53 protein-coding genes and 1 tRNA gene (2 of these 54 running past the window's edge) are annotated in these 56,250 nt (G+C 66.9%); 8 read left to right on the plus strand and 46 right to left on the minus strand.

The genetic code is table 11. The annotated features are described in order from the left end of the window. The 3 genes from pheA to ACVCL9_RS05210 all read right to left on the minus strand — a co-directional run. A protein-coding gene (gene pheA / locus ACVCL9_RS05200) for a prephenate dehydratase (protein ID WP_395118556.1) crosses the window boundary here: on the minus strand, positions 1-673 show its 5' portion. 416 nt of this gene lie to the left of the window's left edge; only the first 673 of its 1,089 coding nucleotides appear in the window; its start codon is at positions 671-673; its stop codon lies off the left edge, out of view. A gap of 66 nt (positions 674-739) precedes the next feature. Beyond that, positions 740-1,825 (minus strand): 3-phosphoserine/phosphohydroxythreonine transaminase, encoded by a 1,086-nt coding sequence (gene serC / locus ACVCL9_RS05205; protein WP_447098860.1) that lies wholly within the window; start codon positions 1,823-1,825, stop codon positions 740-742. A gap of 69 nt (positions 1,826-1,894) precedes the next feature. Further along, positions 1,895-2,662: an FHA domain-containing protein gene (locus ACVCL9_RS05210; protein WP_447098859.1), complete on the minus strand. Its 768-nt coding sequence runs from the start codon at positions 2,660-2,662 to the stop codon at positions 1,895-1,897. Positions 2,663-2,742: 80 nt separating this feature from the next. Here ACVCL9_RS05210 and ACVCL9_RS05215 point away from each other — a divergent pair, with 80 nt between their 5' ends. Then, positions 2,743-3,018 (plus strand): polyhydroxyalkanoic acid system family protein, encoded by a 276-nt coding sequence (locus tag ACVCL9_RS05215; protein WP_395118562.1) that lies wholly within the window; start codon positions 2,743-2,745, stop codon positions 3,016-3,018. 98 nt (positions 3,019-3,116) lie between these two features. Beyond that, positions 3,117-3,335: a translation initiation factor IF-1 gene (gene infA, locus ACVCL9_RS05220; protein ID WP_007081871.1), complete on the plus strand. Its 219-nt coding sequence runs from the start codon at positions 3,117-3,119 to the stop codon at positions 3,333-3,335. 87 nt (positions 3,336-3,422) lie between these two features. Here the strand turns inward: infA and clpA are convergent, their stop codons facing one another. Together clpA and clpS are read right to left on the minus strand one after the other, a co-directional pair. After that, the gene (gene clpA / locus ACVCL9_RS05225) at positions 3,423-5,693 is read right to left on the minus strand and encodes an ATP-dependent Clp protease ATP-binding subunit ClpA (protein ID WP_447098858.1); all 2,271 of its coding nucleotides are present in this window, start codon (positions 5,691-5,693) and stop codon (positions 3,423-3,425) included. A 65-nt stretch (positions 5,694-5,758) separates the two neighbouring features. Beyond that, a complete protein-coding gene (gene clpS, locus ACVCL9_RS05230) occupies positions 5,759-6,085 on the minus strand; it encodes an ATP-dependent Clp protease adapter ClpS (protein ID WP_395118566.1) in 327 nt (108 codons plus the stop codon). Between the two features lie 118 nt (positions 6,086-6,203). On the opposite strand from clpS, the gene ACVCL9_RS05235 reads away from it, so the two are divergent. The 3 genes from ACVCL9_RS05235 to hflD are packed head-to-tail and all read left to right on the plus strand — an operon-like array spanning position 6,204 to position 8,468. Further along, positions 6,204-6,689: an NUDIX hydrolase gene (locus ACVCL9_RS05235; RefSeq protein ID WP_447098857.1), complete on the plus strand. Its 486-nt coding sequence runs from the start codon at positions 6,204-6,206 to the stop codon at positions 6,687-6,689. Next, a complete protein-coding gene (gene mnmA / locus ACVCL9_RS05240; protein ID WP_447098856.1) occupies positions 6,686-7,834 on the plus strand; it encodes a tRNA 2-thiouridine(34) synthase MnmA in 1,149 nt (382 codons plus the stop codon). The genes ACVCL9_RS05235 and mnmA overlap by 4 nt, the downstream gene beginning before the upstream one ends. A 10-nt stretch (positions 7,835-7,844) precedes the next feature. Further along, entirely contained in the window at positions 7,845-8,468 is a 624-nt protein-coding gene (gene hflD / locus ACVCL9_RS05245; RefSeq protein WP_395121391.1) for a high frequency lysogenization protein HflD, read from the plus strand. A 73-nt stretch (positions 8,469-8,541) separates the two neighbouring features. On the opposite strand, the gene gyrA is transcribed toward hflD, so the two are convergent. From gyrA to ACVCL9_RS05450, 41 genes are all read right to left on the minus strand, one after another. Further along, positions 8,542-11,157, minus strand: coding sequence for a DNA gyrase subunit A (gyrA, locus tag ACVCL9_RS05250; RefSeq protein WP_447098855.1), 2,616 nt, complete (start codon positions 11,155-11,157; stop codon positions 8,542-8,544). Positions 11,158-11,458: 301 nt separating this feature from the next. Next, positions 11,459-12,478 carry an S-methyl-5-thioribose-1-phosphate isomerase gene (mtnA, locus tag ACVCL9_RS05255; protein WP_447098854.1) on the minus strand — a complete coding sequence of 340 codons (1,020 nt, stop codon included), beginning with the start codon at positions 12,476-12,478 and terminating at the stop codon, positions 11,459-11,461. A 64-nt stretch (positions 12,479-12,542) separates the two neighbouring features. Beyond that, positions 12,543-13,610 carry a class III poly(R)-hydroxyalkanoic acid synthase subunit PhaC gene (locus tag ACVCL9_RS05260; protein WP_447098853.1) on the minus strand — a complete coding sequence of 356 codons (1,068 nt, stop codon included), beginning with the start codon at positions 13,608-13,610 and terminating at the stop codon, positions 12,543-12,545. Positions 13,611-13,621: 11 nt separating this feature from the next. Next, positions 13,622-14,653, minus strand: coding sequence for a poly(R)-hydroxyalkanoic acid synthase subunit PhaE (locus ACVCL9_RS05265; RefSeq protein ID WP_395118578.1), 1,032 nt, complete (start codon positions 14,651-14,653; stop codon positions 13,622-13,624). Positions 14,654-14,774: 121 nt separating this feature from the next. Next, positions 14,775-16,880 (minus strand): polyribonucleotide nucleotidyltransferase, encoded by a 2,106-nt coding sequence (gene pnp, locus ACVCL9_RS05270; protein WP_395118580.1) that lies wholly within the window; start codon positions 16,878-16,880, stop codon positions 14,775-14,777. Between the two features lie 83 nt (positions 16,881-16,963). Beyond that, positions 16,964-17,233: a 30S ribosomal protein S15 gene (gene rpsO / locus ACVCL9_RS05275; protein WP_136257158.1), complete on the minus strand. Its 270-nt coding sequence runs from the start codon at positions 17,231-17,233 to the stop codon at positions 16,964-16,966. Between the two features lie 157 nt (positions 17,234-17,390). Next, positions 17,391-18,329: a tRNA pseudouridine(55) synthase TruB gene (gene truB / locus ACVCL9_RS05280; RefSeq protein ID WP_447098852.1), complete on the minus strand. Its 939-nt coding sequence runs from the start codon at positions 18,327-18,329 to the stop codon at positions 17,391-17,393. Positions 18,330-18,343: 14 nt separating this feature from the next. Then, positions 18,344-18,727 carry a 30S ribosome-binding factor RbfA gene (rbfA, locus tag ACVCL9_RS05285; RefSeq protein WP_395118584.1) on the minus strand — a complete coding sequence of 128 codons (384 nt, stop codon included), beginning with the start codon at positions 18,725-18,727 and terminating at the stop codon, positions 18,344-18,346. 156 nt (positions 18,728-18,883) lie between these two features. Continuing rightward, positions 18,884-21,658 (minus strand): translation initiation factor IF-2, encoded by a 2,775-nt coding sequence (gene infB, locus ACVCL9_RS05290; protein WP_447098851.1) that lies wholly within the window; start codon positions 21,656-21,658, stop codon positions 18,884-18,886. A gap of 131 nt (positions 21,659-21,789) precedes the next feature. Beyond that, positions 21,790-23,295, minus strand: a complete 1,506-nt coding sequence (gene nusA / locus ACVCL9_RS05295) for a transcription termination factor NusA (protein ID WP_395118588.1) — start codon at positions 23,293-23,295, stop codon at positions 21,790-21,792. 113 nt (positions 23,296-23,408) lie between these two features. Further along, positions 23,409-23,936: a ribosome maturation factor RimP gene (locus tag ACVCL9_RS05300; RefSeq protein ID WP_447098850.1), complete on the minus strand. Its 528-nt coding sequence runs from the start codon at positions 23,934-23,936 to the stop codon at positions 23,409-23,411. Positions 23,937-24,117: 181 nt separating this feature from the next. After that, positions 24,118-24,194, minus strand: a tRNA-Met gene (locus tag ACVCL9_RS05305). A gap of 90 nt (positions 24,195-24,284) precedes the next feature. Continuing rightward, the gene (gene nuoN, locus ACVCL9_RS05310) at positions 24,285-25,739 is read right to left on the minus strand and encodes an NADH-quinone oxidoreductase subunit NuoN (protein ID WP_447098849.1); all 1,455 of its coding nucleotides are present in this window, start codon (positions 25,737-25,739) and stop codon (positions 24,285-24,287) included. A gap of 12 nt (positions 25,740-25,751) precedes the next feature. After that, positions 25,752-27,257 carry a complex I subunit 4 family protein gene (locus ACVCL9_RS05315; protein ID WP_447098848.1) on the minus strand — a complete coding sequence of 502 codons (1,506 nt, stop codon included), beginning with the start codon at positions 27,255-27,257 and terminating at the stop codon, positions 25,752-25,754. Between the two features lie 14 nt (positions 27,258-27,271). Further along, a complete protein-coding gene (gene nuoL, locus ACVCL9_RS05320; RefSeq protein ID WP_447098847.1) occupies positions 27,272-29,299 on the minus strand; it encodes an NADH-quinone oxidoreductase subunit L in 2,028 nt (675 codons plus the stop codon). A 4-nt stretch (positions 29,300-29,303) separates the two neighbouring features. Continuing rightward, complete coding sequence (gene nuoK, locus ACVCL9_RS05325) at positions 29,304-29,609, minus strand: NADH-quinone oxidoreductase subunit NuoK (protein ID WP_136257167.1); 306 nt, start codon at positions 29,607-29,609, stop codon at positions 29,304-29,306. After that, entirely contained in the window at positions 29,606-30,262 is a 657-nt protein-coding gene (locus ACVCL9_RS05330) for an NADH-quinone oxidoreductase subunit J (RefSeq protein ID WP_395118598.1), read from the minus strand. The genes nuoK and ACVCL9_RS05330 overlap by 4 nt, the downstream gene beginning before the upstream one ends. Positions 30,263-30,271: 9 nt before the next feature. Continuing rightward, complete coding sequence (gene nuoI / locus ACVCL9_RS05335; RefSeq protein ID WP_395118600.1) at positions 30,272-30,763, minus strand: NADH-quinone oxidoreductase subunit NuoI; 492 nt, start codon at positions 30,761-30,763, stop codon at positions 30,272-30,274. Between the two features lie 3 nt (positions 30,764-30,766). Further along, a complete protein-coding gene (nuoH, locus tag ACVCL9_RS05340) occupies positions 30,767-31,819 on the minus strand; it encodes an NADH-quinone oxidoreductase subunit NuoH (protein ID WP_395118602.1) in 1,053 nt (350 codons plus the stop codon). A 5-nt stretch (positions 31,820-31,824) separates the two neighbouring features. Continuing rightward, positions 31,825-34,149: an NADH-quinone oxidoreductase subunit NuoG gene (gene nuoG / locus ACVCL9_RS05345; RefSeq protein WP_447098846.1), complete on the minus strand. Its 2,325-nt coding sequence runs from the start codon at positions 34,147-34,149 to the stop codon at positions 31,825-31,827. 127 nt (positions 34,150-34,276) lie between these two features. Continuing rightward, positions 34,277-35,587, minus strand: coding sequence for an NADH-quinone oxidoreductase subunit NuoF (gene nuoF / locus ACVCL9_RS05350; protein WP_395118606.1), 1,311 nt, complete (start codon positions 35,585-35,587; stop codon positions 34,277-34,279). Further along, positions 35,587-36,153, minus strand: a complete 567-nt coding sequence (nuoE, locus tag ACVCL9_RS05355) for an NADH-quinone oxidoreductase subunit NuoE (protein WP_395118608.1) — start codon at positions 36,151-36,153, stop codon at positions 35,587-35,589. The genes nuoF and nuoE overlap by 1 nt, the downstream gene beginning before the upstream one ends. Before the next feature lie 142 nt (positions 36,154-36,295). Beyond that, complete coding sequence (locus ACVCL9_RS05360) at positions 36,296-37,552, minus strand: NADH-quinone oxidoreductase subunit D (protein WP_395118610.1); 1,257 nt, start codon at positions 37,550-37,552, stop codon at positions 36,296-36,298. A 2-nt stretch (positions 37,553-37,554) separates the two neighbouring features. Then, positions 37,555-38,283 carry an NADH-quinone oxidoreductase subunit C gene (locus ACVCL9_RS05365; RefSeq protein WP_447098845.1) on the minus strand — a complete coding sequence of 243 codons (729 nt, stop codon included), beginning with the start codon at positions 38,281-38,283 and terminating at the stop codon, positions 37,555-37,557. Between the two features lie 8 nt (positions 38,284-38,291). Next, positions 38,292-38,849 (minus strand): NuoB/complex I 20 kDa subunit family protein, encoded by a 558-nt coding sequence (locus ACVCL9_RS05370; protein WP_008435613.1) that lies wholly within the window; start codon positions 38,847-38,849, stop codon positions 38,292-38,294. Continuing rightward, positions 38,840-39,196 carry an NADH-quinone oxidoreductase subunit A gene (ndhC, locus tag ACVCL9_RS05375; protein WP_395118614.1) on the minus strand — a complete coding sequence of 119 codons (357 nt, stop codon included), beginning with the start codon at positions 39,194-39,196 and terminating at the stop codon, positions 38,840-38,842. Before ndhC ends, ACVCL9_RS05370 begins: the two co-directional genes overlap by 10 nt. Before the next feature lie 257 nt (positions 39,197-39,453). Beyond that, positions 39,454-39,807, minus strand: coding sequence for a PilZ domain-containing protein (locus tag ACVCL9_RS05380; RefSeq protein WP_136257074.1), 354 nt, complete (start codon positions 39,805-39,807; stop codon positions 39,454-39,456). Positions 39,808-39,890: 83 nt separating this feature from the next. Continuing rightward, a complete protein-coding gene (locus ACVCL9_RS05385) occupies positions 39,891-42,770 on the minus strand; it encodes a sensor domain-containing phosphodiesterase (RefSeq protein WP_447098844.1) in 2,880 nt (959 codons plus the stop codon). Positions 42,771-42,797: 27 nt separating this feature from the next. Further along, complete coding sequence (locus tag ACVCL9_RS05390; protein WP_447098843.1) at positions 42,798-43,784, minus strand: PIG-L deacetylase family protein; 987 nt, start codon at positions 43,782-43,784, stop codon at positions 42,798-42,800. Next, the gene (gene holB / locus ACVCL9_RS05395; protein WP_447098842.1) at positions 43,784-44,719 is read right to left on the minus strand and encodes a DNA polymerase III subunit delta'; all 936 of its coding nucleotides are present in this window, start codon (positions 44,717-44,719) and stop codon (positions 43,784-43,786) included. Before holB ends, ACVCL9_RS05390 begins: the two co-directional genes overlap by 1 nt. Next, a complete protein-coding gene (tmk, locus tag ACVCL9_RS05400; RefSeq protein WP_447098841.1) occupies positions 44,716-45,357 on the minus strand; it encodes a dTMP kinase in 642 nt (213 codons plus the stop codon). The genes holB and tmk overlap by 4 nt, the downstream gene beginning before the upstream one ends. Further along, a complete protein-coding gene (gene mltG / locus ACVCL9_RS05405) occupies positions 45,354-46,394 on the minus strand; it encodes an endolytic transglycosylase MltG (protein ID WP_395118624.1) in 1,041 nt (346 codons plus the stop codon). The genes tmk and mltG overlap by 4 nt, the downstream gene beginning before the upstream one ends. Further along, a complete protein-coding gene (gene pabC / locus ACVCL9_RS05410) occupies positions 46,391-47,212 on the minus strand; it encodes an aminodeoxychorismate lyase (RefSeq protein WP_447098840.1) in 822 nt (273 codons plus the stop codon). The genes mltG and pabC overlap by 4 nt, the downstream gene beginning before the upstream one ends. Then, entirely contained in the window at positions 47,212-48,558 is a 1,347-nt protein-coding gene (locus tag ACVCL9_RS05415) for an aminodeoxychorismate synthase component I (protein ID WP_447098839.1), read from the minus strand. Before ACVCL9_RS05415 ends, pabC begins: the two co-directional genes overlap by 1 nt. Positions 48,559-48,569: 11 nt before the next feature. Next, a complete protein-coding gene (gene fabF, locus ACVCL9_RS05420; protein WP_447098838.1) occupies positions 48,570-49,808 on the minus strand; it encodes a beta-ketoacyl-ACP synthase II in 1,239 nt (412 codons plus the stop codon). Between the two features lie 231 nt (positions 49,809-50,039). Then, positions 50,040-50,279 carry an acyl carrier protein gene (acpP, locus tag ACVCL9_RS05425; protein ID WP_007513179.1) on the minus strand — a complete coding sequence of 80 codons (240 nt, stop codon included), beginning with the start codon at positions 50,277-50,279 and terminating at the stop codon, positions 50,040-50,042. A gap of 199 nt (positions 50,280-50,478) precedes the next feature. Next, positions 50,479-51,222: a 3-oxoacyl-ACP reductase FabG gene (gene fabG, locus ACVCL9_RS05430; protein ID WP_395118632.1), complete on the minus strand. Its 744-nt coding sequence runs from the start codon at positions 51,220-51,222 to the stop codon at positions 50,479-50,481. A gap of 38 nt (positions 51,223-51,260) precedes the next feature. Next, positions 51,261-52,208 carry an ACP S-malonyltransferase gene (gene fabD, locus ACVCL9_RS05435; protein WP_447098837.1) on the minus strand — a complete coding sequence of 316 codons (948 nt, stop codon included), beginning with the start codon at positions 52,206-52,208 and terminating at the stop codon, positions 51,261-51,263. A gap of 144 nt (positions 52,209-52,352) precedes the next feature. Further along, positions 52,353-53,327 carry a beta-ketoacyl-ACP synthase III gene (locus ACVCL9_RS05440; RefSeq protein ID WP_447098836.1) on the minus strand — a complete coding sequence of 325 codons (975 nt, stop codon included), beginning with the start codon at positions 53,325-53,327 and terminating at the stop codon, positions 52,353-52,355. 148 nt (positions 53,328-53,475) lie between these two features. Further along, positions 53,476-53,670: a 50S ribosomal protein L32 gene (rpmF, locus tag ACVCL9_RS05445; protein WP_136257062.1), complete on the minus strand. Its 195-nt coding sequence runs from the start codon at positions 53,668-53,670 to the stop codon at positions 53,476-53,478. Between the two features lie 83 nt (positions 53,671-53,753). Further along, positions 53,754-54,272, minus strand: coding sequence for a YceD family protein (locus tag ACVCL9_RS05450; RefSeq protein WP_395121392.1), 519 nt, complete (start codon positions 54,270-54,272; stop codon positions 53,754-53,756). Positions 54,273-54,417: 145 nt separating this feature from the next. On the opposite strand from ACVCL9_RS05450, the gene ACVCL9_RS05455 reads away from it, so the two are divergent. The 3 genes from ACVCL9_RS05455 to ACVCL9_RS05465 form a co-directional block, all read left to right on the plus strand. Beyond that, a complete protein-coding gene (locus tag ACVCL9_RS05455; protein ID WP_447098835.1) occupies positions 54,418-54,873 on the plus strand; it encodes a hypothetical protein in 456 nt (151 codons plus the stop codon). Next, a complete protein-coding gene (locus ACVCL9_RS05460) occupies positions 54,873-55,469 on the plus strand; it encodes a Maf family protein (RefSeq protein WP_447098834.1) in 597 nt (198 codons plus the stop codon). Before ACVCL9_RS05455 ends, ACVCL9_RS05460 begins: the two co-directional genes overlap by 1 nt. 79 nt (positions 55,470-55,548) lie before the next feature. Next, positions 55,549-56,250 carry the 5' portion of an AAA family ATPase gene (locus ACVCL9_RS05465; RefSeq protein ID WP_395118642.1) on the plus strand. 240 nt of this gene lie beyond the right edge of the window, so only the first 702 of its 942 coding nucleotides appear in the window; its start codon is at positions 55,549-55,551; its stop codon lies beyond the right edge, outside the window.

The raw sequence follows: 56,250 nt of genomic DNA on the forward strand, positions 1-56,250 counted from the left end.
GAGCCGCCTCGGCATTGCTCGACACCGCGATGCACTCGACGTCGGGCAGGTTGATGCGCAACCAGGTTTTGCACTGCTGCAGCGACTGAGCATGTGCGTAGATGCGATGCACGTCTTCCAGCCTGCCGCTGCGCGAGTGCAGGCACTGGTGCACGCGCAGCTCGATCTCGCCGCAGATGGTGGCCTCGGAAGTGAGGAACATGTCCAGCGTCACCTGGATCATGCCCTGCCCCGAGTTCTCCACCGGCACCACGCCGAAATCGGCGTGCCCGGCGGCGACCTCCTGGAACACTTCCTCGATGCTGCCCAGCGGCAGGCCGTAGGCGGCATGGCCGAAATGCTTGCGCACGGCCTGTTCGCTGAAGGTGCCCTCCGGGCCGAGGAAGCCGATCTTCAACGGGTCTTCCTGCGCCAGGCAGGAGGACATGATCTCGCGGAACAGGCGCACCATCTCGGCATCGGACAGCGGCCCCTGGTTGCGGTCCACCACCATTCGCAGCACGTGCGCTTCGCGCTCGGGGCGGTAGTAGTCGATCGCCGAAAGCCCCTCGCCCTTCACCTTCGCCACCGTGCGGGCATGGTTGGCGCGCTCGGAGATGAGCTGCTGGATCTGCCGGTCGATGCTGTCGATGCGCTCGCGCATCTCGCTAAGCGGAGTCTTGGGGTCGTTCATGCCTTGGCCGTCTGGATGGAAAGAAGTCCATTTGCACGCGAGCATCCCATGCTCCGCGAATGATGTTCAACCATGGCGCGTGGCGAAGTCGCGCATGAAAGCGACCAGCGCCTCGACCGCCTCCAGCGGCACGGCGTTGTACAGCGATGCGCGCATCCCGCCCACTGCCTTGTGCCCCTTCAGCGCAAGCAGCCCGGCGGCCTCGGACTCCTGCAGGAATGGCGCATCCAGCGCACTGTCATGCAGGGTGAATGGCACGTTCATGCGCGAACGCGCGGCCGGCTCCACCGGATTGCGGTAGTAGCCGCCGGAGCCGTCGATGCTCGTGTACAGCAAGTGGGCCTTGGCGCGGTTGGCTGCGCCCATCGCGGCCAGCCCGCCCTGCGCCAGCAGCCACTGGAAAGTGAGCCCGGCAAGATACCAGCCCCAGGTGTTCGGGGTGTTCAACATCGAGTCGGCCGCGGCATGGTCGGCATAGCGGAAGATCCGCGCCATCGGCCGGCCCGCTCGTTGGAGCAGGTCGCGACGGATGATCATCAGCACCAGTCCGGACGGGCCGATGTTCTTCTGCGCACCGGCATAGACCAGGCCGAATCGGCGCACGTCCAGTGGCGCGGACAGGATGTTGGAGGACATGTCCGCGACCAATGGCACCTCGCCTGTCTCGGGCACGTCGGGGAACTCCACGCCGTGGATGGTTTCGTTCGGCGTGTAGTGCACATAGGCGGCGCGCGGATCGAGCTGCCAGCTTTCGCGCGGCGGCAGCTGCCGATAGCCGGCGGCCTTCGCGCTGGCGGCCACGTTGACCCGCACGTACGGCGCTGCCTCGCTGATCGCCTTGGCACTCCAGTGGCCGCTGTCGATGTAGTCGGCGCTTTCCCCCTCGCCCGCCAGGTTCATGGGGATCTGGGCGAACTGCTGCGTCGCGCCGCCCTGCAGAAACAGCACGGCATGGTCAGCAGGGATACCCACCAGCGCGCGCAAGTCCGCTTCGGCCTGCGCGGCCATGGCGATGAAGCGCTTGCCGCGATGGGACTGCTCCATCACCGAAGCGCCGCTGCCCTGCCAGTCGGTCAGCTCGTCGCGGGCGCGTTCGAGCACGGCCAGCGGCAGCGCGGCGGGACCGGCACTGAAATTCCAGACTCTGCTCACGGGGTTTCCTGCGGCGTCGAGGTTGTTCCGCATTATGCCGCGGCGCAACATGCTTTCGTCAACCAGTGCTCAGAAGCGCACCAGCAGCACCAAGGCGATGGCCAGCGCCAGCGCGGCAGCCGTGGCGATCAGCCACCACACCTCGCCGGAAGGCCCGGCCGCTGCCTCGGGCAAGGGCGTCGCCCGCGGCGCGGATTCGACCGGTTCCGGTTCGGGTTCCATGCCGGGAGCCTCGAGTACGAAGCGGTGCATCGCCACGCCAATCTGGTCGCCGTCCTGCAGCGCCACGCATTGCGTCGCGACGCCGTTCACCCGCAACGGATGCCGCGCCGAGGGCAGGGTCGACTCCAGCATCAGCCGGCCCTCCTGCCAGCCGATGCGCAAGCCCACCGCCTCGCCCGCCGGCAGGCCCGGCAGGCAACGGCCGGCGGGACCGAACTCAAGCCCATCCTGCACTGGCAGCAGCCGCCCGGACAGCGGCCCGGCGACCGCGCGCAGCGCCACGATGCAGCGTTCGTGCGCCGGGACCTGGCGCGGCTCACGCAGCGCGGGATCGTCGTCGTCGCGCAGCAACATGCGGCAATCGCCGATGCTGACCACGTCGCCCGGACGCACCAGCGCACGCTCGCGCACGGGCCTGGCGTTGACGTAGATGCGGTCGGCCGAGGGCAGCACCTGGAGCACCCAGCCGCGACGATCCTGCTCGATGCGAACGTGCCGCGCGGCCGCCTGGCCGGCGGCCAGCACCAGGTCATTGGCGGCGTCGCTGCCGATGCACAGTCGCGCCTGCGTCCAGCGGAAATCCTCGCGAGCGGCATTGGGAAATTCGATGCGCATGGCGTGCCAGGTCGATCAATCGCGAGACTCTACCATGCGCCTGCATCGCAGTAAGATGGCCGCTTTGCCGGAAGCATGCCATGCCGAGCATCCATATTCGCCGCGCCCACCAGTTGTCGATCGCCGAGGCCCGCGCCCGCGTCGAGCAGGTGGCCGCGCGCATGCACGAGAAGTTCGGCCTGGCCGGCGACTGGCAAGGCGACACCCTGGGTTTCTCGCGCCCCGGTGTCACCGGTTCCATTGCCGTGGAGCGCGAGGCAATCGACGTGCAGGCGAGGCTGGGCATGATGCTGACGCCGCTGACCGGCATGATCGAACAGGAGATCCGGCGCAAGCTGGAGGAGCTGTTTGCCTGAACTTGCGACGGCCTTGATGATTCTTTAACCACGCCGCCATTCGTGGCATAATCGACGGCTTACGCAGCCATCTCGGCTGCGCGTGAAGCCCGGGACATATGGCCAAAGACGACGTCATCGAAATGGAAGGCACGGTCCAGGAGACCCTGCCCAACACCATGTTCCGCGTGCAGCTGGAGAACGGTCACGTGGTGATCGCGCACATCTCCGGGCGCATGCGCAAGCACTACATCCGTATCCTCACGGGCGACAAGGTCAAGATCGAGATGACCCCGTACGACCTGAGCAAGGGACGCATCACCTACCGCATGAAGTAGGCGGCCCCGACGGGATCGACGTACCGATATGACAAAAGCGGCGCATGGCGCCGCTTTTGCGTTGTGGAGCCAGCCCTCAGCGGGCCGTTACTCAACGATGGCCGGGAGCTTGGTGACGGCCTTGCACTCCACCTTCAGTTCGCCGTCGGCCACGCTCAGCTTGACCACGCCGCCGTCGACCAGCTTGCCGAACAGCAGCTCGTCGGCCAGCGCGCGCTTCACCTTCTCCTGGATCACCCGCGCCATCGGCCGTGCGCCCATCTGCGGGTCGAAGCCGTGCTCGGCCAGCCAGCGGCGGGCGTCGGCATCCACGTCCAGGCTCACCCGCTTCTCGGTCAGCTGGCTTTCCAGCTCGATCAGGAACTTGTCGACCACGCGCAGGATGTGCTCGAAGTCGAGCGCGGCGAACTGGATGATCGCGTCCAGCCGGTTGCGGAACTCCGGCGTGAAGATGCGGCGGATCACTTCCATCGCGTCCGATTCGTGCTTCTGCTCGACGAAGCCCATGCTGCGCCGCGCCGCGATCGCCGCGCCCGCGTTGGTGGTCATCACCACCACCACGTTCTTGAAGTTCGCCTCGCGGCCGTTGGTGTCGGTCAGCACGCCGCGGTCCATCACCTGCAGCAGGATGTTGAACACGTCCGGATGCGCCTTCTCGATCTCGTCCAGCAGCAGCACCGCGTGCGGGTGCTTGGTCACCGCCTCGGTCAGCAGGCCGCCCTGGTCGAAACCGACGTAGCCCGGAGGCGCACCGACCAGCCGCGACACCGAATGCCCTTCCATGTACTCGGACATGTCGAAACGGATCATCTCGATGCCGAGCTGCATCGCCAGCTGCTTGGTCACCTCGGTCTTGCCCACGCCGGTGGGGCCGGCCAGCAGGAAGCAGCCGATCGGCTTGGACGGGTCGGCCAGGCCCGAGCGGGCCATCTTGATCGACGCGGCCAGCGCCTCGATCGCCGGGTCCTGCCCGAACACCACCATCTTGAGGTTGCGCTCGAGGTTGCGCAGCACGTCGCGATCGGAGGCGGAGACCTGCTTCTCCGGAATCCGCGCCATCTTGGCCACGATGTACTCGACTTCGCTGACGTCCACGGTACCGGTGCGCTTGTCTTCCGGCAGCAGTCGCTGGCGTGCGCCGGCCTCGTCGATCACGTCGATCGCCTTGTCCGGCAGCAGCCGGTCGGGGATGTGCTTCACCGACAGGTCGACGGCCGCCTTCAGCGCGTCGTTGGTGTAGGCGACATGGTGGTGTTCCTCGAAGCGCGAACGCAGGCCCTTGAGGATCTCCACGCTGTCGGCCACGGTCGGTTCGACCACGTCGATCTTCTGGAAGCGGCGGGCCAGCGCACGGTCCTTCTCGAACACGCCGCGGTATTCCTGGAACGTGGTCGAACCGATGCAGCGCAGTTCGCCCGAGGCCAGCATCGGCTTGATCAGGTTCGAGGCATCCATGGTGCCGCCCGAGGCGGAGCCGGCGCCGATGATCGTGTGGATCTCGTCGATGAACAGAATCGCACCGGGCTGCTTCTTGAGCTGCGCGATCACGCTCTTCAGGCGCTTCTCGAAATCGCCACGGTACTTGGTACCGGCCACCAGGGCACCGAGATCCAGCGCCCAGATCGTGGCGCTCTCCAGCACCTCGGGCACTTCGCCGTCGACGATGCGCTTGGCCAGGCCCTCGGCCAGCGCAGTCTTGCCCACGCCGGCCTCGCCGACATACAGCGGATTGTTCTTGCGCCGGCGGCAGAGCACCTGGATGGTGCGCTCGATCTCGTCGGCGCGCCCGATCAGCGGGTCGATCTTGCCTTCCAGCGCCAGTTCGTTGAGGTTGCTGGCGAACTCGTGCAGCGGGTTGCCCTTGGGCTCGCCGCCCTCCTCGCCCTCGCGCTCGCCGCCGGACACGCCGGCGGCCGGCTCGTCGCCGATCTTGGCGATGCCGTGCGAGATGTAGTTGACCACGTCGAGCCGGGTGATCTCCTGCTGGTGCATGAAGAACACCGCATGCGAATCCTTCTCGCCGAAGATCGCCACCAGCACGTTGGCGCCGGTAACCTCCTTTCGGCCGGACGACTGCACGTGGTAGACGGCGCGCTGCAGCACCCGCTGGAAGCCCAGCGTGGGTTGCGTGTCGCGCTCGTCGCCCGGCGGCAGCACCGGCACCGTCTCGCCGATGATGCGGGTCAGCTCGCCGGCCATGCGCGGCAGGTCGACGCCGCAGGCGCGCAGTGCGCCGAGCGCCGACTGGTTCTCCGTCAGCGCCAGCAGCAGGTGTTCCACCGTCATGAACTCATGACGCTGTTCGCGGGCCTGCTTGTAGCAGTGGCCGATGGTGACTTCCAGATCCTTGCTGAACATTCGGATCGTCTCCGCTAGCTTGTTGGGCGGCCTTCAGCGCCGCGATGGGCACGAAATGGGGGCGTTCAGAGCTTTTCCATAGTGCACAACAACGGATGCTGGTGCGAGCGGGAATACTCGTTGACGTGGGTGACCTTGGTTTCTGCCACTTCCCGCGTGAACACGCCGCACACGCCGCGTCCGCGGGTATGCACGTGCAACATGATTTGCACCGCCTGTTCCTGGTCCAGGGTAAAGAAATTGCGCAGCACCTCCACCACGAAATCCATCGGTGTGAAATCGTCGTTCAGCAGCAGCACCTGGAACAGCGGCGGTCGTGCCACTTCCGGCTTGGCGGTTTCCAGCGCCAGGCCGCGGCCGCTGTCTTGTTCGTGTTCGTTTTCGTTGGCCATGGTGTCGTGGGAGGCATTCGCTTTCGGTTGAAGTATACGCCGCCGCCAATCGTGCCCGGCGCGTCGGCGTTTACTGCAGGTAGTGGCACAATGGACACTTTTCCACCCCTGAATTTTCATGGCCGACCCCACGCCCCGCCCCGAGATCTGGCGCCCGCACGTCACCGTTGCGTGCGTGGTGGCTGAGGCCGGGCGCTACCTGATGGTGGAGGAGGAGGTTGCCGGCCGACTGGTCTGCAACCAGCCGGCCGGGCACCTGGAGGACGGCGAAACGCTGGCCGCCGCGGCCGTGCGCGAGACCCTGGAAGAAACCGGCTGGACGGTCGAGCCGCAGCACCTGATCGGCGTGCAGCAATGGCGCAGCAGCGAGCACGGCGAGGCAGTGATCCGCTTCAGTTTCGCCGCCCGGGCACTCGGGCACGACGCCGATCGGCCGCTGGACACCGGTATCCGCCGCGCCTTGTGGATGACTCGCGACGAAATCGCCGGCCTCGGCGAGCGCCTGCGCAGCCCGCTGGTGCTGGCCAGCATCGACGCCTGGCTGGCCGGCCAGCGACTGCCGTTGGCCAGCCTGAGCTGGGTGCCGGGAGGGTCGCGCGGATGAAGGTGATGCTGGGCGTCTCCGGCGGTGTCGATTCGTCGGTGGCTGCCCTGTTGCTGCAACGGCAGGGCCACGAGGTCGAAGGCCTGTTCATGCAGAACTGGGAAGAGGACGACCGCGACGGTCCGTGCACCAGCGACGCGGACCGCAAGGACGCGGTGGCGGTCTGTGGCCGCCTGGGCATCCCGTTCCACGCGCGCAACTTCGCGGCGGAGTACTGGGATGGCGTGTTCGAGCACTTTCTTGCCGAATACCGCGCCGGCCGCACACCCAATCCGGACGTGCTGTGCAATCGCGAGATCAAGTTCAAGACCTTCCTCGACGAGGCTCGCATGCTCGGCGCGGAAAAGATCGCCACCGGCCATTACGCCCGCGTCGATTGCGTGGACGGACGCCACCGGCTGCTGCGGGCGACGGACGCGGCCAAGGACCAGAGTTATTTCCTGCATGCGCTGGGCCAGCAGCAACTGGCCGCCACGCTGTTTCCGCTGGGCGGGATCGAGAAGCCGCGCGTGCGCGAACTGGCCCGCGAGGCGGCGCTGCCGACCCATGCGAAGAAGGATTCCACCGGCATCTGCTTCATCGGCGAGCGCGACTTCCGCAGCTTCCTGGCGCAGTACATTCCCGCACGGCCGGGCGAGACGCGCACGCCCGACGGCCGGCGGGTCGGCGAACACCAGGGCGTGATGTATTACACCCTGGGCCAGCGCAACGGACTCGGCATCGGCGGCCGGCATGGCGCCAGCGGCGAGCCGTGGTTCGTGGTGGGCAAGGACGTGGCGGCCAACGTGCTGATCGTCGCCCAGGGCGGCGAGAACCACTGGCTGCTGTCGCGGCGATTGCATACCGAGGCACCACACTGGATCGCCGGCGAGCCGCCGGGCACCGAGTTTCGCTGCACGGCGCGCACGCGCTACCGTCAGACCGACCAGGCGTGCTCGGTCAGCGTCGGCGAGACCGGTCTTGCCGTCACGTTCGATGTGCCGCAGCGTGCCGTCACGCCGGGTCAATCGGTCGTTTTCTACGCTGGCGAGGTCTGTCTCGGCGGCGCGGTGATCATGGCAACCGATGCCGCCTACGGCGGCTTGCTGCCAGCCTTCACCCTCACCACCACAGCGCAACTCAAGGAATCGCAAATCCGTGTTTGAAACCCTAGGCATGAACGAGGAACGCGTACTCGCCCTGGCCGGATTGTTTCAGGCCTGCTCGCTGGCCCAGCAACTGGCCAACGACGGACGCTGCGACGAGATCGCCATGCAGGCGGGCGTGGCCAGCATCTTCCGCATCGACGCGCCCTCGGTGGTGGCCGTGTACGGTGGCGTCTCGGGCGTGCGCCTCGGCCTGCGCAACCTGGTCGCCCAGCTCGACGAGAGCGATCGCGACATGTCGGTTACCCGCATGGTGGTCACCGTGATGCGGCTGGAACGCAGCCTTGCCGGCCGCCCGGAGCTGCTGGAGAAGCTGCAGCAGGGCATCCAGGCGGCGCAGCGCCAGGTCGAGCATTTCGGACAGGATTCGAGCCAGGTCAGCGGCCGTCTCGCCGAGCTGTATGCATCCACGCTGTCCACCTTGCGGCCGCGGGTGATGGTCAGCGGCAATCCGCAGCAGTTGCAGCAACCGGCCGTGGTCGAGAAAGTGCGCGCCAACCTGCTCGCCGCGGTGCGCTCGGCGGTGCTGTGGCGCCAGGTCGGCGGACGCCAGTGGCAGCTTCTGGTGTACCGGCGTCAATGCAGCATGCTGGCCCGTGGCCTGCTGACCGGTGTCACGCTGGACCATCGCTGACCGACGCGCGGCATGCCATGAACGCGAACAGGCCCCGGCCATGCCGGGGCCTGTTCGTTTCACCACAGCGGGATCACTCGCCCGCGGAAGCGTCTCCCGTGGCGCCCTCACCCGCTTCGCCGACCGGCGCATCCCCGGCCTCGACGACGGCCTCGTCGCCGTTGTCCTCTTCCGCGTCCAGCCGCATCACGCTGACCAGCGTTTCGTTGGCGGGCAGCTTGATCAGGGTGACGCCCTGGGTATTGCGGCCCAGTTGCGAGACTTCCGCCACGCGCGTACGCACCAGGGTGCCCTGGTCGGAGATCAGCATCAGCTCGTGCGCCTCGGTGACCTGCACCGCGCCGACCAGCGCGCCATTGCGCTCGGAGCACTGGATGCCGATGACGCCTTGCGTGCCACGGCCCTTCTTGGTGAACTCGGCCAGTTCGGTGCGCTTGCCGTAGCCCCGCGCCGTGGCGGTGAGGATGTCGCCTTCCGCCGCCACGATCAGCGATACCACCTCGGCGCCGCCGACCAGTTTCATGCCGCGTACGCCCGCGGCGGTGCGGCCCATCGAGCGCACGGTGTTCTCGTCGAAACGATTGACCTTGCCGTTGGAGGCGAACAGCAGGATGTCGCTGTCGCCGTCGGTCAGCTCGACGTTGACCAGTGCGTCGTCGTCGTGCAGCTTGATCGCCAGCTTGCCCTTCTGCAGCTGGAACGCGAATTCGGTCAGCGGGGTTTTCTTCACCGTGCCGTGCTTGGTGGCAAAGAACACGAAGCGATCTTCCGCATACTCGCGGATCGGCAGCACCGCCTGCACCTTTTCGCCCTCGCCCAGCGGCAGCAGGTTGATGATCGGCTTGCCGCGCGCGCCGGGACCGGCCTCGGGAATCTGGTAGACCTTGAGCCAGTAGACGCGGCCGGTGCTGGTGAAGGTGAGCAGGGTGTCGTGCGTGTTGACCACCCACAGCTGCTCGACCACGTCCTCGTCCTTCAGCGCCGAGGCCGAGCGACCCTTGCCGCCGCGCCGCTGCGAGCGGTAGGTGCTGGCCGGCTGGCGCTTGACATAGCCGGTGTGCGACAGCGTGACCACCATGTCTTCCGGGGCGATCAGGTCGAGGACGTTGAGGTCCTCCTGCGAATGCTGGATCTCGGTGCGACGCGCGTCGCCGAACTCGGCCTTGATCGCTTCCAGCTCCTCGCGGATCACCTGCAGCAGGCGGTCCGGGTTCTCCAGGATCTCGATCAGGCCGCGGATGGTTTCCAGGATCTGGCGGTACTCGTCGGAAAGCTTTTCCTGTTCCAGGCCGGTAAGGCGGTGCAGCCGCATCGCCAGGATTTCCTGCGCCTGCACGTCGGACAACTGGTAGCCATCGGCCTTCAGGCCATCGCGCGGGTCCATGTCCTCCGGTCGCGAGGCACCGGCACCGGCCGCCGACAACAGCGCGCCGACCACGCCCGGCTGCCATTTCCTGGCCAGCATGCGCTCGCGCGCCTCGGCCGGCGACGCCGAAGTCTTGATCAGCTCGATCATCTCGTCGATGTTGGCCAGTGCGACAGTGAGGCCTTCGAGGATGTGCGCGCGGGCGCGGGCCTTGCGCAGCTCGAAGATGGTGCGGCGGGTGACCACCTCGCGCCGGTGGCGGATGAACGCTTCGAGGATGTCCTTGAGGTTCAGCAGCTTCGGCTGGCCGTCCAGCAGCGCCACCATGTTGATGCCGAAGGTGACCTGCAGCTGGGTCTGCTGGAACAGGTTGTTCAGCACCACGTCGCCCATCGCGTCCTTGCGGATCTCGATGACGACGCGCATGCCGTCCTTGTCGGACTCGTCACGCAGCTCGCTGATGCCTTCGAGCTTCTTTTCCTTGACCAGCTCGGCGATCTTTTCGATCAGCCGCGCCTTGTTCACCTGGTACGGCAGCTCGTGGACGATGATCGTCTCGCGGCCGTTCGACTCGGTTTCGATCTCCGCCTTCGCGCGCACCAGGATGCGGCCGCGACCGGTGCGGTAGGCCTCGATGATGCCGGAGGAGCCATTGATGATGCCGTGGGTCGGGAAGTCCGGGCCCGGGATGTAATGCATCAATTCGTCGATCGACAGCGCGGGCTCGTCGATCAGCGCGATGGTCGCCGCGATTACCTCGTTGAGGTTGTGCGGCGGGATGTTGGTGGCCATGCCGACCGCGATGCCGGCCGAACCGTTCACCAGCAGGTTCGGCACGCGCGTGGGCAGCACCAGCGGCTCGTGCTCGCTCTCGTCGTAGTTCGGGCCGAAGTCGACGGTTTCCTTGTCGATGTCGGCCAGCAGCTCGTGGCTGAGCCGCGACATGCGCACCTCGGTGTAACGCATGGCGGCGGCGCTGTCGCCGTCGACCGAGCCGAAGTTGCCCTGGCCGTCGACCAGCATGTAGCGCAGCGAGAACGGCTGCGCCAGGCGCACGATCGCGTCATACACCGACTGGTCGCCGTGCGGATGGTATTTGCCGATGACGTCGCCGACCACGCGGGCCGACTTCTTGTACGGCTTGTTCCACACGTTGCCGAGTTCGTTCATCGCGAACAATACGCGACGATGCACCGGCTTGAGTCCATCGCGTACATCCGGAAGCGCGCGGCCAATGATCACGCTCATCGCGTAATCGAGGTAGCTCTGCCGCATCTCGTCTTCGATGTTGACGCGAATGATTTCTTTGGCGGTTTCTGCCATGGATTGGCTTCCCTGGAGACAAAAAAAGGACGCTGGCGCCGCGTCTCAAGCGCGTGCGCGAGCGACCCGAAATGAACCGCTGGATTGTAGCATGGATGGCTGCAAAATGACAGGTTTTAAGCTTTTGAAATCAATGACTTGTATTGCCATCGCGAGACCGGCACGAGGCCATCGGAAATGTGCTCAAGAATTGAGCAGCGCGCCGGACGCGCAGGCCCCCAGCGAGGTCGTCTCGGCAACCAGCGGACGAACACGGCAAGCGCCGCAAGGACGGCCGGATGCCGCATCGGAACCCGGGGAATCAATGGCCGAACAAGGCCTGCATCGACAGGGTGTCAGGTCGCTCGATCACGCCGCGCTCGGTGACGATCGCGTCGATCAGCTCGGCGGGTGCGACGTCGAAAACCGGATTCCATGCCTGCGCTCCCTCCACCACCACGCGCCTGCCCCCGCTGGACAGAAGCTCGGCCGGGTCGCGCAGCTCGATCTCGATCTCCTCGCCGTTGGCGGTCGCCATGTCCACCGTCGACGACGGCGCCACCACCATGAACTTGACGCCATGGTATTTCGCGCTGATCGCCAGTTGGTAGGTGCCAATCTTGTTGGCGGTGTCGCCGTTGGCCGCGATGCGGTCGGCACCGACGATCACCCACTGCACGGCGCCGGATTTCATCAGGTGCGCGGCGGCAGAGTCGGCGATCAGCCGGGCGGGGATGCCCTCGCGTACGAGTTCCCACATGGTCAGCCGCGCGCCTTGCTGCCACGGACGCGTCTCGCCGGCATAGACGCGCGCGATCCGGTTTGCGGCGACGCCGGCGCGGATCACCCCGAGCGCGGTACCGTAACCGGCGGTGGCCAGCGAACCGGTGTTGCAATGGGTCAGCACGCCCGAGCCCGGCGCGATCAGTGCTGCGCCGAGCTCGCCCATGCGGCGATTGGCAGCCAGATCCTCGTCCTGGATCAGCTGCGCCTCGTGCAACAGCGCACCGGCATCGGCACCGGCCACGATGCGTTTTTTCATCCGGTCCAATGCCCACATCAGGTTCACTGCCGTGGGCCGGGCCGCGCGCAACTGCGCCAATACCGGTTCCAGCGGAACGCCCTGCTGTGCCGCCATCGCCACGCCCCAGGCGGCGGCAATGCCGATGGCCGGCGCGCCACGCACGGCCAGGTCGCGGATGGCCTGGGTGACCTGGGCCGCATCGCGGCAGTCGATCCAGCGTTCCTCGCCCGGCAGCAGGCGCTGGTCGAGCAGGCGCAGGTGATCGCCTTGCCACTGCACGGCGCGGATGGAATCGTGGGTATCGGCGGATGTGGTCATCCGGTGATTATCGCCTGTCGTGCGTGGATTCCGCACGACAGGCGATCACGTGCGGGCGCGCGATTCAGTCGCGCTGGCGCAACCACTGGTGGATCGCCGGCGGCACCTCGCGCTGGGCGCGGCCGGACACGTAGATGCCGATGTGGCCGCCCTTGAATGCGAGCTGGGTGTAGTCGGTGGTGCCCACGTGCTTGCCCAGTGCGCGCGAGGCATCCGGCGGCACCAGGTGATCCTGCTCGGCGAAGATGTTCAGCACCGGCTGGGTGATCATGCCCAGATCCACGCTCTGACCGCCGATGTCCAGCGTGCCCTTGACCAGCTTGTTGCCCTGGTAGAAATCCTTGATGAACTGGCGGAACGCCTCGCCGGCCTGGTCGGGCGAGTCGAAGATCCAGCGCTCCATGCGCAGGAAGTTTTCCAGCTCGGTCGGGTTGTCGAGGATGTCCACCATGCCTATGTACTTCTGCTGGTTCAGCCGCAGCGGCTTCAGCGTGAGGTAGACGTAGTTCATCAACCCGGCCGGGATGTTGCCCATGGTGTCGACGAACAGGTCCACGTCCATGCGGCGGCACCAGTGCGACAGCATGTTGTCCGGCGTGTGGAAATCCACCGGGGTGACCATGGTGATCAGGTTCTTCACCTTGTCCGGGTGCAGCGCGGTATAGCACAGCGAGAACGCGCCGCCCTGGCAGATGCCGAGCAGGTTGATCGCGTCGAGACCGTGGCGTTTGCGTACCACGTCGACGCAGCGGTCGAGGTAGCCGTTGATGTAGTCGTCCAGGGTCAGCCAGCGGTCGGCGCCGTCGGGATAGCCCCAGTCGATCAGGTAGACATCCTCGCCCTGCTCCAGCAGGTTGCGCACCATCGAGCGGTCGGCCTGCAGGTCGGTCATCCACACCGTGTTGACCAGGGCGTAGACGATCAGCAGCGGGGTCTTCGAGGTCGCCTTGCCGTGACCGGTGAAGTGCCAGACCTTCAGCTTGTCCTCGCTGTAGACCAGCTCGCGCGGGGTATTGGCGTATTCCGGCTCGCGCATGTTGCGCAGGTTGGCCATGCCGGCGGCCAGTTTGCGCTGGAAGGTGGCGATGTCGGCCAGGGCCTGGGTCGGGTCGACGCGCAATGGTGTCTGCATGGCTGCTCTCCTTATTTGCGCTTGCGCTGGCCGGAGCCCGATTTGGACGGGCTGGTGGGCTTGCGCGCCGCTTTCGCCGGCGCCTTCTTCACGGCGACCGCAGGCTTGGCAGCGGCGCGCTTCTTCACTGCGGGTACCGCCGGACGATCGGCGAGCCGGCGCTTCAACGCCGCGAGTTCCCGGCGCAAGGCCATGATCTCCCCGGCATGGTCGGCGGACCCATCGGCCAGATTGGCACGGAATTCGCGGCGCAGCGCCTGCAGGCGTTCGCCGAGGCTGGACACTTCGCTGCGCGTGGGCACGCCGAGCTGCTGGCACATCTGCTCGGTCTGCTGTTGCTGGAGCTGGCGCACGCGCATCTGCGTGTTGACCATCTCGCCATAGGCATCGCGGAACTCGTCGGACAGCGCGATTCCCGCATAAGCCTCTTCGGAGGCGTCCACCCACAAGTCGTACAGCCCCTTGAGCGAATCGACCTGGCGCCCCGGTTCGGCCAACCGCGCCTGCAGGCGTTGCATGCCTTGCGCGTTGGCGCGCTGGATCAGTTCCTGATAGCGGGCGGATGCCCGCATCGACTCCAGCAAGGCCGTGGCCAAGGCTTGCTGCTGCATCTGCTGCTCGCGGTTCAGGCCGAATGCCGGGGTCGGCCCCTGCAAGCCCGACAGCTCACCGAAACCACCGCGCTGGGCCGCCTGCAGCCAGGACTGCCATTGCCGCGCGAAGCCCTCCGCGCCGGCAGTGTCGATGCCGCCGAAAGCCTGCGCGAACGGCTGACTGGCTCCACCGAACATCTGCTGCAATTGCTGACGCCAGTCGGTGGCCGGCTGGGCCGCGCCGCCGCTGGCCGCTGCCTGCATCCAGTCGAAGTATCCCTTCAGCCCGGCCAGGGTGCGTTCGAGCATGTCATTGCCCGCGGCAGGCGCCGGGGGCGGCGCGAACGGATTGGCCGCGGGAGGCTGCTGGAACTGGCGCGTCCAGGCGTCCCACGACTGCTGTGCCAGCGCCTGGTAATCCCTGATGAAATCATTCGCCGGATCGGCCATCGGTGCATCCTCGCGCAAGGTCCATCCATCCTAGCAAAAGCAGGTTGCACAAAATCACCGGCCCCGAAACGCGCAAGGCCCGGCATGGGCCGGGCCTTGCGGAATTGCCTCGTGGCGGAGTTCAGACGCTGGCGCGCTCTTCCTCGGTCACGGCCTTCATCGACAGGCGGATGCGGCCCTGCTTGTCGACTTCCAGCACCTTGACCTTGACGATGTCGCCTTCCTTGAGCTTGTCGGAGACCTTTTCGACGCGCTCGTCGGAAATCTGCGATACGTGCACCAGACCGTCCTTGCCCGGCATGATCGTCACGAACGCGCCGAAGTCCATCAGCTTGGCGACCTTGCCCTCGTAGATGCGGCCCGGCTCGACGTCGGAAGTGATCTGCTCGATGCGCTTCTTGGCCGCTTCGCCCGCCTCGCGATTGACCGAGCCGATGATGATGGTGCCGTCATCGCTGATGTCGATCGTGGTGCCGGTCTCTTCGGTGATCGAGCGGATGGTGGCGCCGCCCTTGCCGATCACTTCGCGGATCTTGTCCGGGTGGATCTTGATGGTGATCAGGCGCGGGGCGAACTCGCTCATCTCGGTGCGGGCGGTGCTGAGCGCCTTGCCCATTTCGCCGAGGATGTGCAGGCGGCCGCGCTTGGCCTGCTCCAGCGCCACCTTCATGATCTCCTCGGTGATGCCGTCGATCTTGATGTCCATCTGCAGCGCGGAGATGCCTTCGGCACTGCCGGCCACCTTGAAGTCCATGTCGCCGAGGTGATCCTCGTCGCCCAGGATGTCGGACAGCACGACGAAGTCGTTGCCCTCCTTGACCAGGCCCATGGCGATACCCGCCACCGGTGCCTTCAGCGGCACGCCGGCATCCATCATCGCCAGCGAGGAACCGCACACCGAGGCCATCGACGAGGAACCGTTGGACTCGGTGATTTCCGAGACCACGCGCACCACGTACGGGAACTCCTCGATGCTCGGCTTGACCGCCTGCACGCCACGCTTGGCAAGACGGCCGTGACCGATCTCGCGACGCTTCGGCGCGCCGAAGCGACCGGCTTCGCCCACCGAGAACGGCGGGAAGTTGTAGTGGAACAGGAACGGGTCCTTCGACTCGCCGCCGGGAGCGTCGATGATCTGCGCGTCACGCGTGGTGCCCAGGGTGATGACGACCAGCGCCTGGGTCTCGCCGCGGGTGAACAGCGCCGAACCATGCGTCCGCGGCAGCACGCCGACACGGGCGGTGATCGCACGCACGTCGTCGAGCTGGCGGCCGTCGATGCGCACCTTGGTCTTCAGCACGCTGTCGCGCATGGTGTGGTATTCGAGCTCCTCGAATTCCTTGGCCATCGCGGCGGTGGACCAGCCGTTTTCTTCGGCCTGTGCCTTGAGCCCGGCCAGCACGTCGGCCTTGATCGCGGAGATCGCGTCGCGACGCTCGAGCTTGTCGCGCACCTGGAACGCGGCGGCCAGCTGGTCGCCGACCGCGCCCTTGACGGCAGCGGCCAGCGACTCGTTGCGCGCCGGTGCCTGCCAGTCCCACGACGGCTTGCCGGCCTCGGTGGCCAGTTCGGCGATCGCGCGGATGGCGGTCTGCATCTGCTGGTGGCCGAACATCACCGCGCCGAGCATCACGTCCTCGGACAACAGCTGCGCTTCGGATTCCACCATCAGCACGGCGCCGGCGGTACCGGCGACGACCAGGTCCAGCTGGGAGGTCTTCAGCTCGGTGGTCGACGGGTTCAGCAGGTACTTGCCGTTGGCGTAACCGACGCGGGCGGCGCCGATCGGGCCCTTGAACGGGATGCCGGCCAGGCTGAGCGCGGCGGAGGCGCCGAGCAGGGCCACGATGTCGCCGTCCACTTCCGGGTTCAGCGAGACGACCTGGGCGATGACCTGCACTTCGTTCTTGAAGTCATCCGGGAACAGCGGGCGCACCGGGCGATCGATCAGGCGCGAGGTCAGCGTCTCCTTCTCGGTCGGACGGCCTTCGCGCTTGAAGAAGCCGCCGGGAATGCGGCCGGCGGAATAGAACTTCTCGACGTAGTCGACGGTGAGCGGGAAGAAATCCTGGCCTTCCTTCTGCTTCGTCGCGGCGACGGCGGTGACCAGCACCACGGTGCCGCCCATGCTGGCCATGACCGCACCGGATGCCTGGCGGGCAATTTCGCCCGTCTCCAGCGTGACTTCGTGATTACCGTACTGGAATGACTTGGTTACTTTTGCCACGTGACTGTTTCCTGATCTGAATTGGGAAAGGCGCCCGCGCACGGGCGCCGCATGATCCTCGCGTCCGCGAACGGCGCCCAGCGTTACCGGCGCAGGCCGAGGCGTTCGATCAGGGTCTGGTAGCGCGCAAGATCGCGATCCTTCAGGTAGCTGAGCAGGCGCTTGCGCTGGTTGACGAGCTTGAGCAGGCCACGACGCGAGTGGTGGTCCTGAATGTGATCCTTGAAGTGACCGGTGAGATGGTCGATGCGGGCGGACAGCAGGGCCACCTGGACTTCAGTCGAGCCCGTATCGTTCGGCACGCGGCCGAAATCAGCAATGATCTTGCTGGTCTGTTCTGCGGTAAGGGACATGGTTGTACGTTTCCTTGAAAGGCGATGCGAAGCTTGCGCTTGCATCATCGCGAGATGACGCAAGCGCAAGCTTCGCCCTGGTTGGAGTGAAAGCGTTGAAATAACTTGTCTATTCTACTGATGCCAGTGGTGTTACAACAAGTGCGCAGCCCGCTTTTCAGGCAAATCCGTCCGCTGGCGGCAGGTTGAAGCCGCGCAGGATGCTGCTGCGGCGCATGTCGTCCAGTTCGAGCACGGCGAGCAAGGCACCATCGGGCGCGAATGCCGCGCAGCGACCGGCGGGTACCGAGGGGTCAAGCTGGATCGGCTGGCCACGCGAAACGGCCATCGCCTGCGCCTCGTCCAGGTGAACCGACGGCAGGTCGCGCAGACCCTCGGCCACCGGCAGCAGATGGCACAGCAAGGCCTCGTCGCCCTGCTCCGCTGCCTGCTCGAGTTCGGCCATGGTGACCATGCGCGGATCGCGGAAGGGATCCACCCAGGTGCGCCGCAGCGAAGTCAGGTGCGCGCCGCAACCCAGGGTGGCACCCAGATCCGTCGCCAGCGAGCGCACATAGGTTCCCGAGCCGCATTCCACCAGCAACTGCAAGGTGTCGCTGTCGCGGGAGAGCAGCTCCAGTCGATGCACGACCACCTCGCGCGCCGGCCGTTCCACCGACTCGCCGCGGCGCGCCTTCACGTACAGTCTTTCGCCATCCTGCTTGAGCGCCGAATACATCGGCGGCACCTGACGGATCGCTCCACGCAGCGGTGCCAACGCGGCTTCGATCAGCTCGGGGTCGAGTCGGGGCACCGGCTGGCGTGCGATCACCTCGCCCTCGCGGTCACCGGTGTCGGTGCTGATGCCGAGCCGGCATTCAGCCAGATAACCCTTGCTGGCGCCGAGCAAGGTGCCGGCCAGCTTGGTGGCCTCGCCGAAACACAAGGGCAGCAGACCGCTGGCCAGCGGGTCGAGCGCACCGGCGTGACCGCCCTTGGCCGCGCGCAACAGCCGGCGAACGCCTTGCAAGGCCTGGTTCGAGCTCAAGCCGATCGGCTTGTCGAGCAGCACGATCCCGTGCAGGTCGCGGTACTGGATGCGGGGTGGTTTGCGCATTCGTGCCGCCAGACTCAGACCGCGTTGGCGTCATCGTCCGGCTTGGGTGCATCCGCCTGTTCGCGCAGCAGGCGTTCGATGCGCTCGCCCTTGTCGACCGAATCGTCGTACTTGAATTTCAGTTCGGGCACGCGCCGCATGCGCATGCCGCTGTGCGCCAGCGCGTGGCGAATCTCGTGCCCCATCTGGTTGAGCGCCTTCACCGCCGGCAAACCCTGCTCCGGTACCAGCGCGGTGACCCACACCGTCGCCCAGTCCAGGTCCCGGGTGATCTCGACATCGGAAACACTCACCGACGGCAGGCCGTGGTCGCGCACCGCGGCATGCACCAGCAGCCCAAGCTCGCGGCGCAGCTCGGCTCCGATGCGGTCGGTACGTTTGAAGTCGCGGGAAGGCATGATTGGAAAGCCGGGAATAGGGAATCGAGAATAGGGAATCGGAAAGGCAAAGGTGCGTCACGGGAGCATGGAGGCCAGGGAAGTCGGGACAGCCGCTCTGACTATTCCCGATTCCCTATTCCCTATTCCCGCTCGCACCTTGCGATGCCGCAGGCATCACAAGGTGCGAGCCACTTCCGTGCGCTCGAAGCATTCGATCTGGTCGCCGACCTTGACGTCGTTGTACTGCTTGACGGCGATGCCGCACTCCATGCCGCTGCGGACTTCTTCCACGAGGTCCTTGAAGCGGCGCAGCGATTCCAGCTCGCCCTCGAACACCACCACGTTGTCGCGCAGCACGCGGATCGGCTTGCTGCGCTTGACGTGGCCCTCGGTGACCATGCAACCGGCCACGGCGCCGAACTTGGAACTGCGGAACACGTCGCGCACCTCGGCGATGCCGATGATGTCCTCGCGCACTTCCATGCCGAGCAGGCCGGTGGCCGCCTGGGTGACCTGATCGATCACGTCGTAGATGATCGAGAAGTAACGCACGTCCAGGCCGTTGGTTTCGATCACCTTGCGCGCCGATGCGTCGGCACGGACGTTGAAGCCGATCACCAGCGCCTTGGACGCAGCGGCGAGCGTGGCGTCGGATTCGTTGATGCCGCCCACGCCGGAGGACACCACGTTGACCCGCACGCGCTCGTTGCCGATCTGGGTCAGCGACTCGCGCAAGGCCTCCACCGACCCCTGCACGTCGCCCTTGACCAGGATGTTGAGCGTCTGCTGCTCGTCGCCCTGGCCCATCTTGGCGATGATGTCTTCCAGACGGTTGCTCTTGCTGACCATCCGCGTCTCGCGCCGCTTGAGCTCACGCTCCTGCGCCACTTCGCGGGCCAGACGCTCGTCCTCGACGCAGACGAAATCGTCGCCGGTCTCGGGCACGCCGGACAGACCGAGCACCTGCACGGGAATCGACGGACCGGCTTCGTCCACCTGCTTGCCGGACTGGTTGATCAACGCGCGCATGCGCCCGTACTCGATGCCGCAGACCACGAAGTCGCCCTTGCGCAACGTGCCCTGCTGAACCAGCACGGTGGCCACCGGACCGCGGCCGCGATCCAGGCTGGATTCGATCACCACGCCGGAGGCGCGGCCGTCGGCCACCGCCTTGAGCTCCATCACCTCGGCCTGGATCGAGATCGCTTCGAGCAGTTCCTCGATGCCCATGCCGGTCTTGGCCGACACCGGCACGAACTGCACGTCGCCGCCCCAGTCTTCCGGCACCACTTCCTGCGCAACCAGGCCCTGCTTCACGTTGTCGGGGTTGGCGCCGTCCTTGTCCATCTTGTTGACCGCCACGATGATCGGCACGTTGGCCGCGCGGGCATGCTTGACCGCCTCGATCGTCTGCGGCTTGACGCCGTCGTCGGCAGCCACCACCAGGATCACGATGTCGGTCGACTGCGCACCGCGGGCGCGCATCGAGGTGAACGCCGCGTGGCCCGGGGTGTCGAGGAAGGTGATCACGCCGCGCGAGGTCTTCACGTGGTACGCGCCGATGTGCTGGGTGATGCCGCCGGCTTCGCCGGATGCCACCTTGGTGCGCCGGATGTAGTCGAGCAGCGAGGTCTTGCCGTGGTCGACGTGACCCATGATCGTCACTACCGGTGGCCGCGGAACCTTCTCGCCTTCCAGCTCGATGTTCTGGGTATGCGCCGCGAGCGTCTCCTCGGCGTTGTTCTGGTTGTCCGCCACCGGCGTATGGCCGAGTTCCTCGACCACCAGCACGGCGGTGTCGTGGTCGACGGTCTGGTTGATCGTCGCCATCACGCCCATCTTGAACAGGGCTTTCACCACCTCGGAGCCCTTCACCGCCATCTTCTGGGCGAGATCGGCCACCACGTTGGTGTCGCTCACCACCACCTCGCGCACCACCGGTGCGGTGGGACGGGAGAACCCGTGCGTTCCGCCGGACACGCCGCTGCCGCGCGCCAGCAGGTCGCGACCGCCACTGCGCCCGCCCTTGCCGCGTTTGGTGCTGGAGGACGAGCGGCGTGCGCGATCGGCCTCGCTGAGGTGCATCTGGCCGCCGGCGAAGCGCTTGCTGCCGTCGCGCTCGTGCTTGCTGCCGACGTCCTCGCTGCGCTCGCGGCCATGCCGTGCCTTGCCGCCGCGAGCCGCATCGCTCGCTGCCGGCGCGGGCGCCGGTGCGGGAGCCGGTGCCGGGGCGGGCGGCTTGACCAGTTTTTCGCGCTTGCGCGGCTCGTGAATGCGCGGAAGGATCATGCCCAGCTCGCGCTGGTCCATGCGCTGCACGCCCGGCTCCTCGTCGACGGGTTCGCTGGCAGCGACCACCGGCTCCTCGGCAGGCGCTTCCGGCGCGGGTTCGGCGAGATCCGCCGCGCTCTGCGCTTCGGCGGCCGTTTCGGCACGTCGGGCTTCTTCCTGGCGCTGTTGTTCGTCGAGCTCGCGCTGGCGCGCGTCCTTCTCGCGGCGCTGCTCGGAATCCAGCCGTTCGCGCTCCTCGCGCTCGCGCTGCTGCTGCGATTCCTGCAGCTTGCGCACGGCCTCCTCGCGCTCGGGTTCGGCGCTGGCCTCCTCGGCAATCACGCTGCGCTTGACGTAGGTGCGCCTGGCGCGCACTTCCACGTTTACCGTCTTGGCGGGGCCGGCGGCGCCACGACCACCGGAGCCGGCCACCTTCAATTCGCCCACCGTGCGTCGTCGCAGGGTGATCTGGCGCGGTGCCGCATCCGCAACCTCGGCGGCGGCTTCGGCCTTGCCGTGGGTTCGGCGCAGGAATCCGAGCAGTTTCACCTTCTCGGTGCTGCTGATGACCTGCTCCTGGTCGGAGAATTTCATGCCCGCTTCGCCAAGCTGCGTCAGCAACTTGTCGACCGGCATGCCCAGTACCTGGGCGAGTTGTTTGATCGTGACGTCCGACATTCTGTTCTCTGCTCCGCCGTTCCCGCGCTTGTCATTTCGTGCGGCATCATGATCGCCGCCCTTTCCATCCCTGGTGAAGAACCCCGGGGTTCTTCCCGGCGCACCCGTCCGGGGTGCCGCCGTACCCGCGCTCAGCCACCCTGCTCCAGCCGCGCGATCATCGGCGCGCGGGCCGCCATGATCAGCGCCGCAGCGCGCTCCTCATCCATGCCCTCGATATCGATGAGGTCGTCCACTGCCAGGTCGGCCAGGTCGTCGACCGTGCAGACCTCACGCGCGGCCAGCGCATAAGCGGTTTCCTCGTCCATGCCTTCCAGGGCAAGCAGCTCGGCGCTGGGCTGGTGATCGTCGACGCCCTCCTCCACCGCCAGCGCCTCGGTCAGCAGCGCATCGCGGGCGCGGGCACGCAGCTCCTCGACGATGTCCTCGTCGAAGCCCTCCACGGCCAGCAGCTCGGCGCTGGGCACGTAGGCGATTTCCTCGATGCTGGAGAAACCCTCCTGCACCAGGATGACTGCGATCTCCTGGTCGACCTCTAGCTTGTCCATGAACAGGACGCGTGCCGCTTCCTGCTCGGCCTCGCTCTTGGCGGTGACCTGGTCCTGCGTCATCACGTTGAGCTGCCAGCCGGTCAGCTTGCTGGCCAGGCGCACGTTCTGGCCACCGCGGCCGATCGCCTGGGACAGCTTGTCCTCGGCCACCGCGATGTCCATCGAGTGCTTTTCTTCGTCCATGATGATCGACTGCACCTCGGCCGGCGCCATCGCGTTGATGACGAACTGGGCCGGATTCTCGTGCCACAGGATGATGTCGACGCGCTCGCCGTTGAGGTCGTTGGAGACCGCCTGCACGCGCGAACCGCGCATGCCGATGCACGCGCCGATCGGGTCGGTGCGGCTGTCGTGCGCCAGCACGGCGATCTTGGCGCGGTCGCCCGGGTCGCGCGCGCAGCCCTTGATCTCGACCAGGCCCTGGCCGACTTCCGGCACTTCCAGCTTGAACAGCTCGATCATGAACTCCGGCGCGGCGCGCGACACGAACAGCTGCGGGCCACGAACCTCGGATTTGACCTCGTAGAGATAGCCGCGCACGCGGTCGCCCACGCGCGCCGACTCGCGCGGAATGGTCTTGTCGCGCGGGATGAACGCCTCGGCGTTGCTGCCGAGGTCGAGATAGATGTTGCCGCGCTCGACGCGCTTGACGATGCCGGTGACCAGTTCGCCGACGCGATCGGCGAAGGCGTCCACCACCTGCTGGCGCTCGGCCTCGCGCACGCGCTGCACGATCACCTGCTTGGCGGCCTGCGCGGCGATGCGGCCGAATTCGGCGTTCTCGACCTGCTCCTCGATGTACTCGCCGACCTGGGCGTCGGCACGCTCGTCCAGCGCATCCATCAGGCGCAGCTGGTACGCCGGGGATTCCATCTCGCCGTCGTCGGCGATGATCTCCCAGCGGCGGAACGTCTCGTACTCGCCGGTAGCGTGATCGATCGACACGCGGATATCCGGCTCTTCGTCCGGGTACCGCTTCTTGGCGGCCGAAGCCAGTGCGGCCTCCATCGCGTCGAAGATCACGTCTTCCGATACGCCCTTTTCGTTGGCGACCGCATCGACGACCAGCAAAAGTTCTTTGCTCATTGCTGCAACTCCACAGGCGCCAGGCGGCGTCCAATTGTTGATTTTTCTGCGCTCGTCCATGAACACGTGGATCAAAGGTCCGCCATCCGTGGCAGGCTTTTCAATGGGTTCTGCTAACTCTTCGCAGGGCGCTTGCCGCCGGGCTTGGGCTGGGGCGCATAACCGAGCGCGACCCAGTCCGGCACCACGCGCGCACTCTCGACCTGGTTGTGATCGAAATCGAAGGTGCGGCCTTCCGCTTCGAGCGAAATGCGGTCGCCCTCCACCACGGCCAGCTTGCCGCGCAGGCGACGGCGGCCATCCAGCGGTGCCTTCAGCAGCACCTTCACTTCCTGTCCCGCGGCCTTGCGGAACTGCGCCGCGGTGAACAACGGCCTGTCGATGCCCGGCGAGGAGACTTCCAGCACGTAATGACCGGGAATCGGGTCGTCCACGTCGAGCAGCGCCGACAGCTCGCGACTCGCCTTCTCGCAATCCTCGATGCCGACTTCACGACGCTCCGCGCCATCCGCCTCGGGCAAATCAAGGTAAACGCGCAGGGTACTCTGCCCCTGCGATGGAGTGAACTCCACGCCAAGGCATTCCAGGCCCAGATCGGCCAGTACTTCGCTGAATCGTCGTGCCAGAGCCTGGGTATCCATCACTCACCTGAACTCGGTCGCGGAAACAAAAAATGGGCTCCAACGGCCCATTTCCCTAACTCGCCGATGATCGTCCTCGTGTCGCGTTCCATGTCCGGCGCTCGCGTTTCGCGCCGTGCGGTACATCCTTGCAGCCAACAAAAAAGCCTCACGAGGAGGCTTTCTTGCATCAAGAAAGATCTGGTAGCGGGGGCAGGATTCGAACCTGCGACCTTCGGGTTATGAGCCCGACGAGCTGCCAGACTGCTCCACCCCGCATCAGAGTCCGCAAAGTCTACCGGGATGGCGGGTTTCTTGCAAGCACGAAGATCGTCGCGCTGGCCGGAAAACCATCCGCCGACATGGGCGTCAGACGCCGAACGCGCGCTGGCACCATGCCAGCAGCGGCCCCCAGTACAGGCCGAGCGCAAGCAGCGCCAAGGCATTCACCGACAGCACCACGCGCAGCGAGGTGTCGGTCTTGACCTCCACCACCGCGCCTTCCTCCGGCGCATCGAAGTACATGACCTTGATGACGTAAAGGTAGTAGTAAAGCCCGATGAACGCGGTGACGACGCCCACGATGGCCAGCCACAACATGTCGGCGTGGATCGCCGCCTCCAGCACCAGCACTTTGGCCCAGAAGCCGAACAGCGGCGGCACGCCGGCCAGCGAGAACATCGCCAACAGCATCAGGAACGCCATCCACGGCGCCTTCTGGTTCAGACCCTTGAAATCGCTGATCTCCTCGCACTCGAACCCGGTCCGGGCGAGCACCAGCATCACGCCGAACGCCGCCGCGCTCATCAGCGCATAGCAGATCACGTAGAACAGCGCAGCCGAGTAGCCTTCAGGGGTTGCCGCCGAGAGGCCCAGCAACACGTAGCCCATGTGCGAAATGGTCGAGTACGCCATCATGCGCTTGAAGTTGGTCTGCACGATGGCGACCAGGTTGCCGATCACCAGCGATGCGGTGGCCAGCGCGGCCAGCATCGGCTGCCAATAATGGCTGAGATCGCCCATCCCGACCTCGAGCAGGCGCCAGGCCAGGCCGAATGCCGCCAGTTTCGACACCGCGCCGATGAACGTCGTCACCGGCGTCGGCGCTCCGTGATAGACGTCCGGCAGCCACATGTGGAACGGCGCGACGCCCAGCTCGAAACCGATGCCCACCAGCATGAATATCAGGCCCAGCAGCAACAGCTTGGGTGCCGTGGTGTAGGCCATCACGCCATGCAGCTGCGCCAGATCCAGTGTCGGCGTGCCGCCCATGCCCGACGCGCCGTAGACCATCGACATGCCGTAGAGCAGCATGCCGGAAGCAAGGGCACTCAGCACGAAGTACTTGATCGCCGCCTCCGGCGGCAGGCGGGCATCGCGGTTGAGCGCGACCAGCGCATAGGACGACAGCGAGAGCAGCGCCAGGCCGAGGTAGATCGTTACCAGGTTGCCGGCCGACACCATCACCATCACGCCGAGCGCGGCGAAAATCATCAACGCGTAGAACTCGCCGCCGAACAGCTTGCGGTCGATCATGTAGGGCCGCGCGTACACGAACACCACCGCGGTGATGCCCAGCGCGAAGACCTTGAGGATCTCCGCCACGTGGTCGCGCACGAACATGCCGTTGAACGCGGTTGCGGTCTGTTCGGGCTGGCCGGCGACCACCAGGTAGATCGCCACCAGCAGCACGGCGATGGAGATCCAGTGCAGCTGCGGGCGCTGCGCCGGTTTCATGAACGCGTCCAGCAGCAGGATCAGGCACACCGCCACCACCAGGTAAAGCTCCGGCAGCAGGGTCAGGATGTCATAGAGAGTGGGCATGTTCGCTTCTGCTCAGATCTTGTGGACGGCAAGTTGCTGCACCAGGTGCGCCACCGAGCTGTCCATCAGGTGGATCAGCGGCTGCGGCCACACGCCGATGGCAAGGACCGCAACGGCAAAGCCGATCAGCACCCAGGTTTCACGCGGGGTCATCGGCGTCATGTGCTTGACGTGTTCGGTGGTCACCGGGCCCCACAGCACGCGCTTGACCAACCACAAGGTGTAGCCGGCACCGATGATCAGGGTGAACGTGGCAAACAACGCGATCCACGGGCTGGCGCTGAAGCTGGCCAGGATCACCATGAACTCGCCGACGAAACCGCTGGTGCCCGGCAGGCCGCAGTTCGCCATCGCGAACAAGACGTAGAAGAGGCCGAACCACGGCATCATGTTGATGACGCCGCCGTAGTCCTTGATCTGGCGCGTGTGGGTGCGGTCGTACATCACGCCGATGCAGGTGAACATGGCGCCGGAGACGAAACCGTGCGAAATCATCTGCACCATCGCGCCCTGCATGCCCAGGCTGGCCATGTCGGTATTGCCGCCTTCACGCACCAGCATGAAGGCCATGAAGATGCCCAGGGTGACAAAGCCCATGTGCGCCACGGACGAATAGGCCACCAGCTTCTTCATGTCCTCCTGCACCAGCGCGACATAGCCGATGTAGACGATCGCGACCAGGCTGAGCACGATCACGATCCACGCGAAGTGCGCACCGGCGTCCGGGGTGATCGGCAGGATGAAGCGCACCATGCCGTAGGTGCCGATCTTCAGCATCACCGCCGCCAGCCACACCGAACCGCCGGTGGGCGCCTCGACGTGCGCGTCGGGCAACCAGGTGTGCACCGGCACCATCGGCACCTTGATCGCGAAGGCGATCAGGAAGCCGAAGAACAGCCAGGCCTGCTCCTTCATCGTCAGCGGCAGCGCCGCCAGCGTCGCCAGATCGAACGTGTGCGCCTTCTGGTACAGGTACAGCAGCGCGATCAGCATGAACACCGAACCGGTGAACGTGTAGATGAACAGCTTCAACGTCGCGTACACGCGCCGCGGACCGCCCCACATGCCGATCAGGATGTACATCGGGATCAGCACCGCCTCGAAGAAGGCGTAGAACACCAGCGCGTCGGTGGCGCAGAACACGCCGATCAGCAGGCCCTCCAGCAACAGCATGCAGGCCATGTACTGGTGCGGACGGTTCTGGATGACCTTCCACGCGCCGGCGATGACCAGGATGCCGACGAAGGTCGTCATCAGGATCAGCGCGACGGAGATGCCGTCCACCGCCAGGGTGAAATGCACGCCCCAGGTCGAGATCCACACATGGGTTTCCTGCAGCTGCATCACCGACCCTTCCGGGTCGTAGCGCAGCAGCCACAGGCTGATCACGAAGGTCGCGATGGTAATCAGCAGCGCCAGCCAGCGCGCCAGCATCGGCCGGGCGGAACCGGCCAGCAGCACCGGCACCGCGCCGACGATGGGCAGCCAGATCAGCAGACTGAGAAGATGATTGAACATGGAGCCTGCTTCCCCTAGTTGCCGAACAGTCGATAGCCGCCAAACAGCACGATCACGCCGATGATCATGGCGAACGCGTAGTGGTAGAGGTAACCGGTCTGGAGTCTCCGCAGCAATGCCGCGCCGCGATGGACCAGCCGCACCGACCCGTTCACCGCCACGCCGTCGATCACGCCGGCGTCGCTGAACTTCCAGAACAGGCGCCCCATCTTCTGCCCGCCGCTGGCAAACAGCGCGTACTCCACTTCATCCGCCCAGTACTTGCGGTCGAGCACCGTCCACAATGGCTTGAGCGCCTGCTTGATCCGACCGGCCAGCGCGGGATTGAACACGTAGATGTAGGTACAGATCACGAAGGCCGCCACCACCAGCAGGAACGGCAGCTGGGTGAAGCCGTGCAACGCCATCACCGCCGCGCCATGGAACTCCTGGCCCAGCTCGGCCAGCACGTTGTTGGCCTCGTCCACGTGGATCGCGCTGCCGAACCAGTTGCCGAACAGCATCGGCGCCACGGTGACGTAGCCGATCAGCAATGACGGGATCGCCAGCAGCACCAGCGGCACGGTCACCACCCACGGCGACTCCTTCGGCGCATGCGCCAGCACGCCCGGTTCATGGTGGTCGTGATCGTCATGACCGTGACCATGCGAGGCGACGACAGTGAAGCGCTCCTTGCCGTGGAAGGTCAGGTACATCTGGCGGAACGTGTACAGGCCCGTGACCAGTGCACCGGCCATCACGCAGAAGTACGCATAGTTGGCGCCCCAGCGATGCGACAGGCCGACCGCCTCGATGATCGCATCCTTGGAGTAGAAACCCGAGGTGAACGGCACCGCCACCAGCGCCAGCGAGCCGATCCACATGGTGATCCAGGTGATCGGCATGTACTTGCGCAGGCCGCCCATGTAGCGCATGTCCTGCTCGTGGTGCATGGCGATGATCACCGAGCCGGCACCGAGGAACAGCAGCGCCTTGAAGAAGGCGTGGGTCATCAGGTGGAATACCGCGCCGGAGTACATCGACACGCCCAGCGCCACCGTCATGTAGCCCAGCTGCGACAGCGTCGAGTACGCCACCACGCGCTTGATGTCATTTTGGACTATGCCAATCAACCCGGTGAACAGCGCAGTCGTGGCGCCGATCACCAGCACGAAGCTCAGCGCAGTCGAGGACATCTCGAACAGCGGCGACATGCGCGCCACCATGAAGATGCCGGCGGTGACCATGGTCGCGGCATGGATCAGCGCCGAGATCGGGGTCGGGCCTTCCATCGAATCGGGCAGCCACACGTGCAGCGGCACCTGTGCCGACTTGCCCATGGCGCCGACGAACAGCAAGATGCAGATCACGGTCGCCGCATCCCACTGCGTGTTCGCGGTGATCTGCAGCGTCTGGCCAGCCAGCCCCGGCGCCGCGCTGAACGCACTGGCGTAGTCCAGCGTGTGCAGGAAGGTCAACACCGCGGCAATGCCCAGCAGGAAGCCGAAGTCACCCACACGGTTGACCAGGAACGCCTTCAGGTTGGCGAAGATCGCGGTCGGCCGCTTGTACCAGAAGCCGATCAGCAGGTAGGACACCAGGCCCACCGCTTCCCAGCCAAAGAACAGCTGCATGAAGTTGTTGCTCATGACCAGCATGAACATCGAGAAGGTGAACAGCGAGATGTAGCTGAAGAAGCGCGTATAGCCCGGGTCGTCGCGCATGTAGCCGATGGTGTACAGGTGCACCACCAGCGAGACGAAGCCCACCACCACCAGCATCATCGCGGTGAGCCTGTCCACCATGAAACCGACGCTGGCGTTGACCTGCCCGATCTGGAACCAGGTGTAGAGGTTCTGGTTGTAGTTGTCCGCGCCGCCCACGGTGAGCTGGTACAGCACATGGAACGACAGCGCGACCGACACGATCATGCACGCGATGGTGACGGTGTGGGCGACCGCGCGACCCGCGCGGCCTAGGAACGGGCTGACGAAACCGGCCACCAGCGAACCGAGCAGCGGCGCCAGTGCGATGGTCAACAGGACGCTCGTGGAAAGACCCATGGGTTCAGCCCTTCATGCTGTCGATGTCGGCGATATTGATCGTGCTGCGCGTACGGAACAGCAGGACCAGGATCGCCAGGCCGACGGCAGCTTCCGCCGCAGCCACGGTGAGGATGAAAAACACGAACACCTGCCCCGACACGTCGCCCAGGAAGCGCGAGAACGCGACAAAATTCATGTTGACCGCAAGCAGCATCAGCTCGATCGACATCAGCAGCACGATCACGTTCTTGCGGTTGATGAACAGCCCGGCCACGGCGATGCAGAACAGCACGGCGCCGAGCACGATGTAGTGTGCGAGCGAAATCATGGCTTGGATTCTCCTGCGGTGCCCTCGTCGGCGGCGGCCGGCGTCGGGCGTACGGCGTCCATCTTGACGATGCGCACGCGATCGCGCGGATCGACCCTGACCTGCCGGCTGGCGGATTCGTAACGCGCGCCGCGACGTTCGCGCAGGGTCAGCGCTACCGCAGCCACCAGGCCCACGGTGAGCACCAGCGCAGCCACTTCGAACGGCAACAGGAATTTGGTGTACAGCGCCTGGCCCAGCCACGCGGTGTTGGACATGCCGGCCACCGCAGCCGGATCAGCGCCCAGGTCGCGCGCATGCATCGCCCGCACGCCGATCAGGCCGAGCATCTCGACCAGCATCACGATGGCCACGATCACCCCGACCGGCAGGAACTTCACGAAACCCTCGTGCATTTTCTCCAGGTCGATGTCGAGCATCATCACCACGAACAGGAACAGCACCATCACCGCGCCGACGTAGACCACCACCAGTGCCAGCGCGAGGAACTCGGCGTCCAGCAGCATCCACAGGCAGGCAGCGCTGAAGAAGGTGAGCACCAGCGCGAGCACGGCGTGCACGGTGTTCTTCAGCGTGATCACCGAGAGCGCCGCCGCCACCGTGACGAGGCTGAAGGCGTAGAAGCAGATGATTTGCAGCGTTTGGGGATTCATCGAAGGGCCTCAGCGGTACGGCGCATCTTGGGCACGATCCGCAGCGATCTGCTGTTCGAAGCGATCGCCGATGGCAAGCAGCTTCTGCTTGTCCACCACGTTCTCGCCGCGATTCTCGAAGTGGTATTCGTGGATCGAGGTCTCAACGATCGAGTCGACCGGGCAGCTCTCCTCGCAGAAACCGCAGTAGATGCACTTGAACAGGTCGATCTCGTAGCGCGTGGTGCGGCGCTGGCCGTCGCTCTCTCGCGGAGCCGAATCGATGGTGATCGCCAGCGCCGGGCAGACCGCCTCGCACAGCTTGCAGGCGATGCAGCGCTCCTCGCCGTTCGCATAGCGGCGCAACGCATGCAGACCGCGGAAACGATTCGACTTCGGGATGTGCTCCATCGGGTAGCGCATGGTGTACTTGGGCTTGAACATGTAGCGCATCGTCACGCCCATGCCGGCAACCAGCTCCGCCAGCATCAAACTCTTCAAATAACGGGTTACCGCGTTCATGGCTTACGCTCCCACCCCGATGCTGACCAGGTCGTAGTACTTCAGCAGACCGGCGACGAACACCCAGGCAATGGCAATGGGGATGAATACCTTCCAGCCCAGGCGCATGATCTGGTCGTAGCGGTAGCGCGGGAACGTGGCGCGGAACCACAGGAAGAAGAACGACATCACGAACGCCTTGATGAACAGCCAGATGAAGCCGCCTGCCCCCAGCCAGCTGATCCAGCCGGGCGCGTCGGCGGAGATCCAGCCCTGCAGCGGGCTGAGCCAGCCGCCGAGGAAGAAGATCGCCGACAGGAAGCTGACCAGGATCATGTTGGCGTATTCGGCCAGGAAGAACAGCGCGAAGGCCGACCCGGAATACTCCACGTGGAAGCCGGCGACGATTTCCGACTCGCCTTCGGCCATGTCGAACGGCAGGCGGTTGGTCTCGGCCACGCCGGAGACGAAATAGATCACGAAGACCGGCAGCAACGGCAGCCAGAACCAGTCGAACAGGCCCTTGCCGCCGGCCTGCGCGTTGACGATTTCGCTGAGGTTGAGGCTGCCGGCCAGCACCATCACGCAGACCAGGCACAGGCCCATGGCCAGCTCGTACGAGATCACCTGGGCCGCCGAACGCATGGCGCCCAACAGCGCGTAGCGCGAGTTGGACGCCCAGCCTGCGATGATGATGCCGTAGACGCCCATCGAGGTCATCGCCAGCAGGTAGAGGATGCCTGCGTTGGCGTTGGACAGCACCATCTTGCCGCTGAACGGGATCACCGCCCAGGCCGCCAGCGCGGGGACCAGCCCGATCAGCGGCGCCAGGAAGTACAGGAAGCGGTTGGCCTTGGTCGGCAGGATCACTTCCTTGATCAAGAGCTTCACCACGTCGGCGAACGCCTGCAGCACGCCGCCGGGGCCGACCTTGTTCGGTCCCATGCGCACGTGCATCCAGCCGATGACCTTGCGCTCCCAGTACACGAACATCGCCACCGCGATCACCAGCGGCAGCACGATGCACAGGATGTAGATCAGCGGCCACATGACCTGGTTGATGAGTTGATCAGCCATGATGCCTATGCCTTGCTCAAGGTGATGGCTGCGCCGTGCGGCGGCAGCGTGGCGGTAAGGTCTTGGGCTGCCTCGATCCACACAGCGCCGTCGGGCACGGCCGCATCGACCAGCACCGGCAACTGCACCTCGCCGATGCGCGCCTGCGCGCCGGCGGTCAGGCCTTGCCGCCCCGCCTCGGCTTCATTGAGGCGGATCGCCGGCGCACGATTGAGCGGGTGCGCATTGAGCGCGGTGGCCCGGCGCAACACCGCATCGACGCGGTAGATCGGCCAGGTGGCCAACCGGGTGAGCGCGGCAGGCGCCGCACGCGTCGACAGGCCCTGGCGCGCTGCCTGCGCGCGCTCGCCGATGCCGTCGCGCAGACCGGCGATGTCGTCGAACTCGAAACCGGCCAGCTGCATCGCCCCGCCGAGCGCACGCAGGACCTTCCAGCCCGGCCGCGCCTCGCCCGGCGCCTTGGCACCCGCGATCACGCCCTGCGCCAATCCGTCGACGTTGACCAGGGTCGCGTCGATTTCGGCCAGCAGTGCAATCGGCAGGATGACGTCCGCCACCTCGCGCAGCGCGGCACCGCCGAAGGCGCTGAACGCCACGACCTTGTCAGCGCCGCGCAGCGCCTTCAGCGCCGCGGCGCCATCGGCGAAGTCGTGGGGCGGCTCGACGCCGTACAGCAGGTACGCCTTGCGCGGCTGCGCCAGCATGGCCTGGGCATCGAGCCCGCCATTGCCCGGCACCACGCCGATGCGACCCAGGCCGATGGCGTTGGCGCCCACCGGCACCTCATCGACGCCGGCACCGGTGGCTTCGCCGATGAAGTGCGCGATCGCGCGCAGCCACGAGGCCTGCGGGTGTGTCGCCGCGGCTTCGCCGAGGATCACCGCCGAGGTACCCGCCTTCAGCGCGGCAATCACCCCACCATCGCCCTGCCCGCTGCGGGCGCTGTCCAGCGCACCGGCCAGCGATGCCGGCGCCGTGGCACCGGCTTCCACTGCAGCCTTGGCCAGCCCCAGCATGGCGTCGACCAGCGCTTGCGGAGCGACGATCGTCTCGCCCGCCAGCTTGTAGTTGAAATCGAAACGAGCCGGATTCACCACGAAGACGCGCGCGCCCTTCTTGGTCGCCTGGTGCAGCCGGTGATTGACCAGCGGCAGTTCCTGGCGCAGGTCCGAGCCGACCAGCAAGGCGGCCTGTACCCTTTCCAGTTCGGCGACCGGCATGCCGAACGGTACCGCCACGGCGTGATCGGCAAAATCGAGCTGGCGCAAACGGTGGTCGAGGTGGGCACTGCCCAGGCCACGCGCCAGGCGCACCAGCAGGTCGCCCTCCTCGTTCGAGATCGACGGGTGCGCCAGGATGCCCAGCTCGCTGCCCGGCGCCTTCTTCAGTGCCTCGCCGGCGAACGCCAGCGCGTCCTCCCAGGTGGTGTCGTGCCACTGGCCGTCGCGCTTCACCTGCGGAGCATGCAGGCGATCGGGGGCGTACATGCCCTGGTGGCTGTAGCGGTCGCGGTCGGACAGCCAGCACTCGTTGATCGCCTCGTTGTCGCGCGGCACCACCCGCAGCACCTCGCCGCGGCGCGTGTGCAGCCACAGGTTGGAACCCAGCGCGTCATGCGCGCCGATCGACGGCTTGGCGATCAATTCCCAGGCGCGCGCCTTGAACTGGAACACCTTGTCGGTCAATGCGCCGACCGGACAGACGTCGATGATGTTGCCGGACAGCTCGGTTTCCACCGTCTTGCCGATGTAGGTGCCGATGACCTGGTCCTCACCGCGGCTCATGCCACCCAGCTCGTAGGTGCCGGCGATCTCGCTGGTGAAGCGCACGCAGCGCGTGCAGTGGATGCAGCGCGTCATCTCGGTGGCCACCAGCGGCCCGATGTTCTCGTCGGCCACCGTGCGCTTGCGCTCGGTGAAGCGCGACACGCTGCGACCGAAGCCCAGCGCCACGTCCTGCAGTTCGCACTCGCCGCCCTGATCGCAGATCGGGCAATCCAGCGGGTGGTTGATCAGCAGGAACTCCATCACGTCGCGCTGGTATTGCAGCGCGAGCTTGGAGCGGGTCTGCACCTTCATGCCCTCGGTGACCGGGGTGGCGCACGCGGGCAGCCCCTTGGGCACCGGGCGCCCGCCCATCTCCACCTCGACCATGCACATGCGGCAGTTCGCGGCGATCGGCAGCTTGCGGTGATAGCAGAAACGCGGAATCACGACGCCGACGGCATCGGCTGCCTCGATGATCATCGCATTCTTGCGGATCTGCACCGGCTTGCCGTCGATCTCGATGCTGACCAGGTCGGGAGCGGTGCTGGTTGGCTGCGTACTCATGCAGCAACTCCTTGGGGAGCAGGGAATGGAGAATGGAGAATGGGAGATGGGAAGGGCCGCCGGATGTCGCGGCGCGATTCCCTGTTCCCGATTCCCGATTCCCGATTCGCGCGGATGGAGAGCATGGTCATGCCTTGACCTCATCGCGCGAATCGACGATCGAGTGTCCGTGCTCCACGTAGTACTCGAATTCGTTCCAGAACCGGTTCAGGAATCCCTGCACCGGCCATGCCGCCGCCTCGCCGAAAGCGCAGATGGTGTGGCCCTCGATCTGCCCGGCAATGGCCTTCAGGCGGTGCAGGTCCTCCTGTGTGCCGTTGCCTTCGACGATGCGGGTCAGCACGCGATACATCCAGCCGGTGCCTTCGCGGCACGGCGTGCACTGGCCGCAGGACTCGGCCTTGTAGAAGCGCGAGATGCGCTGGCAGACCCTGACCATGCAGGTGGTCTCGTCCATCACGATCACCGCGCCCGAGCCCAGGCCGGAGCCGGCCTTCTGCAGGCAGTCGTAGTCCATGGTGCTTTCGAGCATGATCTCGGCCGGCAGCACCTTCATCGAGGAGCCGCCCGGGATCACCGCCTTGAGCTTGTGGCCGTTGCGCACGCCGCCAGCCAGCGCCAGCAGATCCTTGAACGAGGTACCGAGGCGGACTTCGTAATTGCCGGGGCGATTGACGTGGCCGGACACCGAAAAGATCTTCGGGCCACCGTTGTTCGGCTTGCCGAGGTTGAGGAACCAGTCCGCGCCGCGGCGCAGGATCGCCGGCACCGAAGCGTAGGTCTCGGTGTTGTTGATCGTCGTCGGCTTGCCGTACAGGCCGAAATTGGCCGGGAACGGGGGCTTGAAGCGCGGCATGCCCTTCTTGCCTTCCAGCGACTCCATCATCGCGGTCTCTTCGCCGCAGATGTAGGCGCCGGCGCCCAGGGCGGCATGGATGTCCACGTCGATGCCGCTGCCCTGCACGTTCTTGCCGAGCAGGCCGGCGGCATAGGCTTCCTTCAGCGCCGCCTCGAAGTGTTCGAACGGCTCGTGGTGGAATTCGCCGCGCAGGTAGTTGTAGGCCACCGTAGAGCCCGTGCAGTAGCAGGCAATGGCCAGCCCCTCGATCACCGCGTGCGGGTTGTAGCGGAGGATGTCGCGGTCCTTGCAGGTACCCGGCTCGGACTCGTCCGAATTGCACAGGATGTATTTCTGCATCGTGCCCTTGGGCATGAAGGACCACTTCAGCCCGGTCGGGAAACCGGCGCCGCCGCGGCCGCGCAGGCTGCTCTTCTTGATCTCCTCGACCAGCGACGCCGGATCGGGCTTCTCGGCGAGGATCTTGCGCCAGGCCTTGTAGCCGTCGACCTGCTCGTAGCTTTCCATCGCCCACGGCGTGTCGAAGTGCAGCGTCGTGTAGACGACCTGGTGTTCCTGGGGTGCGGGTCCGACGGCCATCAGTGACTCCCCTCCGCGCCGTGAGCGGCCGGACCGTCGAGGGTCAGGCCATCCAGGATCGCGTCGAGCTTTTCGGTGGTGAGACGTTCGTGGTAATGCCCGTTGACCGTGGCGGCCGGGGCGTACACGCAGGCGGCGATGCACTCTTCCTCGGCCTTCAGGTAGACGCGCCCGTCGGGCGTGCTCTGGCCCAGCTTGATGCCGAGCTTCTGCTCGCAGTGGCGGACCAGCTCCTCGGCACCGTTGAGCCAGCACGAGATGTTGGTGCAGATAGCCACGTTGTTGCGGCCCACCGGCCGGGTTTCGAGCATCGAGTAGAAGCTCGCCACCTCATAGGCCCAGATGGGCGGCAGGTCCAGATATTTCGCCACCGCGGTGATCAGCTCGTCGGTGAGAAAGCCGCGGTTCTGCTCCTGCGCGCCGAACAGCGCCTGGATCAGCGCCGAGCGCTTGCGATCCGGCGGAAACTTGGCCACCCACGCGTCGATGTGCTTGCGCGTGTGCTCGGAAAGCACGAGGAGCGGATCGACGTGCTTCACCTGGTTGTAGTTGCCGGTGGCTTTCATGGGTTTGAACCAGCGAATGGGGAATGGGGAATGGAGAATGGGAAAGGCAACGCATGCGGCGCACCGGAGCTCTCGGCGAGGGGCATCGGTCGGAAGCGTGCCGCTCTTCCGATTCCCCATTCCCTATTCCCTATTCCCGTATTCATCGATCCACCTCGCCGAACACCAGGTCGTAGGTGCCGATCATGGCCACCACGTCGGCGAGCATGTGGCCGCGCACGACGGTGTCCATGGAGGAGAGGTGGGCGAAACCGGGAGCACGCAGGTGTACGCGGAACGGCTTGTTGGCACCGTCGGAAACCAGATAGCACCCGAACTCGCCCTTGGGCGCCTCGACCGCGCAATAGGTTTCGCCGGCCGGCACGCAATAGCCTTCGGTGAACAGCTTGAAGTGATGGATGAGCGCTTCCATGCTCTCCTTCATCACCTCGCGATGGGGCGGCACGACCTTGTAGTCGTTGAGGATCACCGGGCCGGGATTGGCGCGCAGCCATTCCACGCACTGGCGGATGATGCGGTTGGACTGGCGCATCTCCTCCACGCGGCACAGGTAGCGGTCGTAGCAGTCGCCATTGACGCCGACGGGGATGTCGAAGTCCACCTCGGCATATTTCGCGTACGGCTGCTTCTTGCGCAGGTCCCATTCCACGCCGGAGCCGCGCAGCATCACGCCGGTCATGCCCCACTGCTGGGCCAGTTCCGGGCTGACCACACCGATGCCGACGGTGCGCTGCTTCCAGATGCGGTTGGTGGTGAGCAGTGCCTCGTATTCGTCCACCTTCGAGGGGAAGTCGGCGGTGAACGCGTCGAGGAAGTCGAGCATCGAACCTTCGCGCCAGCTGTTGATGCGCTTGAGGTCGGCACCCTTGTGCCACGGCGACTCGCGGTACTGCGACATCTGCGCCGGCAGGTCGCGGTAGACGCCGCCCGGGCGGTAGTACGTGGCGTGCATGCGCGCACCCGACACCGCCTCGTAGACGTCCATCAGCTCCTCGCGCTCGCGGAACGCATAGAGCATCACCGCCATCGCACCCAGGTCGAGTGCGTTCGAGCCGATCCACATCAGGTGATTCAGGATGCGGGTGATCTCGTCGAACATGGTGCGGATGTACTGCGCGCGCTCCGGCGCCTCGATCCCCAGCAGAGTCTCGATCGCGCGCACGTAGGCGTGCTCGTTGCACATCATCGACACGTAGTCGAGCCGGTCCATGTAGCCGATCGACTGGTTGAACGGCTTGGACTCGGCCAGCTTTTCGGTGCCGCGATGGAGCAGGCCCACGTGCGGATCGACGCGCACGATGGTCTCGCCGTCCATCTCCATGATCAGGCGCAGCACGCCGTGCGCAGCCGGGTGCTGCGGGCCGAAGTTCATCGTGTAGTTGCGGATTTCCTGGGCCATCTTCAGTTCTCCCGCCACTTGTCGGCGGCTTCAGCCCGGGCCTGCAGCAGGTCGGCGTCGTCACGGATCGTGCGCGGCACCAGCACGCGCGGCTCGATCGACACGGGTTCGTAGATCACCCGCTTCTGCTCGGGGTCGTAGCGCACCTCGACATTGCCGATCAGCGGGAAATCCTTGCGGAACGGATGGCCGACGAAACCATAGTCGGTCAGGATGCGGCGCAGGTCCGGGTGCCCTTCGAAGATGATGCCGAACAGGTCGAACGCCTCGCGCTCGAACCAGTTCACGCCCGGCCACACCGGGGTCAGCGACGGCACCACCGGCAGGCTGTCGTCCGCGCAGAACACGCGCAGGCGCAGGCGGCGGTTGTGCTCGATCGAAAGCAGCTGGACCACCGCGGCGAAGCGGCGCGGCTGGCTGTCGCCGCTGGGGCGCTCGGCCCAGCTGAAGCGGCCCAGCGCCTGCCCTTCGACACCGCGCGAGAAACCCGAGCCGCTGACCGTGGTGGTGTCCCACTCGACCTGGCCGTAGCCGAGGTAATCGATGCCGCACAGGTCGATCAGCTCGCCGAAGCGGAACGCCGGCTCGTCGCGCAGCGCGGTGGCCACCGCAACCAGGTCGGCGGCGGCCAGGTCGGCAATGATCTCGTTGCGCTCGGTGCTGACTTCCAGCGTGTCGCCGAAGCGCGCGACAAGCTGGTCGGCAAGCGACTTCGCGGAGGTATCGGACATGTCGGGCCTCACGAACGCGCGATGGTGCTGGTGCGACGGATCTTCTTCTGCAACTGCAGGATGCCGTGGATCAATGCTTCGGCCGTCGGCGGGCAGCCCGGCACGTAGATGTCCACCGGCACGATGCGGTCGCAGCCGCGCACCACGGAGTAGGAATAGTGGTAGTAGCCGCCGCCGTTGGCGCAGCTGCCCATCGAGATGACCCACTTCGGCTCGGGCATCTGGTCGTAGACCTTGCGCAGTGCCGGCGCCATCTTGTTGACCAGGGTGCCGGCCACGATCATCACGTCGGACTGGCGCGGGCTGGGGCGGAAGATCACGCCGTAGCGGTCGAGGTCGAGCCGCGCCACGCCGGCGTGCATCATCTCCACCGCGCAGCAGGCCAGGCCGAAGGTCACCGGCCACATCGAGCCCGTGCGCGCCCAGTTCATCAGCGCGTCGACGCTGGTGGTGGCGAAGCCGCGCTGCACGACGGGGTTGTCGCCGGCCGGGCGCAGGATGTCGTCGACCAGGTTCAGCGGCTCGGGGTTGTGCATCACCCGGCTGATGGAATCGATCACTCCCATTCGAGCGCTCCCTTCTTCCACACGTAAGCAAAGCCGATCACCAGCAGCAGCAGGAACAGCCCCATCTCGATCAGCGCGATCAGGCCGATCTGCTTGAACACCACCGCCCACGGAAACAGGAAGGCGATTTCCAGGTCGAAGATGATGAACAGGATGGCGAGCAGGTAATAGCGCACGTCGAAGCGCATGCGTGCGTCCTCGAATGCCTCGAAACCGCATTCGTAGGGGGCGAGCTTCTCCGCCTCGGGGCGACGCGGGCCGGCGAGCAGGCCGACCACCAGCAACACCACGCCAAGGCCGGCGGCAACGGCGATGAACAACAGGACAGGCCAGTATTCGGCGAGCACGATGCAACCTACCTCCGCGCCGCTTGGGCGCATCAGTGACCGGTGGGAACTTGGATCAAGTGCTCACGGTCCGACGACTTCAGTTCGGTGCATCGGCGTGGCCTGGGCCTCCGACTACGCCGGCGGATCGAAGCCACCGGCGCCCGATGTCTCGCAAAACGCGTTTGCGAATCCGCGCATTGTATCAGTGCGATGGGGTACAACAAGCCTTGACGGCTGCTGCGTTGCGAACTAACGCACGGCTTGCGCCGGGCGCGTCACATGGTCTGCGTGGGTCGCTCGGAATTGAGCGTGCCGGCGAGGATGTTCTCGATGCGGCTGCGCGCGGCCTCCGCGTCGCTGGATTCGTTGAAATGGATGCCGATGCCGGCGGTGCGATTGCCCTGCGCGCCGACCGGGCTGATCCACACCACCTTGCCCACCACCGACAGCCGCTCGGTCTCGTCGGCCAGGGTCACCAGCAGCACCACCTCGTCGCCCAGGGCATAGGACTGCGCCGTCGGCGCAAACAGGCCGCCATGCTTGAGGAACGGCATGTACGCGTTGTACAGCGACGCCGCGTCCTTGATCTTCAGCGAGATGATGCCTTGCCGGCCAGCCATCGGTTTCATGCCACGCTCCCCGCCGGGCCTGCGTCCCGGTCAACGGCGTCGATCTTAGCAGGTCGGCGCAGCGCGTCAGGCACTGCCGCGCGTCACTGCCCGGTCGTTTCGCCGGCCAGCAGCGACTGCCGTTCGTTGACCAGGTTGCCCCAGGTTGCCGGCGGCGCCCAGCCGGCAACCCATGCCGGCACGGAAGCGGCGGCCATCGGCCGCGATATCGAGAAGCCCTGCAACTGGTGGCAGCCCAGCGACGCCAGCAGATCCCCCTGCACCGGCGTCTCCACCCCTTCGGCGATCACCGCCTTGGCCAGCATGCGCGCGGTGGTGATCACGCCCGCGGCGATCGCCATGTTGCGGTCATCATGCAGGATGTCGCGCACGAAACTCTGGTCGAGCTTGATGTGCTCGATGTCGAGCTGCTGGATGTGGCTCAGCGACGCCGAGCCCGTGCCGAAATCGTCCAGCCCCACGCGGATGCCGCGCCGCCGGCATTCCTCGATGACCACCTTGGCCCGCGCATGGTCCATGCTTGGCCCGGTCTCGGTGATCTCGATACCGAAGCCGACGTCCATCACGTCAGGATAGGTGTCCAGCGCGGCGTCGATGTCCGCGAAGAACGCCGGGTGCAACAGGTGGCGGGTGCTGATGTTGACCGACACCGGAACGGGCACGCCGGCATGCAACCAGCCCTGGCAGCAGCGCAGCGCCTCGTCCAGCACGTAGCGTCCGATCGGCCGGGCAAGTTGCGGGTCGTCCAGCACGTGCATGAAGTTGGCCGGGCCGATCAGCTCCTGCTCGCGATCGTTGAGGCGCAGCAGTGCCTCCATCCCGGCCACGCCGTTGATCCCGGGCAGGCCGTCGATGTAGACGATCGGCTGGAACAGGAGCTGCAAGCGCGACTGCTGCAGGGCCTGGGCGATCCGCTCGCGCATCGCCTGCAGGCGCACCTGCTCCAGCTCCATGGCCGGCTCGTACAGCGAGCCGCGATCCTTGCCTGCCTCCTTCGCCTCGTACATCGCCATGTCGGCGTGGCGGACCAGCCCCTCGGCGCTGGAGCCGTCGAGCGGAAACAGGGTCCAGCCGATGCTTGCCGACAGGAACAACTGCTCCTCGTCCAGGTTGAACGGCACCCGCAGCGCCTGCAGGATGCAGCGGCTGATCACGTCCAGCTGCTCGCGGCTGTCCAGGCCGGGGATCAGCAACGCGAATTCGTCGCCGCCGAGGCGGGCCAGCACGTCGGCGTCACGCAGCATGCCGCGGATGCGCGAAGACGCCTCCGCCAGCACGCGGTCGCCGCCGCTGTGGCCGGCGGTATCGTTGACGCTCTTGAACCGGTCCAGGTCCAGGATGCCCACTGCCAGCAGGGAATCGTCGGCGGTGGCTCGGGTCCGCGCCTGTTCCAGCAGCTCGAACAACAGCCGCCGGTTGGGCAAACCGGTGACCACGTCGTAGAACGCCAGCCGCTCGACGCGCGCCTCGTGCAGTTTCCGCTCGGTGATGTCGCGCTGCTGCCAGATGCAGCCCTGCGCCACGCCGTCAATGCAGATCGGCATGAAGTCGCGCAGCAGTACGCGCCCGTCGGCCAGCAGCACTTCCTCGTCGCGCGACTCCTCGTTGCGCGCCACGATGCCGGCCATGCGTTCGAGCTCGCGTTCGGGCTCGCAATAGAGATGACTGATGCGAGCGTGCAGCGCGGCCGACGGCAGGCCCTCCAGTTCGCCCGGCGATTCGGCCAGCCCGAACAAGGCACAGAATGCCTCGTTGGCGAACTTCACCAGCCCGTTCGCCGTCGTCACCAGCACCCCGGAATGCTGGTTGGACAGCACCGTGCGCACGTGCTGCAGGTTGAAACGCAGATCGCGCTCGGCCAGCAGCCGCGCCGCGTGCGCCCGCTGCATCTGCATGCCCAGGCCAAGCTCGACCGCCATCTCCGCGAACACCTGGACCTCGACCGGGGTGAAAGCGTCGGCCTGGTCGGCACCGACCACGAACACGCCCACCACCGCCTCGCCCACGCGCAGCGGCAACGCCAGCACCGCGCCGTCTCCCAGCGTCGTGCCCGGCAGCGGCCATTCGCGCGGCGCGCCCGCGGCGTACTGGCGAACGCACGGCTCGCCGCGGCGCAAGGCGACGACCGCGGCATCGCCGGCATGCTTCTGCTCGTCCAGGGCGAGACCCTCCCCCGGCGTCACCACGCCATCCATGCCGGCGTGGGCATGCAGGCGCAAGCTTGTGGCCGCGTCGTCGGCAAACAGGCCGATCCACGCGAAGCGGTAGCCGCCCACGCGGCAGGCCACGTCGCTGCTCTCGGCCAGCAGCAGGGTTTCGTCAGGGCTGTGCGTGACCACCTTGATCATCTCGCTGAGCAGACGCAAGGCGCGGCGCTGGCGAGCCTCCTGCTGCACCGAGCGCTGCAACTGATGGCGTTGCGACTGCGCCTCCAGCCCCAGCCCGATGCTGGCGGCTGCCTGCTGCAGCAGCTCGGTCAACCGTGTCGAGAAGTACGCGGGGTCGGATGCGCGGATCACCAGTCCGGCGCGCACCTCGCCGAACACCATCACCGGTATCGCCATCGCGGCGACCACGTCATGGCGCTCGTAGGCGGTGCGCAATCGCTGCAGGCCCGGCACGCGGCGCAGGTCGGGCTCGATCTGCGGCACGCCGCGCCAGAACGAGGGCCGCACCAGGGACAGCGGGGTCTGTTCGGGGTAGATGTCCTGCATGTCCGCGGCCACCGCCACCGGCGCCACCCGCTGGAACCATCCGGCCGCGTGGTCGGCCTCGCCGATCATCACCAGCATCGCGCCCAGGCGCCGCTGCAGCACCTCGATGATGGCGTCGTAGAGTTCCGGAGGTTCCACCGCGCGAACCAGCAACTGGCCGATCTCGGACAGCGCCGCGTAATAGCTCTCGCTGGTCGCAGCCGTGGCGCCCGTATTGACCCGCATCGCGTCCGGCTCTTCGAGGTGCATGCCGTCTTCCCCTGCTTGCGCAGCAACCTAGCTGGGTCGGTCCAAGGGCGCAACACCGACGGCGGGGGTCGGTTCGTCGGCTTGGATCTGGCACCAGCCCCAATGGTCGAATATCCACGGCGAGCACAAGTCCAGCGACAGCCGCACGAAACACGGCGCCGCACGCGCAGCCGCGGGCAGCTGCAGGCGCAATGTGCCGTCCGCGTCATGTCGCAGCGGCGCGCTCTGCCAGGCCCAGCGCTGCGATGTTGCCGGGTTCACCAGGTCCAGCCGCAGCCAGCGCCACCACACGCGGGGCGGGTGCCACGGCAGGGCTGCCGGCATCGGAGCGTCCGGCTCGAAATAGGTTTCGTCGCGCTCCGCCATTCGGCGCAGGCGCTTGCCGCTCAACGCGAGTTGGCTGCGATGCGCCTGCAGGGCGGCGCGCTTGCCGGCGAGCTGGGCGGCCGTGGCAGGCATCTTCAAGGCGCGCCGATCCCCCTTGTCGCCATGCACGAGGTAGGCGAGCAGCGCCGGCGGCGTGGCGTGGCCGGCCAATGCCAGCCGCACCAGCACGTGCGCCGCGCTGTGGTCGGGATGCCGATCCTGCAATGACGGCACGGCGATCAGGTCGGGGGCGAAGCGGTCGATCGCATCGCGGATGGCGGCCACGGCCAGGTCGGTCGATCGCAGCAAGAGGCCGGTGACGCCGAGGTCGGGCCAGTCCAGGGATTGCAACGCAGTCGCCGGTACCCCCAGCGCGGCGAGCGCATGCTGCAATTCGGCCGCGCGCCGCTGCGCCCAGCGGCGCCGATCCGCCGCGCCGAGGCGCCAGCGGCGTTCCAGCGCGCGCTGCGGCCAGGGATTGTTGTCGCCGGCGGTCAGCAGCAGGATGCGCACCTCGCCACCGGCCGCCAGCACTTGCTGCAGCAGCACGCCGGTGGCCAGGGTTTCGTCATCGGGATGCGGCGCGATCACCAGCAGACGGGTGCTCGCGGAGAACTCTGGCCCACCGTCGCCCCGGGCACTGTCCATCAGCGCCACCGGGACAGCAGCTCCAGCAGCAGCAGATCCGGGCGCAAGGGGCCGCGCAGGCCCTCGCGTGCGCGGTTGCTGGCGTCGTGCCAATCGCCCAGCGCCGCCGCGTCCAGCGCGCTGCCCAGTGGCGGGCGATCGCCCAGCGAACGGGCGCGCAGTTCGTCGGCCGCGGCCTGCGCGGCAAACCACAGCCGTTGCGCCGGCTCGTCGTCCAGCCAGCGCTTGACCACCTCGGCCGCTTGGCCGCGCCCGCCGGCCAGCGCCGCCAGGTCGCGGCGGACTTCGGTGCGCTGCTCCAGCGCGCCATGCCGGCTCCATTGCATGGCGAGTCCCGGGTTGCCACCGGCTGCCGCCAGCGCCGCCCTGCCGTCGGCCACGCCTTCGCGCTGCAGCCAGGCCAGCGCCAGCGCCGGTTCGGGCAGATGGAACTCGATCCGCTGGCAACGGCTGCGGATCGTCGGCGGCAACCGCCACGGCGCATCGGCCAGCAGGATCAGCATGGTTTGCGCAGCCGGTTCCTCCAGCGTCTTCAGCAAGGCATTGGCCGCCGCGGCGTTCATCGCGTCGGCCGGGTCGATGGTGACCACTTGCCAGCCGCCGAGCTGGCTGCGCATGGCCAGCCGGGCGGACAACTCGCGGATCTGGTCGACCACGATCTCGGTGCGTGGCGTGCCGTCCTTGCGCAAGCCGAAGGTCAGTTCCACCCGGTCCGGATGCGAGCCGGCCGCGCTCAACCGGCAACCCCGGCAATGCCCGCAGGCTTCGCCGTGCACCGGCTCGGTGCACAGCAGGCCGCGCACGAAACGCTGCGCGAACGCACGCTTGCCCAGGCCGGCGGCACCACACAGCAGCAGGGCGTGCGGCAGCGCGCCGCGCTCGCGACGGGCCTGCAGCCGCGACCAATGATCCTCGTGCCATGGCAGTGCGTTCATCGGGCCGACCCTTCCAGCCACTCGATCAAGGCATGCGTGGCCGCCTGCAGCACCTGCCCGGGAGCCTGGCTGGCGTCGATGACGCGGAAGCGGTTCGGCTCCTGTGCCGCGCGGTCGCGGTAGCTGGCACGCACCCGCTCGAAGAACGCGTCCGCCTCGGACTCGATGCGGTCGGCCTCGCCGCGACCGGCGGCACGGGCGCGCCCGGCCGCGACCGGCAGGTCGAGCAGCAAAGTGAGATCGGGCTTCACGCCGTCGCAGGCCCAGCGCTCCAGTTCCTCGATGCGCGCGGCGGGCTGGCCGCGTCCACCGCCCTGGTAGGCGTAACTCGCGTCGGCAAAGCGGTCGCACACCACCCACTGCCCCGCAGCCAGCGCGGGCTCGATCACCTCGCGCACCAGCTGTGCGCGCGAGGCGAACATCAACAGCAGTTCGGTCTCCGCCGCCAGCGGGGCCAGCGCCGGATCCAGCACGATCGCGCGCACCGCCTCGCCCACCGGCGTGCCGCCCGGCTCGCGCGCCTGCACCACCGACAGCCCGCGCTGGCGAAGGCAGGCCAGCACGCCGGCCAGCAAGGTGCTCTTGCCGGCGCCCTCGCCGCCCTCGAGGCTGATGAACCTGCCGCGCGCGGGACTCATCGGCAGCGCTTCCGCTGGTAGCAGTCGACGTTGCGGTTGTGCTCGGCCAGGGTGCTGGAGAACACGTGGCTGCCATCGCCGCGCGCCACGAAATACAACGCATCGCCGGCGGCGGGATGCAGCGCGGCCGCGATCGCCGGCCGGCCCGGCAGGGCGATCGGCGTGGGCGGGAGGCCGGGCCGGGTGTAGGTGTTGTAGGGCGTGTCGGCGGCGAGATCGCTCTTGCGGATGTTGCCGTCGTAACGCGCGCCCATGCCGTAGATCACGCTGGGGTCGGTCTGCAGCAGCATGTGATGCTCCAGGCGCCGGACGAACACCCCGGCGATCTTCGCACGCTCGTCGGCGCGGCCGGTTTCCTTCTCCACGATCGAGGCCAGGATCAGCGCCTGGTACGGATTGGCCAGCGGCAAGTCCGGCGCACGCCCCGGCCAAAGCGCCGCCAGCGTACGCTCCATCGCCGCATGGGCGCGGCGCAGGATGTCCAGCTCGCCGTCGCCCTTCACGTAGGCGTAGGTCTCTGGCAGGAAGCGTCCTTCCGGCGCCTCGCCGCCGGCGCCGATGCGCTGCATGATCGTCGCGTCGTCGAGGCCGCTGGTGTCGTGCTGCAGCACGTCGGCCTGGGCCAGCGCGCGGCGCAGCTCGGCGAACGTCCAGCCGTCGACGATAGTGAAGTTGCGCTGCAGGACCTTGCCCGCCGCCATGTCCGACAGCAACTGGCGCGGCGTGATGCCGGGCGCGAGCGCATATTCCCCCGCGTGCAGCTTGCCGGCCACGTGCATCTGCTCGGCCAGCAATCGCCAGTACCACGGGCTGGCCGTGGTCAGACCCTGTCGCCGCAGCTCGGCGACGATGCCCCGGAAACTGGTGCCGCGGCTGACGTCGATGCTTTGCTGTTGCGGCGATACGTTCAACGCGGTCACGCTGAAACGATGGTAGTCGTTCCAGCCCACCGCCAGCGCCGCAGCGAGCGCCAGCGCCAGCACCACCAGCAGCAACCCGTGCAGCCGCGCAGCCCCGCGCATCGCTCGAACACTCATCCGCCCTGCTCCATTGAAAATCCCAGATCGCGCCAATGCTGCTGCAACCGGCGCGCCACTGCGCCGGGTGCCCAGGTCCAACGCTCCAGCGACTGTACCGGCACGATGCCGCGCACGCTCGAACTCAGGAACAGCTCGCTGGCCCCGGCCAGGGCCTCCAACCCGATCTCGGCCACGCGCGCCGACATCGCCTCCAGCACCTCGGCCCGCGCGACCCCGGCGATGCCGCAGCGGTCCACGGCCGGGGTCAGCAACTCGCCGTCGATCACCGCGAACAGGTTGGCCATGGTCGCCGAAATCACATGGCCGTGGCCATCGCACAGCACGCCTTCGGCGATCGCCGGATCGTTCCACTCGGCGCGCGCCAGCACCTGCTCCAACCGGTTCAGATGCTTGACGCCGGCCAGTCGCGGCTGCTCGGCCAGCCGCAGCCGGCACACCCGCATGCGCACGCCGTGGATGGCCGCCTCTCCCACCGGCGGCGGCGGGAACGCGGCCACCACGCGGGTGGGTCGCGGCGCTGTCGGAGGCGCATAACCGCGCTCGCCGATGCCGCGCGTCACGGTGATACGCACCACCGCATGCGCCATGTCCGCCCGGACCTGCTGCGTTTCGTGCCAGAGCTGGTCCGGGTCGGGTGCGGGAATCAGCAGGCGCTCGCAACCGGCCGTCAGCCGCTGCATGTGCCGCGCCCACAGCGGCGCGCGCGTGCCGACCATGCGGATGCTCTCGAACAGGCCGTCGCCGTAACCGAAGCCGCGGTCGAGCACGCTGACCCGATCCGCGGCCACGCCGTCGACCAGCAGCCGCGCCGCCATCAGCCCGGCTTCCCGAGCGCGCGCAGCAGGCCGCGTGCCTTGGCGCGCGTCTCGTCCAGCTCGGCGGCGGCTTCCGAGTCGGCGACGATGCCCGCGCCGGCGCGCAGGCTCACGTGCTCGCCGCTCAGCGTCAGGGTGCGGATCAGGATGTTCAAGTCGAGCTCGCCATTGCAGTCCAGGTAGCCCAGCGCGCCGGTATAGGCGCCGCGCGGCGTGCGCTCCAGCGCGGCGATGATCTCCATGCAGCGTACCTTGGGGCAGCCGGTGATGGTGCCGCCGGGAAAGGTGGCGGCGATCACCTCGCCCGGCGTCACGCCGGCGCGCAGCCGTCCGCGTACATTGGAGACGATGTGGTGAACATGGGCGTAACTCTCCACCACCATCAGCTCGTCGACCTCGACCGTGCCCGGCGCGCAGACACGACCCAGGTCGTTGCGCTCCAGGTCGAGCAGCATCACGTGTTCGGCACGCTCCTTCGGGTGGGCGCTCAGTTCGCGGATGCGCGCGTGCTCGTCGTCGCCGTTCAGCCGCGGGCGCGTACCGGCGATCGGACGCGTCTGCGCCACGCCGCCGCGCACTTCCACCAGGCGTTCGGGCGAGGAACTCAGCACGGCCCAGCCCGGCTGTTGCAGCAAACCGGCGAACGGCGCCGGGTTGGCGCGGCGCAAGGCGTCGTAAAGCGCCGCCGGCTGGGGAGGCAGCGCGTAGCGGGCGTTCCAGCCGCGCGACAGGTTCACCTGGAACGTGTCGCCGGCCCGGAGGTGTTCGTGAATGCGCTGCACGCCATCGAGGAAGTCGCCGGGCGGGTCTTCCTCGATGGTCTCGAGTGCGGGCAACGGCGGCCATGCCGCCGGCGATGCAAGATCGGCTTCGAGCCGGTCGAGCAACGGCTCGAAGCCGGCCTCGGCGACCAGCCAGGTGCATTCGTGCCAATGGTCGACGATGATCGCCGCCGGGCAGCGCACGGCCAGCGCCAACGGCAGCGTCGAGCTGGGCGGCAACTTCAATCGGGGCTCGATCTCGGCGGCCAGTTCATAGCTCAGCAGCAAAACCCAACCGCCGTGGAACGGCAACTCGTCGGCGCCAGCCGGGCACCGCCCGGCAAGCCACACCCGGTCCAGCGCATCGAGAAAGCGACCCGGCTGCACGCGACCGTCACCGTCGCGCAACACGCCATCGGCGACCAGTTCCAGCCGCTCGCCGGGAAACGCGAACAGGATGTCGTAGCGCGATTGCGCGCTGCCGTGCACGACGCTCTGCAACAGGCACGGATAGCGCTCGGGGAGCGTCGCCGCCGGCGCGAGAAGATCGCGCCGGCCGTCCAGCCGGCGCCGATGGCAAGCCATGCCCGCGTCGGTCAAACGCGACGGAACGCCAGCGTGCCGTTGGTGCCGCCGAAGCCGAACGAGTTGGACAGCACCACGTCGAGCTTCGCCTCGCGCGCGACGTTGGGCACGAAGTCGAGGTCGCAGCCTTCGCCCGGCTCGTCCAGGTTGATCGTGGGCGGCAGCACCTGGTCGCGCAGCGCCAGCACGCTGAAGATCGCCTCGACGCCACCGGCCGCGCCCAGCAGATGGCCGGTGGTGGATTTGGTGGAGCTCATCGCCAGCTTGTACGCGTGGTCGCCGAACACCTTCTTCGCCGCCATCACCTCGCCGAGGTCGCCCAGCGGCGTGGAGGTGCCGTGGGCGTTGACATACTGCACGTCGGACGGATTGAGGCCGGCGTCGTTCAACGCGGTCTGGATGCAGCGCGCCGCGCCTTCGCCGCCTTCGCTGGGCGCGGTCATGTGGAATGCGTCGCCGCTCATGCCGAAGCCGACCAGCTCGGCGTAGATGCGCGCGCCGCGCGCCTTGGCATGCTCGTACTCCTCCAGCATCACCACGCCGGCGCCGTCGGACAGCACGAAGCCGTCGCGATCCTTGTCCCACGGGCGGCTCGCCTTGGTCGGCTCGTCGTTGCGGGTGGACATCGCCTTGGCCGAGCAGAAGCCGGCCATCGCGGTGCCGGTGGTGGCGAACTCGGCGCCGCCGGCGATCATCGCGTCGGCATCGCCGTACTGGATCATGCGTGCGGCCAGGCCGATGTTGTGCGCGCCGGTGGTACAGGCAGTGACGCAGGCGATGTTGGGCCCCTTCAGGCCGAACATGATGGACAGCTGGCCCGAGACCATGTTGATGATCGAGCTGGGCACGTAGAACGGCGACACGCGGCGCGGACCCTTGGCGGCCAGCTCCAGCGTGGTCGATTCGATCGTGTACAGGCCGCCGATACCGGCGCCCACCGCCACGCCGACGCGAGGTGCGTTGGCCTCGGTGATCTCCAGGCCCGAATCGCGCAGAGCCTGGGTGCCCGCCGCCACGCCGTAATGGATGAACGGGTCCATCTTCTTGACGTCCTTGAGCGGCATCCATTCGGCCGGGTCGAAACCGCTGACCTGTCCGGCGATGCGCGTCGAGTAGGCCGAGGTGTCGAAGTGGACGACGGGGCCGATGCCGCTCTCGCCCTTGACCACCCGATCCCACGCGCTGGCGATGTCGTTGCCGACGGGCGAGATGATGCCCATGCCGGTCACTACTACTCGACGCTTGCTCATGCTTGTTCCTTCGTTATTCCCGGGAAGCTGCCACGACCGATGGCCGGCGCGGCGCGCTCCGGGTGCGTCGTCCGTGGCGCCCGACGATGCGCGATGCACCATACGGGTTCGGACGTTGCGAAATTCAGAAACGAAAACTGCGCCATTCAGGCGCAGCATTCGATACCGCTGCCCATCCTTGCCGGCTCGCACGGGGCGTGCCAGGCGGGATGGACATGCCTCCGGAACCGATCAGTCCTTGGAGTGGGCCTTGATGTAGTCGACGGCCTGCTGCACGGTGGTGATCTTCTCGGCATCCTCGTCCGGGATCTCGGTCTCGAACTCTTCCTCGAGCGCCATCACCAGCTCCACCGTGTCCAGCGAGTCCGCGCCCAGATCATCCACGAACGAAGCGTTCGCCGTGACTTCATCTTCCTTCACGCCCAACTGCTCGACGACGATTTTCTTGACGCGTTCTTCGATGGTGCTCATGTTGCCCATACCTCTCAAGGGGTGATTGTTTGTCGGTACCGGTCCGACTGCATGGCTCAAGACCGGCGGCATTGTAGTGGCTAAGCGCCAGTGCTGCCACGATTCGCCGGCGATGGCTGGCCACGGCCGCCGTTGACCGACGCGAAAGCGCAATTGTCGCCTAAAAAGAGCCTGCTGGCGACAACTCCGTGCGCCGGCCTCACGGCATGTACATCCCGCCGTTGACGTGCAAGGTCTCGCCGGTGATGTAGGACGCCGCAGGCGAAGCCAGGAATCCCACGGCCTTGGCGATGTCGCCGGCATCGCCCAGACGGCCGAGCGCGATCTGGCCGAGCAACCCGTGGCGGGTCTCTTCCGGCAGTGCGCGGGTCATGTCGGTGTCGATGAAGCCGGGCGCCACCACGTTGACCGTGATGCCGCGCGTGCCGATCTCGCGCGCCAGCGATTTGGAGAACGCGATGATGCCGGCCTTCGCCGCCGCGTAGTTCGCCTGGCCGGGGTTGCCGGTGAGCCCGATCACCGAGGCGATCGAAATGATGCGGCCCTTCTTCGCCTTCATCATGCCGCGCATCACCGCCTTCGACGTGCGGTACACGGAGGTGAGGTTGGTGTCGATGATCGCCTGCCAGTCCTCCTCCTTCATCCGCATCAGCAACTGGTCGCGGGTGATGCCGGCGTTGTTGACCAGGATCGAGACCGGGCCGAATTCCTTCGCGATGGCGTCGACCAGCGCCTCGACGGCGGCGCCGTCGGTGACGTCCAGCACGCGGCCGTGACCGCCGTGCGCAGCCATCCGCTCACCGATCGCGGCGGCGCCGCCTTCGCTGGTGGCGGTGCCGATCACGATGGCGCCCATGGCCGCCAGCTCGTCCGCGATCGCCGCGCCGATGCCGCGGCTGGCGCCGGTGACCAGCGCGATTTCACCTTGCAGTGGGTTGCTCATTGTCGGGTGTTCCTTCGGGGAATCGGAAAACTGAAAACTCACGCCCACTCGGCGCGGGCGGCATCGAGCTGGGCCGGATCGCCAAGCGGGCGCGCCTCGATGCTCTTGTCGATGCGCTTGATCAGTCCGGCCAGCACCTTGCCCGGCCCGCATTCGGCGATGCGCGTGGCACCGCCCGCGGCCAGTGCCTGCACGCACTCGGTCCAGCGCACCGGCAGGTACAACTGGCGCTGCAAGGCGCCGCGGATCTCCTCGACCGTGCCGTAGCTGCGCGCCTCGGCGTTCTGGATCACCGGCACGCGCGGAAGCTGCCAGTCGATCGTGGCCATCCGCTCGCCCAACCGATCGGCCGCCTCGCGCATCAGTGCGCAGTGCGACGGCACCGACACGGCCAGCTTGATCGCCTTCTTCACGCCCAGCTCGGCGAGCCGGACCAGCGCACGATCGACCGCCTCGGTGTTGCCGGCGATCACCAGTTGTCCCGGTGAATTGAAATTGGCCGGTGACACGACCTGCCCTTGCGCCACCTCTTCGCAGACAGCCGCGATCTGCGCATCATCGCCACCGAGGATGGCCGCCATCGCGCCCACGCCGGCCGGCACTGCAGCCTGCATCAGGCGCCCGCGCTCGGCCACCAGGGCGGCCGCGTCGTGCAAGGACAGCGAACCGGCGCAGACCAGCGCGCTGTACTCGCCCAGGCTGTGGCCCGCCAGTTGTGCCGGATCCACGCCACCCAGCTTCTGCCACACGCGCCACACCGCCACGCTGGCAGCCAGCAGCGCCGGCTGGGTGTGCTCGGTGCGGTTGAGCTGTTCCTCCGGCCCCTGCATGGCGAGGCTCCACAGATCGACGCCGGCGCCCTGCGAAGCTTCCCCGAACGCCGACTGCACCTCGGCGTGCGCAGCAGCCAGCTCGGTCAGCATGCCGACCGATTGCGAGCCCTGACCGGGGAAAACGAAAGCCAGCGAAGCGGAAGTGGAACTCATGGAGGCGCAAATCCCGTCGACGAAAACCGCCATGGTGCCAGCATCGACGGCCATACGCAGCTGTATTCCGCATTTTCCGGGACACAAAACACGATGCCGCCTGGCTGGGCGGCATCACGAAGAACTCGCCGGAACCGCGGTGGCTCAGTAACGCAGCAACGCCGAGGCCCAGGTGAAACCGCCGCCGAATGCTTCCAGCAACAGGTTCTGGCCACGCTGCACCTTGCCCGAACGCACCGCGTAATCGAGCGCGAGCGGCACCGAACCCGAGGACGTGTTCGCATGCTTGTCGACCGTCACGATGACCCGCTCCATCGACATGTTCAGCCGCTTGGCGGTCGCCTCGATGATGCGCAGGTTGGCCTGGTGCGGGATCAGCCAGTCGATGTCCGACTCCTGCATGCCGGCCGCCTCCAGCGTCTCGCCGACCAGGGCGTCCAGCGTCTTCACCGCGACCTTGAACACCTCGCGCCCGGACATGCGGATGCGCACGCCGTGATTGGGCTCGTCGCTGAAACCGGCCGACACGCCCACCGGGTTGTACAGCAGGTGCTTGTAGCCGCCGTCGGCGTGCAGGCAGGTGGCGTAGACGCCCGGTTCGCTGGACGCCTCCAGCACCACCGCGCCGGCGCCGTCGCCGAACAGCACGCAGGTTTCGCGCTCCGTCCAGTCGACCATCCGGGTGAGCGTCTCGGCGCCCACCACCAGCACCTTCTTCGACTGCCCGCTGCGGATGAACTTGTCGGCAACGCCCAACGCGTAGACGAAGCCCGAGCACGCCGCATTCACGTCGAACGCCGCGCATCCGTTGGCACCCAGGCGATGCTGCAGCAGGCAGGCGGTGGAAGGAAAGATGAGGTCCGGCGTGGTCGTGCCGAGCACGATCAGGTCGAGTTCGGACGCCTTGACGCCCGCCGCCTCCAGCGCGTTCTGCGCGGCCCGGAAGGACAAGTCGCCCGTGGTTTCGCCGTCGGCGGCGATGTGCCGCTGGCGGATGCCGGTGCGGGTGCGGATCCACTCGTCGCTGGTGTCGACGATCTTTTCCAGATCGGCATTGGTGACGATACGCTCGGGCAAGGCGCTGCCGGTGGCGACGAGGCGGGAATAAATCTGGGTCATTCAACTTTCCATCGGCAGGGACTGCGGGATCGGCCGCTGGGCCGACGCCGTACGTTACGTGCCCGGGTGGCGGAACGCAAAAACGGCGCGTCGCCGCGCCGTTCCGGTTGATCGCCCGGCGGGACCCCGCAGGGCCCCGGCAACCCGGTCAATCCTCGACCGACACCGCGGCCTTGGCCTGGATCACCTTCTTGCCACGGTAGTAGCCGTCCTTGGTGACGTGGTGGCGCAGGTGCACCTCGCCGCTGGTCGGGTCGGTGGATAGCTGCACGGTGCTCAGCTTGTCGTGGGCACGACGCATGCCGCGGGTGGACGGGGTACGGCGGCTCTTGGCAACAGCCATGGTAGTTCTCCAACTGAAACGTGGTGAAATGAAACGGGATGATCGTTGATCGAACGGCCCGGATCAGGCGAGCCGGGCCGACGTTATTTCTTCAGCTCGCGCAATACCGCGAACGGATTCTCCGAGCGCCCCGATTCGGCATGATCCTGCGCCGGGTCGTGGCCTGTCACTTCGTCGGGCAATCGGCTGTCCGGGTTGACCGGGACCAGCGGCAGCGCCAACAGCAATTCGTCCTCTATCACATCCGCCGGTCGCAGGCGGCCATCCTCGGACACCAGCAGCGGTTCGCAATCGGGCGGCAACCCCGCCTCGTCGCGCTCCTGGCCGATCAGCCCCAGCCGCGTGTGCACCGCAACCGGCAGCACGAACGGTTCCAGCGAACGCTGACAGATCAACGTCAGCGGCGCGCTGGCGCGGACATCCACGTAGCTGGTGCCGAGATCGTCGCGCCCGAAATCAAGCGTGAAACTGACCTCGCCACCGGTGCCGGCAAGTGCCTCGCCGAGGCGCCGCAGGCTCGCGATGGGCAGCGTTCCCTCGAATGAACGCCGCGCCGAGACCATGCGCCAAGCGTCCACGGACTCTGGCAGTGTCACGGACATAATCGCGGAATGGTAGGTTTGCCGGGTCGCCAAGTCAACCCGCGGCTGCGCCGGACCGCCGACGCCGACGTCTGTCAGGTGCATTTTGCCTGATCCCGCCCCGATGCGGCAGACTGGGCCACTCCCGCACGACGAAGCCGCGCCCTTGAATCCGTACCTCACGTTCAGCGTGGCGGCCTGCCTCGCCATCCTGATCCTGCTGGCCGGCACGGCCATGCTGCTGCGCAAGCACCAGAACCGGCGCGCCGGCAGCATCCGCGACCTGCTGGACCTCGCCGACCGGCTGGAGATCGACCTGAAAACCTGCCGCTCCGGCCTGCAGCAGGCGCATGCGGTGATGTCGCTGAACCCGGACCTGCCCGCCGCCAGTGAAAAGGACGCCCGTCACGCGGTCGATGCCGGGCTGCGCGCGCTGCTGCAGCAACGCTTGTGGATTCGCGACCGGTCCCCCGCCGCGAGCCAGCACGAACTGGACGAAACCGCCAGCTCGATGCGCGAGGCGCGCGACCGCCTGCAGCCGCTGCTGAAGGCACTGGCCCAGGCGCAAACCGAGCTGAACAGCGCGATGCGCGAGCAGATCCGCCGCGACTCGGACCACTGATGGACAAACTGCACACGCGACGCCGCATCGTGCTGGCCTCGACCTCCCGCTACCGCGCCGACCTGCTGCGCCGCCTGCTGGCGGATTTCGAGCAGGCCGCGCCCGATACCGACGAGACACCGCAGGCCGGGGAAGCTCCCGCGTCGCGTGCCCTGCGCCTGGCGATCGCCAAGGCAACCGCCGTGGCCGCGGATTTCGACGACGCGCTGGTGATCGGCTCCGACCAGGTGGCCGCGCTCGACGGCGCCATCCTGCGCAAGCCCGGCAGCGTGGAGGCGGCCCGCGAGCAGCTCGGCGCCAGCTCCGGCTGCGTCGTGCATTTCCACACCGCGTTGTGCCTGCTCGACACCCGTCATGGCCGCTCGCAAACCCACGTGGATGACACCCGGGTCCGCTTTCGCGAGCTGGGCAGCGCGGAAATCGAGCGCTACGTCACATGCGAGCTGCCGCTGGATTGCGCCGGCAGCTTCAAGTGCGAAGGATTGGGCATCAGCCTGTTCGAGGAAATCGACAATCGCGATCCCAGCGCCCTGATCGGCCTGCCGCTGATCGCACTCGCGCGCATGCTGCGCCAGGCCGGCGTCGCCGTGCCCTGAGCGGCGACGGGCGTGCCGCTACACTGCCGGGCACACGGCGCGGACCGCGCCCGCCTTGGCTCCAGACCGTCGAGAAACCATGTCCGCCACCATCGAGCCCCGCGCCGAAGCGCTGCAACAACGCCTGCAAGCCGCGATCGACCAGGTCAATCGCGTCCTGCTGGGCAAGCCGCATCAGGTCAAACTCGCCTTCACCTGCCTGATCGCCGGCGGCCACCTGCTGCTGGAGGATGTGCCCGGCGTGGGCAAGACCACCCTGGCGCATGCGCTGGCCGCCACCTTCGGGCTGGAGTTCCAGCGCGTGCAGTTCACCAGCGACCTGCTGCCGTCGGACATCATCGGGGTCAGCGTCTACGAGCGCGACAGCGGGAGCTTCCGCTTCCATCCCGGGCCGATCTTCACCGGCCTGCTGCTCGCCGACGAGATCAATCGGGCCAGCCCCAAGACGCAAAGCGCGCTGCTCGAGGCGATGGCGGAGAACCAGGTCACCGTGGACGGCCAGACCCACGCGCTGGCCCCACCCTTTTTCGTCGTCGCCACGCAGAATCCGCTCGATCTCAACGGCACCTTCCCGCTGCCGGATTCGCAACTGGACCGGTTCATGCTGCGGCTGTCGCTGGATTACCCCGACCCCGGCGCCGAGCGCGCGCTGCTCACCGGCAGCGATCGCCGCGACATGCTGGCCCGACTCACCCCGCAGCTGGACGCCGAATCGCTGCTGGCCCTGCACCAGCGGGCGCAGGCCATCACTGCCAGCAGCGCCCTGCTCGACTATCTGCAG

This window comes from Rhodanobacter sp. UC4438_H5 (assembly GCF_052978405.1).

Excerpts from the sequence above, each read along its gene's own strand:
- ACVCL9_RS05450 (WP_395121392.1), bottom strand. The coding sequence starts at position 54,272 with ATGTCCGTGACACTGCCAGAGTCCGTGGACGCTTGGCGCATGGTCTCG.
- ACVCL9_RS05380 (WP_136257074.1), bottom strand. The coding sequence starts at position 39,807 with ATGAAACCGATGGCTGGCCGGCAAGGCATCATCTCGCTGAAGATCAAG.
- ACVCL9_RS05265 (WP_395118578.1), bottom strand. The coding sequence starts at position 14,653 with ATGGCCGATCCGGCGAATGATTTCATCAGGGATTACCAGGCGCTGGCA.
- ACVCL9_RS05370 (WP_008435613.1), bottom strand. The coding sequence starts at position 38,849 with ATGGGAGTGATCGATTCCATCAGCCGGGTGATGCACAACCCCGAGCCG.
- infB (WP_447098851.1), bottom strand. The coding sequence starts at position 21,658 with ATGTCGGACGTCACGATCAAACAACTCGCCCAGGTACTGGGCATGCCG.
- rpsO (WP_136257158.1), bottom strand. The coding sequence starts at position 17,233 with ATGTCCCTTACCGCAGAACAGACCAGCAAGATCATTGCTGATTTCGGC.
- ACVCL9_RS05300 (WP_447098850.1), bottom strand. The coding sequence starts at position 23,936 with ATGGATACCCAGGCTCTGGCACGACGATTCAGCGAAGTACTGGCCGAT.
- nuoE (WP_395118608.1), bottom strand. The coding sequence starts at position 36,153 with ATGAAAGCCACCGGCAACTACAACCAGGTGAAGCACGTCGATCCGCTC.
- clpS (WP_395118566.1), bottom strand. The coding sequence starts at position 6,085 with ATGGCCAACGAAAACGAACACGAACAAGACAGCGGCCGCGGCCTGGCG.
- ACVCL9_RS05415 (WP_447098839.1), bottom strand. The coding sequence starts at position 48,558 with ATGGCTTGCCATCGGCGCCGGCTGGACGGCCGGCGCGATCTTCTCGCG.
- ACVCL9_RS05235 (WP_447098857.1), top strand. The coding sequence starts at position 6,204 with ATGGCCGACCCCACGCCCCGCCCCGAGATCTGGCGCCCGCACGTCACC.
- ACVCL9_RS05385 (WP_447098844.1), bottom strand. The coding sequence starts at position 42,770 with ATGCACCTCGAAGAGCCGGACGCGATGCGGGTCAATACGGGCGCCACG.
- acpP (WP_007513179.1), bottom strand. The coding sequence starts at position 50,279 with ATGAGCACCATCGAAGAACGCGTCAAGAAAATCGTCGTCGAGCAGTTG.
- nuoI (WP_395118600.1), bottom strand. The coding sequence starts at position 30,763 with ATGAACGCGGTAACCCGTTATTTGAAGAGTTTGATGCTGGCGGAGCTG.
- ACVCL9_RS05460 (WP_447098834.1), top strand. The coding sequence starts at position 54,873 with ATGGACAAACTGCACACGCGACGCCGCATCGTGCTGGCCTCGACCTCC.
- rbfA (WP_395118584.1), bottom strand. The coding sequence starts at position 18,727 with ATGCCTTCCCGCGACTTCAAACGTACCGACCGCATCGGAGCCGAGCTG.
- ACVCL9_RS05440 (WP_447098836.1), bottom strand. The coding sequence starts at position 53,327 with ATGACCCAGATTTATTCCCGCCTCGTCGCCACCGGCAGCGCCTTGCCC.
- mnmA (WP_447098856.1), top strand. The coding sequence starts at position 6,686 with ATGAAGGTGATGCTGGGCGTCTCCGGCGGTGTCGATTCGTCGGTGGCT.
- ACVCL9_RS05390 (WP_447098843.1), bottom strand. The coding sequence starts at position 43,784 with ATGGACAGTGCCCGGGGCGACGGTGGGCCAGAGTTCTCCGCGAGCACC.
- mtnA (WP_447098854.1), bottom strand. The coding sequence starts at position 12,478 with ATGACCACATCCGCCGATACCCACGATTCCATCCGCGCCGTGCAGTGG.
- nuoF (WP_395118606.1), bottom strand. The coding sequence starts at position 35,587 with ATGGCCGTCGGACCCGCACCCCAGGAACACCAGGTCGTCTACACGACG.
- nuoG (WP_447098846.1), bottom strand. The coding sequence starts at position 34,149 with ATGAGTACGCAGCCAACCAGCACCGCTCCCGACCTGGTCAGCATCGAG.
- pabC (WP_447098840.1), bottom strand. The coding sequence starts at position 47,212 with ATGGCGGCGCGGCTGCTGGTCGACGGCGTGGCCGCGGATCGGGTCAGC.
- ACVCL9_RS05260 (WP_447098853.1), bottom strand. The coding sequence starts at position 13,610 with ATGCAGACACCATTGCGCGTCGACCCGACCCAGGCCCTGGCCGACATC.
- nuoL (WP_447098847.1), bottom strand. The coding sequence starts at position 29,299 with ATGGGTCTTTCCACGAGCGTCCTGTTGACCATCGCACTGGCGCCGCTG.
- gyrA (WP_447098855.1), bottom strand. The coding sequence starts at position 11,157 with ATGGCAGAAACCGCCAAAGAAATCATTCGCGTCAACATCGAAGACGAG.
- nuoN (WP_447098849.1), bottom strand. The coding sequence starts at position 25,739 with ATGCCCACTCTCTATGACATCCTGACCCTGCTGCCGGAGCTTTACCTG.
- fabD (WP_447098837.1), bottom strand. The coding sequence starts at position 52,208 with ATGAGTTCCACTTCCGCTTCGCTGGCTTTCGTTTTCCCCGGTCAGGGC.
- ACVCL9_RS05330 (WP_395118598.1), bottom strand. The coding sequence starts at position 30,262 with ATGAATCCCCAAACGCTGCAAATCATCTGCTTCTACGCCTTCAGCCTC.
- rpmF (WP_136257062.1), bottom strand. The coding sequence starts at position 53,670 with ATGGCTGTTGCCAAGAGCCGCCGTACCCCGTCCACCCGCGGCATGCGT.
- fabG (WP_395118632.1), bottom strand. The coding sequence starts at position 51,222 with ATGAGCAACCCACTGCAAGGTGAAATCGCGCTGGTCACCGGCGCCAGC.
- hflD (WP_395121391.1), top strand. The coding sequence starts at position 7,845 with ATGAACGAGGAACGCGTACTCGCCCTGGCCGGATTGTTTCAGGCCTGC.
- ACVCL9_RS05365 (WP_447098845.1), bottom strand. The coding sequence starts at position 38,283 with ATGTCCGATACCTCCGCGAAGTCGCTTGCCGACCAGCTTGTCGCGCGC.
- ACVCL9_RS05360 (WP_395118610.1), bottom strand. The coding sequence starts at position 37,552 with ATGGCCCAGGAAATCCGCAACTACACGATGAACTTCGGCCCGCAGCAC.
- mltG (WP_395118624.1), bottom strand. The coding sequence starts at position 46,394 with ATGAGTGTTCGAGCGATGCGCGGGGCTGCGCGGCTGCACGGGTTGCTG.
- infA (WP_007081871.1), top strand. The coding sequence starts at position 3,117 with ATGGCCAAAGACGACGTCATCGAAATGGAAGGCACGGTCCAGGAGACC.
- clpA (WP_447098858.1), bottom strand. The coding sequence starts at position 5,693 with ATGTTCAGCAAGGATCTGGAAGTCACCATCGGCCACTGCTACAAGCAG.
- fabF (WP_447098838.1), bottom strand. The coding sequence starts at position 49,808 with ATGAGCAAGCGTCGAGTAGTAGTGACCGGCATGGGCATCATCTCGCCC.
- ACVCL9_RS05210 (WP_447098859.1), bottom strand. The coding sequence starts at position 2,662 with ATGCGCATCGAATTTCCCAATGCCGCTCGCGAGGATTTCCGCTGGACG.
- ACVCL9_RS05215 (WP_395118562.1), top strand. The coding sequence starts at position 2,743 with ATGCCGAGCATCCATATTCGCCGCGCCCACCAGTTGTCGATCGCCGAG.
- holB (WP_447098842.1), bottom strand. The coding sequence starts at position 44,719 with ATGAACGCACTGCCATGGCACGAGGATCATTGGTCGCGGCTGCAGGCC.
- nuoK (WP_136257167.1), bottom strand. The coding sequence starts at position 29,609 with ATGATTTCGCTCGCACACTACATCGTGCTCGGCGCCGTGCTGTTCTGC.
- nusA (WP_395118588.1), bottom strand. The coding sequence starts at position 23,295 with ATGAGCAAAGAACTTTTGCTGGTCGTCGATGCGGTCGCCAACGAAAAG.
- ACVCL9_RS05315 (WP_447098848.1), bottom strand. The coding sequence starts at position 27,257 with ATGTTCAATCATCTTCTCAGTCTGCTGATCTGGCTGCCCATCGTCGGC.
- tmk (WP_447098841.1), bottom strand. The coding sequence starts at position 45,357 with ATGAGTCCCGCGCGCGGCAGGTTCATCAGCCTCGAGGGCGGCGAGGGC.
- nuoH (WP_395118602.1), bottom strand. The coding sequence starts at position 31,819 with ATGGCTGATCAACTCATCAACCAGGTCATGTGGCCGCTGATCTACATC.
- truB (WP_447098852.1), bottom strand. The coding sequence starts at position 18,329 with ATGCGCAAACCACCCCGCATCCAGTACCGCGACCTGCACGGGATCGTG.